The organism is Vibrio sp. 811 (assembly GCF_033339195.1).
The window spans coordinates 230,686-288,356 of the sequence record NZ_JAWOUB010000005.1 but is presented as its reverse complement, the minus strand read 5'-3'; the positions used below and the strand labels follow the sequence as shown (position 1 = coordinate 288,356).

General features: G+C 44.4%; 51 protein-coding genes (2 of these 51 only partly in view). 16 read left to right on the top strand and 35 right to left on the bottom strand.

What is annotated here, in order from left to right:
- From R7Q46_RS11280 to R7Q46_RS11270, 3 genes are all read right to left on the bottom strand, one after another.
- A protein-coding gene (locus R7Q46_RS11280) for a YcjX family protein (protein WP_213973221.1) crosses the window boundary here: on the bottom strand, positions 1-907 show its 5' portion. It extends 470 nt beyond the left edge of the window; 907 of the gene's 1,377 nt are visible here — the first part of the coding sequence; it begins with the start codon at positions 905-907; its stop codon lies off the left edge, out of view.
- Positions 908-1,162: 255 nt separating this feature from the next.
- Entirely contained in the window at positions 1,163-1,348 is a 186-nt protein-coding gene (locus tag R7Q46_RS11275) for a hypothetical protein (protein WP_005376906.1), read from the bottom strand.
- 174 nt (positions 1,349-1,522) lie between these two features.
- Positions 1,523-3,040: a fumarate hydratase gene (locus tag R7Q46_RS11270; protein ID WP_017820444.1), complete on the bottom strand. Its 1,518-nt coding sequence runs from the start codon at positions 3,038-3,040 to the stop codon at positions 1,523-1,525.
- Positions 3,041-3,310: 270 nt separating this feature from the next.
- On the opposite strand from R7Q46_RS11270, the gene pabB reads away from it, so the two are divergent.
- Positions 3,311-4,675, top strand: coding sequence for an aminodeoxychorismate synthase component 1 (gene pabB / locus R7Q46_RS11265; protein ID WP_318077504.1), 1,365 nt, complete (start codon positions 3,311-3,313; stop codon positions 4,673-4,675).
- Positions 4,676-5,040: 365 nt separating this feature from the next.
- Here the strand turns inward: pabB and R7Q46_RS11260 are convergent, their stop codons facing one another.
- A complete protein-coding gene (locus R7Q46_RS11260; protein ID WP_213876432.1) occupies positions 5,041-6,741 on the bottom strand; it encodes an ATP-binding protein in 1,701 nt (566 codons plus the stop codon).
- A 7-nt stretch (positions 6,742-6,748) separates the two neighbouring features.
- Entirely contained in the window at positions 6,749-7,288 is a 540-nt protein-coding gene (locus tag R7Q46_RS11255; RefSeq protein WP_005388282.1) for a heme NO-binding domain-containing protein, read from the bottom strand.
- Positions 7,289-7,519: 231 nt separating this feature from the next.
- On the opposite strand from R7Q46_RS11255, the gene R7Q46_RS11250 reads away from it, so the two are divergent.
- The 5 genes from R7Q46_RS11250 to R7Q46_RS11230 all read left to right on the top strand — a co-directional run bounded on the left by R7Q46_RS11250 (position 7,520) and on the right by R7Q46_RS11230 (position 13,667).
- Positions 7,520-8,119: a CoA pyrophosphatase gene (locus tag R7Q46_RS11250; RefSeq protein ID WP_005376901.1), complete on the top strand. Its 600-nt coding sequence runs from the start codon at positions 7,520-7,522 to the stop codon at positions 8,117-8,119.
- Between the two features lie 345 nt (positions 8,120-8,464).
- Entirely contained in the window at positions 8,465-9,718 is a 1,254-nt protein-coding gene (locus tag R7Q46_RS11245) for an aromatic amino acid transport family protein (protein WP_005376900.1), read from the top strand.
- Between the two features lie 97 nt (positions 9,719-9,815).
- Entirely contained in the window at positions 9,816-11,177 is a 1,362-nt protein-coding gene (locus R7Q46_RS11240; RefSeq protein ID WP_005376899.1) for an L-serine ammonia-lyase, read from the top strand.
- 212 nt (positions 11,178-11,389) lie between these two features.
- Positions 11,390-13,105: an EAL domain-containing protein gene (locus R7Q46_RS11235; protein ID WP_017820447.1), complete on the top strand. Its 1,716-nt coding sequence runs from the start codon at positions 11,390-11,392 to the stop codon at positions 13,103-13,105.
- Positions 13,106-13,199: 94 nt separating this feature from the next.
- Complete coding sequence (locus R7Q46_RS11230) at positions 13,200-13,667, top strand: GNAT family N-acetyltransferase (RefSeq protein WP_064368577.1); 468 nt, start codon at positions 13,200-13,202, stop codon at positions 13,665-13,667.
- Between the two features lie 88 nt (positions 13,668-13,755).
- Here R7Q46_RS11230 and queD read toward each other — a convergent pair whose 3' ends face one another.
- Positions 13,756-14,118: a 6-carboxytetrahydropterin synthase QueD gene (gene queD / locus R7Q46_RS11225; RefSeq protein WP_005376896.1), complete on the bottom strand. Its 363-nt coding sequence runs from the start codon at positions 14,116-14,118 to the stop codon at positions 13,756-13,758.
- A gap of 293 nt (positions 14,119-14,411) precedes the next feature.
- Here queD and R7Q46_RS11220 point away from each other — a divergent pair, with 293 nt between their 5' ends.
- Positions 14,412-16,037, top strand: coding sequence for a methyl-accepting chemotaxis protein (locus R7Q46_RS11220; RefSeq protein WP_318077503.1), 1,626 nt, complete (start codon positions 14,412-14,414; stop codon positions 16,035-16,037).
- A 189-nt stretch (positions 16,038-16,226) separates the two neighbouring features.
- Positions 16,227-17,627, top strand: coding sequence for an asparagine--tRNA ligase (gene asnS, locus R7Q46_RS11215; protein WP_017636101.1), 1,401 nt, complete (start codon positions 16,227-16,229; stop codon positions 17,625-17,627).
- 91 nt (positions 17,628-17,718) lie between these two features.
- Here the strand turns inward: asnS and R7Q46_RS11210 are convergent, their stop codons facing one another.
- Together R7Q46_RS11210 and R7Q46_RS11205 are read right to left on the bottom strand one after the other, a co-directional pair.
- A complete protein-coding gene (locus tag R7Q46_RS11210) occupies positions 17,719-17,943 on the bottom strand; it encodes a hypothetical protein (RefSeq protein WP_017636102.1) in 225 nt (74 codons plus the stop codon).
- A 98-nt stretch (positions 17,944-18,041) separates the two neighbouring features.
- Positions 18,042-19,433, bottom strand: a complete 1,392-nt coding sequence (locus R7Q46_RS11205; RefSeq protein ID WP_154204464.1) for a PLP-dependent aminotransferase family protein — start codon at positions 19,431-19,433, stop codon at positions 18,042-18,044.
- 259 nt (positions 19,434-19,692) lie between these two features.
- Between R7Q46_RS11205 and R7Q46_RS11200 the strand changes: the two genes are divergently transcribed.
- From R7Q46_RS11200 to R7Q46_RS11190, 3 genes are all read left to right on the top strand, one after another.
- A complete protein-coding gene (locus R7Q46_RS11200; RefSeq protein WP_017636104.1) occupies positions 19,693-19,923 on the top strand; it encodes a hypothetical protein in 231 nt (76 codons plus the stop codon).
- 245 nt (positions 19,924-20,168) lie between these two features.
- Positions 20,169-20,468: a hypothetical protein gene (locus tag R7Q46_RS11195; RefSeq protein WP_005376885.1), complete on the top strand. Its 300-nt coding sequence runs from the start codon at positions 20,169-20,171 to the stop codon at positions 20,466-20,468.
- 332 nt (positions 20,469-20,800) lie between these two features.
- Entirely contained in the window at positions 20,801-21,991 is a 1,191-nt protein-coding gene (locus R7Q46_RS11190) for an amino acid aminotransferase (protein WP_017636105.1), read from the top strand.
- Positions 21,992-22,084: 93 nt separating this feature from the next.
- On the opposite strand, the gene R7Q46_RS11185 is transcribed toward R7Q46_RS11190, so the two are convergent.
- Positions 22,085-22,726 (bottom strand): outer membrane beta-barrel protein, encoded by a 642-nt coding sequence (locus R7Q46_RS11185; RefSeq protein WP_213871688.1) that lies wholly within the window; start codon positions 22,724-22,726, stop codon positions 22,085-22,087.
- A gap of 314 nt (positions 22,727-23,040) precedes the next feature.
- Between R7Q46_RS11185 and R7Q46_RS11180 the strand changes: the two genes are divergently transcribed.
- Positions 23,041-24,930, top strand: a complete 1,890-nt coding sequence (locus R7Q46_RS11180) for a DUF294 nucleotidyltransferase-like domain-containing protein (RefSeq protein WP_033905640.1) — start codon at positions 23,041-23,043, stop codon at positions 24,928-24,930.
- 8 nt (positions 24,931-24,938) lie between these two features.
- Positions 24,939-25,658 carry a 3'-5' exonuclease gene (locus tag R7Q46_RS11175; protein ID WP_005376881.1) on the top strand — a complete coding sequence of 240 codons (720 nt, stop codon included), beginning with the start codon at positions 24,939-24,941 and terminating at the stop codon, positions 25,656-25,658.
- A 70-nt stretch (positions 25,659-25,728) separates the two neighbouring features.
- On the opposite strand, the gene R7Q46_RS11170 is transcribed toward R7Q46_RS11175, so the two are convergent.
- Positions 25,729-27,612, bottom strand: a complete 1,884-nt coding sequence (locus tag R7Q46_RS11170; protein ID WP_005376880.1) for a methyl-accepting chemotaxis protein — start codon at positions 27,610-27,612, stop codon at positions 25,729-25,731.
- A 231-nt stretch (positions 27,613-27,843) separates the two neighbouring features.
- Complete coding sequence (locus R7Q46_RS11165; protein WP_005376879.1) at positions 27,844-29,415, bottom strand: BCCT family transporter; 1,572 nt, start codon at positions 29,413-29,415, stop codon at positions 27,844-27,846.
- A gap of 387 nt (positions 29,416-29,802) precedes the next feature.
- Here R7Q46_RS11165 and R7Q46_RS11160 point away from each other — a divergent pair, with 387 nt between their 5' ends.
- The gene (locus tag R7Q46_RS11160) at positions 29,803-30,279 is read left to right on the top strand and encodes a MarR family winged helix-turn-helix transcriptional regulator (RefSeq protein WP_005376877.1); all 477 of its coding nucleotides are present in this window, start codon (positions 29,803-29,805) and stop codon (positions 30,277-30,279) included.
- A gap of 40 nt (positions 30,280-30,319) precedes the next feature.
- Here R7Q46_RS11160 and R7Q46_RS11155 read toward each other — a convergent pair whose 3' ends face one another.
- From R7Q46_RS11155 to R7Q46_RS11130, 6 genes are all read right to left on the bottom strand, one after another.
- Positions 30,320-30,958, bottom strand: a complete 639-nt coding sequence (locus R7Q46_RS11155; RefSeq protein ID WP_005376875.1) for a response regulator — start codon at positions 30,956-30,958, stop codon at positions 30,320-30,322.
- A complete protein-coding gene (locus R7Q46_RS11150; protein WP_005386831.1) occupies positions 30,951-32,306 on the bottom strand; it encodes a cache domain-containing protein in 1,356 nt (451 codons plus the stop codon). The genes R7Q46_RS11155 and R7Q46_RS11150 overlap by 8 nt, the downstream gene beginning before the upstream one ends.
- 151 nt (positions 32,307-32,457) lie before the next feature.
- A complete protein-coding gene (locus R7Q46_RS11145; protein ID WP_005376871.1) occupies positions 32,458-33,744 on the bottom strand; it encodes a TRAP transporter large permease in 1,287 nt (428 codons plus the stop codon).
- 12 nt (positions 33,745-33,756) lie between these two features.
- Positions 33,757-34,296, bottom strand: a complete 540-nt coding sequence (locus R7Q46_RS11140) for a TRAP transporter small permease subunit (RefSeq protein ID WP_053306570.1) — start codon at positions 34,294-34,296, stop codon at positions 33,757-33,759.
- A 115-nt stretch (positions 34,297-34,411) separates the two neighbouring features.
- Positions 34,412-35,503 carry a TRAP transporter substrate-binding protein gene (locus R7Q46_RS11135; protein WP_017636112.1) on the bottom strand — a complete coding sequence of 364 codons (1,092 nt, stop codon included), beginning with the start codon at positions 35,501-35,503 and terminating at the stop codon, positions 34,412-34,414.
- Between the two features lie 414 nt (positions 35,504-35,917).
- Complete coding sequence (locus tag R7Q46_RS11130) at positions 35,918-36,322, bottom strand: hypothetical protein (protein WP_005376863.1); 405 nt, start codon at positions 36,320-36,322, stop codon at positions 35,918-35,920.
- 273 nt (positions 36,323-36,595) lie between these two features.
- Between R7Q46_RS11130 and R7Q46_RS11125 the strand changes: the two genes are divergently transcribed.
- Complete coding sequence (locus R7Q46_RS11125) at positions 36,596-37,261, top strand: DUF2982 domain-containing protein (protein WP_005376857.1); 666 nt, start codon at positions 36,596-36,598, stop codon at positions 37,259-37,261.
- An 18-nt stretch (positions 37,262-37,279) separates the two neighbouring features.
- Here R7Q46_RS11125 and R7Q46_RS11120 read toward each other — a convergent pair whose 3' ends face one another.
- The 15 genes from R7Q46_RS11120 to nrfB all read right to left on the bottom strand — a co-directional run bounded on the left by R7Q46_RS11120 (position 37,280) and on the right by nrfB (position 51,773).
- A complete protein-coding gene (locus R7Q46_RS11120) occupies positions 37,280-37,936 on the bottom strand; it encodes an MBL fold metallo-hydrolase (protein ID WP_054577695.1) in 657 nt (218 codons plus the stop codon).
- A gap of 129 nt (positions 37,937-38,065) precedes the next feature.
- Positions 38,066-38,614 (bottom strand): DUF882 domain-containing protein, encoded by a 549-nt coding sequence (locus R7Q46_RS11115; protein WP_213871690.1) that lies wholly within the window; start codon positions 38,612-38,614, stop codon positions 38,066-38,068.
- A gap of 166 nt (positions 38,615-38,780) precedes the next feature.
- The gene (locus tag R7Q46_RS11110; RefSeq protein WP_005376852.1) at positions 38,781-40,322 is read right to left on the bottom strand and encodes a L,D-transpeptidase family protein; all 1,542 of its coding nucleotides are present in this window, start codon (positions 40,320-40,322) and stop codon (positions 38,781-38,783) included.
- 153 nt (positions 40,323-40,475) lie between these two features.
- Complete coding sequence (locus tag R7Q46_RS11105; RefSeq protein WP_138940456.1) at positions 40,476-41,558, bottom strand: DUF1513 domain-containing protein; 1,083 nt, start codon at positions 41,556-41,558, stop codon at positions 40,476-40,478.
- A complete protein-coding gene (locus R7Q46_RS11100) occupies positions 41,539-42,576 on the bottom strand; it encodes an imelysin family protein (protein ID WP_053304296.1) in 1,038 nt (345 codons plus the stop codon). The genes R7Q46_RS11105 and R7Q46_RS11100 overlap by 20 nt, the downstream gene beginning before the upstream one ends.
- A gap of 10 nt (positions 42,577-42,586) precedes the next feature.
- Positions 42,587-43,969: a di-heme oxidoredictase family protein gene (locus R7Q46_RS11095; protein WP_318077502.1), complete on the bottom strand. Its 1,383-nt coding sequence runs from the start codon at positions 43,967-43,969 to the stop codon at positions 42,587-42,589.
- A 92-nt stretch (positions 43,970-44,061) separates the two neighbouring features.
- Complete coding sequence (locus R7Q46_RS11090; RefSeq protein WP_238843784.1) at positions 44,062-45,324, bottom strand: imelysin family protein; 1,263 nt, start codon at positions 45,322-45,324, stop codon at positions 44,062-44,064.
- Between the two features lie 174 nt (positions 45,325-45,498).
- The gene (locus R7Q46_RS11085; protein WP_025767283.1) at positions 45,499-46,095 is read right to left on the bottom strand and encodes a GTP cyclohydrolase II; all 597 of its coding nucleotides are present in this window, start codon (positions 46,093-46,095) and stop codon (positions 45,499-45,501) included.
- A 271-nt stretch (positions 46,096-46,366) separates the two neighbouring features.
- Positions 46,367-46,543, bottom strand: a complete 177-nt coding sequence (locus tag R7Q46_RS11080; protein ID WP_020480909.1) for a hypothetical protein — start codon at positions 46,541-46,543, stop codon at positions 46,367-46,369.
- Positions 46,544-46,689: 146 nt separating this feature from the next.
- Positions 46,690-47,100 carry a heme lyase NrfEFG subunit NrfF gene (gene nrfF, locus R7Q46_RS11075; protein WP_025767282.1) on the bottom strand — a complete coding sequence of 137 codons (411 nt, stop codon included), beginning with the start codon at positions 47,098-47,100 and terminating at the stop codon, positions 46,690-46,692.
- The gene (locus R7Q46_RS11070; RefSeq protein WP_213871693.1) at positions 47,087-47,620 is read right to left on the bottom strand and encodes a DsbE family thiol:disulfide interchange protein; all 534 of its coding nucleotides are present in this window, start codon (positions 47,618-47,620) and stop codon (positions 47,087-47,089) included. The genes nrfF and R7Q46_RS11070 overlap by 14 nt, the downstream gene beginning before the upstream one ends.
- A complete protein-coding gene (locus R7Q46_RS11065; RefSeq protein ID WP_213871694.1) occupies positions 47,598-49,505 on the bottom strand; it encodes a heme lyase CcmF/NrfE family subunit in 1,908 nt (635 codons plus the stop codon). The genes R7Q46_RS11070 and R7Q46_RS11065 overlap by 23 nt, the downstream gene beginning before the upstream one ends.
- Positions 49,506-49,514: 9 nt before the next feature.
- Positions 49,515-50,486 carry a cytochrome c nitrite reductase subunit NrfD gene (gene nrfD / locus R7Q46_RS11060; protein ID WP_115386150.1) on the bottom strand — a complete coding sequence of 324 codons (972 nt, stop codon included), beginning with the start codon at positions 50,484-50,486 and terminating at the stop codon, positions 49,515-49,517.
- Positions 50,483-51,169 (bottom strand): cytochrome c nitrite reductase Fe-S protein, encoded by a 687-nt coding sequence (gene nrfC, locus R7Q46_RS11055; protein WP_262647508.1) that lies wholly within the window; start codon positions 51,167-51,169, stop codon positions 50,483-50,485. The genes nrfD and nrfC overlap by 4 nt, the downstream gene beginning before the upstream one ends.
- 1 nt (position 51,170) lies before the next feature.
- Positions 51,171-51,773 carry a cytochrome c nitrite reductase pentaheme subunit gene (nrfB, locus tag R7Q46_RS11050; protein WP_171371060.1) on the bottom strand — a complete coding sequence of 201 codons (603 nt, stop codon included), beginning with the start codon at positions 51,771-51,773 and terminating at the stop codon, positions 51,171-51,173.
- A gap of 451 nt (positions 51,774-52,224) precedes the next feature.
- Between nrfB and nrfA the strand changes: the two genes are divergently transcribed.
- Positions 52,225-53,652 (top strand): ammonia-forming nitrite reductase cytochrome c552 subunit, encoded by a 1,428-nt coding sequence (nrfA, locus tag R7Q46_RS11045; RefSeq protein WP_025998734.1) that lies wholly within the window; start codon positions 52,225-52,227, stop codon positions 53,650-53,652.
- A gap of 118 nt (positions 53,653-53,770) precedes the next feature.
- On the opposite strand, the gene R7Q46_RS11040 is transcribed toward nrfA, so the two are convergent.
- The 3 genes from R7Q46_RS11040 to gyrA form a co-directional block, all read right to left on the bottom strand.
- Positions 53,771-54,325, bottom strand: coding sequence for a hypothetical protein (locus R7Q46_RS11040; RefSeq protein ID WP_262647510.1), 555 nt, complete (start codon positions 54,323-54,325; stop codon positions 53,771-53,773).
- 42 nt (positions 54,326-54,367) lie between these two features.
- Entirely contained in the window at positions 54,368-54,991 is a 624-nt protein-coding gene (locus R7Q46_RS11035; RefSeq protein WP_054701274.1) for a tetratricopeptide repeat protein, read from the bottom strand.
- 123 nt (positions 54,992-55,114) lie between these two features.
- Positions 55,115-57,671 carry the 3' portion of a DNA topoisomerase (ATP-hydrolyzing) subunit A gene (gyrA, locus tag R7Q46_RS11030; RefSeq protein ID WP_318077501.1) on the bottom strand. The gene runs 164 nt beyond the window's last position, so 2,557 of the gene's 2,721 nt are visible here — the last part of the coding sequence; its start codon lies off the right edge, out of view — the gene reads right to left on this strand; it ends in the stop codon at positions 55,115-55,117.

Below are 57,671 nucleotides of genomic sequence, written 5' to 3'. Positions count from 1 at the left end.
TCTGTTCTAGCGCTTGGCGCATGTCGTAAAACGCTTCATCACCAGCATTGAGAGGCTGCAAACAATCCACCAGTACAATCTGGCGATCGAAGGTCGCAAAATGATGCTTATAAAACGCTTTCACTACTTTCTGTTGGTATTCCTGAAAACGGGCTTCTAGCATCGCTAAGTTACTGCCCTTGGGCGCTTTGCTTTCTGAATCAACACGACACGGGAAAAACTGTAGCACCGGCGCGCCTGCTAGCTCACCAGGTAATACAAAGCGGCCAGGCTGAACCCAATGAAGGCCAGCGTCTTTACAAGAATGAAGGTACTCTGTGTATGTGTGTGCAACTTTCTCAAGTAGTTTCTCATTCACTTCTGCAAAGAGATCAACTTTCTCCAGTTCAGAAAGCCAAGCTTTGGCTAAATCGCCACGCTGGCCTTTAAGTGCATCAAACTGAGTTTGCGACCACGTTGCAAAGTCCATGTCCAATAAAGGCAGGTCGAGCAACCACTCTCCTGGATAGTCGATAATATCAACATTTAAAATTGCGGTTTTACTCAACAGCTTTTTCGTGGTTTTATTTGGTTTGTACTTGAGCGCTAAGCGAATCTCACTCACATCACGTGTCGGTACTGGCCACTGAGGTGGAGTCGCATGAATTTGGCTCATCGCCTCATCGTAAGCAAAGCGTGGCACCATCATATTCGATTGAGGCTCACGCTTCGCTCCAATAAGGCGCTTATCTCTAGCCGCAGTCAAAAGAGGCAAATTGTCATGGGTTGCAGTATGAAGAAGCTGATTCACTAATGACGTGATGAATGCCGTCTTACCGGCACGAGAAAGTCCGGTGACAGCAATTCGAACATTAGAGTCCATACCTCTGTTGATAAAGTCATTAACTTCTTTCTTTATTCTCTTCATTACGCTTCTTTATCTTACTCCACTTTAAAACAACGTTGTCAGCGACTTCGAATTTCGAGCTATGAATACTGTTCTATCTCGAATTCTATGAGTTTAACTTTATATACCTTAATAAAAGATGAACAAAACATCCGGCTTAATGCTGTGTTAAAAAAGAAAAGCCCCTGAGTGGTTCAGAGGCTTACTTAATCTACAGCATTAGTAACTCTATATACGCTGATTACTATGTTAAACAGGAACCCGCTTTCTTTAAGCCTAGTCGTCTTCGATTAACTTATAGATAACAAATAGAGCGATTTCTAAAATCAGCCACAACACACATGTGATGGTCACGTACTTTTCATCAAAGATGCTGATACCGTGAAGAATCAAGTCATAGCCAACAAAGCCACCTATCACTACAGCAAGAATAATTTGTAGAATCTGAATAAAACGAGGCATGCCGTCTCCTAATTATTGTTCGCATAACGTTTGATTGCTATGCCTAAAGGTTTATATCCTTAATTATATAGACAAAAAGTGCAGGTTTCGCTGCACTTTTGTCAATTGTTTGCTAGGTAAATCAGCACCTTGTCACATTCTCTCTACTGAGACGCAGCAAGATTGCCCTTTGCCTTATGCTTCCATCTCTTGAATTTTCACTTTCCAAGTGTCTGGACCGATTTGGTGCGCGTTAACACCATTTGAGTCGACAGCCACTGTTACTGGCATATCTTCAACTTCAAATTCGTAAATCGCTTCCATACCTAAATCTTCAAATGCGACAACGCGAGCTTTCTTGATCGCTTTCGCCACCAAGTACGCAGCGCCACCGACAGCCATTAGGTAAACCGCTTTGTGATTCTTGATAGATTCAACCGTTGCAGGGCCACGCTCAGCTTTACCGATCATGCCCATGATGCCGGTCTTTTCTAGCATCATGTCGGTGAATTTATCCATACGCGTAGATGTTGTTGGGCCAGCAGGACCAACGACTTCATCACCAACTGCATCGACAGGGCCTACGTAGTAAATGAACTTACCGTTTAGATCTACGCCTTCAGGTAGACCTTCACCGTTATCTAGCATGCCTTGAATACGTTTATGAGCAGCATCACGACCAGTCAGAATTTTACCTGATAGAAGAACCGTTTCGCCTGTCTTCCACTCTTGTACTTCTTCTTTAGTAATTGTGTCTAAGTTTACGCGACGCGTATTTTCGCCCGCTTCCCAAGTGATATCTGGCCAATCTTCTAGTTTAGGTGGTGCTAGCTCTGCTGGGCCGCTACCATCAAGCGTGAAGTGTACGTGACGAGTCGCCGCACAGTTCGGGATCAAACAAACAGGCTTAGAAGCCGCGTGCGTTGGCGCAGTTTTGATTTTAACGTCGACAACAGTCGTCAAACCGCCAAGACCTTGCGCACCGATACCAAGTTTGTTCACGCGATTGAAGATATCCAAACGAAGCTCTTCTTCTGCGTTTTGTGGGCCACGGTCAATAAGCTCTTGAATATCGATGTGTTCCATTAGAGATTCTTTTGCCAATACCGCTGCTTTTTCAGCCGTACCGCCGATACCAATGCCAAGCATGCCAGGAGGACACCAGCCCGCCCCCATTGTTGGTAGCGTTTTTTCTACCCACTCAGCAATATCGTCAGATGGGTTTAGCATCACCATCTTAGTTTTGTTTTCGCTACCGCCGCCCTTCGCAGCGATCTGAATTTCAACTTTATCGCCCGGAACCATGTTGATATGTACGACGGCAGGCGTGTTGTCTTTGGTATTAATACGTTTACCAGCAGGGTCCATAAGTACTGACGCACGCAACGGGTTATCAGGGTTCGTGTACGCTTGTCGAACACCTTCATCTACCATCTGCTGAACCGTCATGTCGGTCGAATCCCATTGCACGCCCATACCGATGTTGACGAAACACGTCACAATACCAGTATCCTGACAAATTGGACGGTGACCTTCTGCGGACATTCGGGAGTTAATTAGGATCTGAGCAATCGCGTCTTTCGCGGCTTGACTCTCTTCGCGGTGATAGGCTTTTTCAAGAGCTTGAACAAAGTCTAGCGGGTGGTAGTAAGAAATATACTGTAGCGCATCAGCGACACTGCTGATCACATCCTGCTTGCGTATTACCGTCATTACATGCCTCGTTATAGTTATGCTTCCATTATTGGCTTAGCTTCAATCGTGTTTGTTGAGCTTATTGCTCTTTTGAGCTTCGTTTTTTATAAACAATTGTCGAACGGCTGATATCGACACACGAAATGCTGAAGTTGCCTACTTGTAAACCATCTCAAAACCCTATGAATAGAGGGAGTTTGGCTATACAGAGGAATATGATACTCTTGCTGCCCATGACATGCCATGCAGTGAACGATCTCTTTGTCACAAATTACACAAATGAACAACATGGACAATCAATTCATTGATTTTAAAGCGCTGGAATACGCACCAGAGTTTGCTCTTCACCTTTTTTCTCGCATTCAACACCTACCTTGGGCGATGTTGCTGCGTTCTGCATCAGAAACGCATATCGATAGCCGCTTCGATGTATTGGTTGCCAACCCAATTGCAACGTTAGAAACCACTGCCGACAACACACAAGTTGAAACACCATCGAATGCCTATTCAACTCAAGATGACCCATTTGCGCTGCTTCATCAGTTGCAAGAACAGTGGCTTCCTCACGTAGAGTTAAATAAAGAATTGGATTTGCCTTTTGTCGGCGGTGCGCTCGGTTACTTCAGTTACGATTTAGGTCGCCGCGTAGAAACGATGCCAGAAGTGGCAGAAAAGGACCTCAACACGCCGGATATGGCGGTAGGTCTGTATGAATGGGCCGTTGTTGTTGACCACCAGCTAAAAAAAGCATGCTTAGTTGGTCAGAATATCGAGCAAGCTTGGCAGTGGTTAAACGAGCAAAAAGCAGAACAAACCGTTGACTTCGCTTTGTCTGGTGCTTGGCAGTCAAACATGACGAAAGAGAGCTACGCTACTCGCTTTGACAAGGTGCAAGAATACTTGTTGAGCGGTGACTGTTATCAGATCAATTTGGCGCAGCGCTTTAACGCACCGTATCAAGGCAGCGAGTGGCAAGCGTATCTGAAATTGGAGTCCGCCAACCAAGCGCCATTCTCAGCGTTTATCCGTATGCCTGAGTCTTCGATTTTGAGTATCTCTCCAGAGCGCTTTTTAGAGCTCAAAGATCGCGTCATTGAAACAAAACCAATCAAAGGTACTCGCCCACGCAGCGAAGATCCAACGAAAGATAACGCTAATGCCCATGACTTGCAGACAGCGGAAAAAGATCAGGCAGAAAACCTGATGATTGTCGATTTGCTGCGTAATGATATTGGTCGAGTTGCATCACCGGGTAGCGTTCACGTTCCAAAGCTGTTCGATATTGAAAGCTTCCCTGCCGTGCATCATTTGGTGAGCACCATTCGTGCAAATTTGGATGAACAATACGCTCCTGCGGATTTGCTGCGAGCGTGTTTTCCAGGCGGTTCAATTACGGGCGCACCTAAAGTTCGCGCAATGCAGATCATTGAAGAACTGGAGCCGCATCGACGCAGCGCGTATTGCGGCAGTATTGGCTACATTTCACGCCATGGTCGTATGGACACCAGCATTACTATCCGAACTCTTGTAGCGGAACAAAACAAACTTTACGCTTGGGCAGGCGGCGGCGTCGTGGCAGATAGCGATTGCGCCTCTGAGTATCAAGAAACGTTGGACAAGCTTTCAAAGATTTTACCAGCGCTGCAATCGTAGATTTCAACCGCGGACAACGTCGCTTTAATGCTATTGACGAAAACAATCTAAAATGCCTCCAGAACGGATAATGCCGCTCGTTTAACAGCGAGTGGCATATTTCTGTATCTCATCACCCTGCACAGCGACGAAAGAGCGTGATACAGGTTCTTCTATTCAAGCACTTTGTGGTCAAATTTGTTTCATTACCCGCTCATCGTGCTGCTACTAGATTCTTAGTCTCGCCAAGGCTCGCTAGAATGACCCAAAAAACATCGTTAAATGATCGGCATTATCCAGTGTGGTGCGTTTTTTTGTGTGTTTTATTTGCATGTACTTTAGCTTTTAGCCGTTGGCCAACAAACATACTTTTTAAGAGGCAGCGTCTACTGCTCAAGCCACTTACACATAATCTGTTCGATATCGGTTGCGGTGTACGGCTTAGTGAGGATGTCGTCCATGCCTGAATCAATGCACTTTTGACGCTCTTCGATGGTAGTGCCAGCGGTTAATGCAATAATTGGATGAGTAAAGCCACGCTCTCTCAGATACATCGTCGCCTCATAACCATCCATTTCAGGCATTCGGCAGTCCATGAATATCAGTTCGTAGTCTTTACTTTTCACCGCTTCTAATGCTTCTTTTCCGTTGGCTTTTAAATCAGGTGTAATGTCGAGTTTTTTCAGCATTTGAGTAACAATGACTTGATTCATTCTGATGTCATCAACCACTAATATTGAGCGTCCTGCTAAATCGCTTCGCTCTATGGTGACCAATTCCCCCTCTGCTGTGCCTTGTGCTTGCCCTTCATCAAGAGGAATAGCAACTTTAAAAGTTGTGCCTTTGCGCTCTTCACTCTCAAAGCTAATTTGACCTTGCATCAAATCCACGAGATTTTTACAAATCGCGAGACCTAAACCTGAGCCTTCAAAGCTGCGTTTCGCTGAGCGATCAACTTGGACAAATGGATCAAAGAGTGACGGCTGTGCTTTTATTGGGATGCCAATACCAGTGTCTTCAACCTCAAAATAAGCCGTGCCGTTAAGCCATTCCACCCGTAACACGACGCCACCCAAGTGAGTAAACTTAATCGCGTTTCCCACCAAGTTAACCAAAATTTGTGTAATGCGCTCTAAGTCACCGACTAAAAATTCCGGGATCCCCAGCTTTTTGTCGATAGAGAAATGGATGCGTTTTTCCGCAGCCTTAGCTGCAAATACACCCATGATGGCTTTTTCAAGTTCCTCCCAGGCAAAGACTTTATGTATGATTTCCATCATACCGGCATTCATCTTACTGAAATCAAGAAGATCATTAATGATAACTCTCAATAAGTCCCCTGATTGAGTCAGATTGCTCAAGTATTGACGCTGCTCTTCTTCTAATTGGGTTCGACTCAATAACTCCGCACTACCCAATACGCCATTGAGAGGAGTTCGCAGCTCATGGTTAATCATGGCGACAAACTCCTTCGTCGCTTTTTCTGATTCCTCAGCCCGCTTTCTCAGCTCGACCTCTCGCTCTAAACTTAAGTGTCGACCAATAACACCATGAACTAAGTCAGACACGAGCTCCATCTGTTTGGAAATAAAAGACTGATCGATTTGATCTTGCAACACAGAGAAAATCAACTCCCCAACCGTTTCCCCATCAATGATAACTGGCAAATGCAAATTCTCTCCCTGCCAATTAGGAGTGGTGAAAATCTCGTTGTTATGACGAAGCTGTAAGTGACCAAAGTGATGACGACGCAATGAGCTCAGCTTTGTAGCGTCAAGAAACAAGTAAGCCGCAGAAATGATCGAGTTAGAAGTGAGCTGCTCAATAAAGCTCGCTATCATTGCTTCATCGAACGTGCTCGATAAAAAAGTACGACCGAACTTAATCAACGTGGCATCAATTTGCTCTTCAAACTCAAACTTACGAAGATCCTTTTTAGATTTCAGCTCTAGCTTTTTCAATGCAACACTGAGTTGCTGGTTGGATTCATATAACTCTAAGCTTTTCTGTTCCAACAGCTGCTCAGCTGCTTTTCTTGATGCAACTTCTCGTTTGAGTTTCCTTTCTAATGAGGAACTTCCCGTCATATCGTTCTTATTGAGCCTCTAACCAAAAACGTACTTTGCTGCCATCTTCTGACTGGTTTTGATGTTTGATATGAACTACCTCACCAAAATGTGCAGCACAACCTTTTATCAATCCTAAGCATACGTGAGACATACATCTTGCGCTGTGGTAGTCAAATACCAATTGGGATTGGTTTTCACTAATGAAATCAAATTGCGGAGGGTTAGCATCAGGATAGAGCTTCTTAACTTCGACATGAATAAAGTCTTCAACATGGCGAACAAATTGAAACGTCGTTTCACACTGTTGCAAACTGGCGTGACTAGGAATAGAGCGAAGTAAATTCAAAAAGACGCACTCTCCAAACACCTCTTGCAGTTGCTCGGGGGGAACACCAGATACTTTACTGAGATTCACGATCAACTTAACCAAGTCTTTGTGATCGTAACTACCAACAGCGGTGTAAACACCTTCATCGTTAGAAAGGTCGAGAACTTGGTCTAACACATCAAGACCGAATTTCTCTTCCACTAACTCCATGAACTCGGTGAAAATAATCCCTTTCATTGGCCAATACTTGCCCTATAGTGACGTCCTAAAATAAAGAATGGTGTATAACCTTATAAGTTTCAAATTAATATGTTCAAGCAGAGTGAGACACACAACACAAAGAGGGAAAGTGCTGGCGAGTGTTTTAATGCGAATGCTTTATTTGGTAACCAGTAACGATAACGCCATACGCTTTGCCGTCTTTGAGTATAATAGATAATGGTTAGGCACGATAAATAAGGACTCAGTTTGGTTATCGACAAAACTCATTTACTACAGAACTTTCAATTTCGGCTTCCAACGGGCTACCACAAAGAGTCCCTTGCACGACTGAAATGGATGAAAGAAAAGTCCCTGAGAGATGCGGCAGTCTTAATCGGTTTTGTGGAACGCGATGACGGGTTACAAGTCATTCTGACTAAGCGTGCAGCCCACTTACGCCATCATCCGGGACAAATCAGCTTTCCCGGTGGCAAATATGAGCAGGAAGATATTCAGCTCGTGAATACCGCTTTAAGAGAAACCAAAGAAGAAGTTGGGATAGAAGATGAGCATATTCATGTGTTTGGTCAACTGCCTACACTACCAACGATTAGTCAATTTAATGTGACACCTTTTTTGGCTTTTGTTTCTCCGGAATATAAAACGCATATTGACCCAAATGAAGTAGAGTCAGTTTTTGAGGTTCCTGCCAACCATATTCTGAACCCCAAAAAATTGTATAGCACCAAATTTGACCTAAAAAGAAGCAGTCATCGTGTATTTGCTATCCCATATAGACAGCATTTCATCTGGGGCATGACGGCACAAATTATCGAATCAATGCAAAAACATATTATTTCACATTAAACAGTTGTTGATATCGGTGCTTTTATAGGCGCGATCATTATGCGCATCAATATTAATAAAACGTTGCTTCATAAACATTCATTCACATTAGATTAATTTTCCATTTTCACCGCAAACGCTTGCGGTGAAATAAATTTATACAAACAGCCCTATTGATAAGTTTTTCTAATTTAACTCATTAGCAGAAATCACGAGTAGCACATCATTTTCGTGATAAAAAGCAGGTTTTTGACATATCATTCAATAAGCGTAAGCAATAAATGATTTAGATCTAATTTTCCTAGTGTAAAATCTTGCAAAATTACTCCCGACTTATTTCCTGTTCCCAAAATGAGTAACTAAAAAATGAATACAACTACTTCTGCGGTTTCTACCGCACAATCGTCTAGTAAGTTTTCTTACAAAGACTTTACCTGGTGTCTGTCCCTTTTTGGTACGGCAGTAGGTGCAGGTGTACTGTTCCTTCCTATTAAAGCAGGTGCAGGTGGCTTCTGGCCATTAGTAATCCTAGCCCTAATTGCAGCACCAATGACTTGGTTCGCACACAAATCTTTAGCTCGTTTCGTTCTTTCTGCGAAAAACCCTGAAGCGGACATCACCGACACAGTAGAAGAGCACTTTGGTAAGACTGGCGCAAACCTTATTACGTTCGCTTACTTCTTCGCTATCTACCCAATCGTACTTATCTACGGTGTTGGTATCACAAACACAGTTGACTCTTTCCTAGTTAACCAAATGGGCATGGAATCTATTCCTCGCTGGCTACTTTCTGGTGCACTTATTGCTGCAATGACAGCAGGCGTAGTATTCGGTAAAGAGCTTATGCTGAAAGCAACTTCAGCAATGGTTTACCCTCTCGTGTTCATCCTACTAGCACTGTCTGTATACCTAATTCCTGGTTGGAACACTTCAATGATGGAAGTGTCGCCTGACTGGGGTGCAATGCCAGCTATCGTTTGGCTAGCAATCCCTGTTATTGTGTTCTCTTTCAACCACAGCCCAATCATTTCTCAGTTCTCTAAAGAGCAACGTCGTGTATACGGTGATGACGCAGTTAAGAAAACTGACACTATCACTGGTGGCGCAGCAATGATGCTGATGGGCTTTGTTATGTTCTTCGTTTTCTCTGTTGTACTTTCTCTGTCTCCAGAGCAACTAGCAACAGCGCAAGAGCAAAACATCTCTGTTCTTTCTTACCTAGCAAACGTGCATGAATCTCCACTGATCTCTTACATGGGTCCATTGGTTGCTTTCGCAGCGATCACCTCTAGCTACTTTGGCCACTTCTTAGGTGCGCACGAAGGTCTAGTTGGTCTAGTGAAATCTCGTTCAAAATCACCAGTAAGCAAGATCGAGAAGATGTCTCTAATCTTCATTGTAATCACAACTTGGATCGTTGCTATCGTTAACCCAAGCATCCTAGGTATGATTGAAACAATGGGTGCACCGATGATTGCGGCAATCCTATTCTTGATGCCAATCTTCGCAATGCAAAAAGTTCCTGCGATGGCTAAGTACAAAACTTCAGCACCTGTGCAAATTTTCACAGCAATCTGTGGTCTTGCTGCAATTAGTTCTGTAATCTACGGCGCTCTTTAATCATCTCTGCCCGTTGCAGTATGATTAATCCAAAAATATAACGATAAAATTAAGCCTCCCAACTCCCCTTGGGAGGCTTTCTTCTGAGGTAATCGATATGATTAGTGTTTTTGATATCTATAAAATCGGTGTTGGACCTTCAAGCTCACACACTGTAGGCCCAATGAAAGCGGGTAAAGAGTTTATTGATGATCTTCGTGCAATGGGAAAACTGCGCGACATCACTAAAATCACCGTTGACGTTTATGGATCACTATCACTGACAGGGAAAGGTCACCACACAGATATTGCTATCATCATGGGTCTTGCAGGCAACACTCCTGAGAAAGTTGATATCGATTCTATCCCGGGCTTTATCGCTCGTGTAGAAGAAACTGAACGCCTTCCTGTTGGCATGCACTGTCACACAGTATCGTTCCCACGTGAAGGTGGAATGAACTTCCACAAAACAAACCTAGAGCTACACGAAAACGGCATGCAGATCCACGCTTGGATTGATGACGAAAAGGCGTACTCAAAAACTTACTACTCTATCGGCGGTGGTTTCATCGTTGATGAAGAAAATTTCGGTAAAGAAGCTGAAAACCCAGTAAAAGTACCTTACCCGTTTACAACGGCAGAGGAACTGGTTAACCAATGCCACGAAAGTGGATTGTCCATCAGCGCACTAACCATGAAGAATGAGCATGCGCTTCATTCAGATGAAGAAACTCGTACTTATTTCGCAAACATCTGGCGCACAATGCGCGAGTGTATGGATCGCGGTATGAATGAAGAAGGTATTTTGCCTGGTCCACTGCGTGTGCCTCGCCGTGCAGCAGCACTTCGCCAGCAGCTACTTACTTCAGAAAAGACAACAAACGACCCAATGTCTGTTGTTGATTGGGTAAACATGTTTGCTTTCGCAGTAAACGAAGAGAACGCAGCAGGTGGCCGCGTTGTTACAGCACCAACTAACGGTGCGTGTGGCATCATCCCTGCGGTACTGGCTTACTACGATAAGTTCATCCAAACTGTGACTGAAAAAGATTACATCCGTTACTTTGCAGCTTCTGGCGCAATCGGTGGTCTTTACAAGCGTAACGCGTCGATCTCTGGTGCAGAGGTTGGCTGTCAGGGTGAAGTTGGCGTGGCATGTTCTATGGCAGCAGCAGGCCTTGCTGAGCTTATGGGTGGTAGCCCAGAGCAAGTATGTATGGCAGCAGAAATCGCAATGGAGCACAACTTAGGTCTAACGTGTGACCCAGTTGCAGGTCAGGTTCAGGTTCCATGTATCGAGCGTAACGGTATTGCGGCAGTAAAAGCAATCAACTCTACTCGTATGGCACTACGTCGCTCTTCAGCTCCAACTGTTTCTCTAGATAAGGTTATCGAAACCATGCTAGAAACAGGTAAAGACATGAACGCGAAATACCGCGAAACATCTCAAGGTGGTCTAGCAATCAAAGTGATTTGCTAACACGCCTTTCTGAATACCAATCAAAACCCGAGTTTATGCTCGGGTTTTTTTATACCCAAAAAACCTAGGAGAATACGTTATCAGGACAAGTAAAAAAAAACCTAAAACGTTGAATATATCCAAATATTATGGATATCTCAGTAAAAAATCACATCTCTTCCCTAGCTTTATTGATAACGTAGCCAAAAATTAAACTTGGAGCACATCAACACATGATTAGGTTTGAAATTGGAAACCAAATCTGCGTTTGCTTGTCCGAAAACGAAATATCTCTAGAGCTCAATCAGTCACTCCACCACTCCATTCCTGTCAACCCAAATGAGTACGCCATTCTGTCAACTATCGCCACATACGGCAGTTTAAATACGCCGATTAGTCAGCGGTTAATAGAAAGCAAAATCACTCAACAATACAAAATGACACTGCCTGAAAATGGCTTTAAAAACGCGGTGGCCGCTCTAAGAAAGAAATTTCGCAAGCTCACGGAAGAACATTTAACCACTAACAAAAACATTATCGAAAACATTCACCGGACCGGATACTTCATCCCTTTTACTATGCAAAACAACCATCAGAATGGCATCGAACATCAACAGAAGATCAATCAATACACAACCAATAGTCTTCGCAAAGCGCTTCGTATTTGCCTGCGTAATAAAAAGATCTATTCAGAAGCAATGTGGGTTGTGTTGATCACTGCGATCATTTTCTTTGCTATCTGTTACTACGCGATAAACAGCATCGTTAAACATAATTATCTGGATAACGCCTTCGAAATTGCAGAGAACCTTTCCCGCAGGAGTTGCTTTGCTAATGAAAGCGAACTGAAGTCACTATTTGATAATGTGAAGTTGGTGGAATCGAGCATGATGCTAGATCGTTTCAATATTCGATGCTTAGTCACTCCAGAAACCGTTGTCCCTGTCAGCAAAAAAGCCTTTGAAGAGTGGAGTAACAATAACAATTACACGACCCAATCATTTGACTTAAATAACGCAACTGTTTTGGTTCGTGTTAAAAACATTAACTTATCCGACAATGTTGAAAATCATATTTCACGTTTTTTTCTTTCCGGTATGAAGCTATCAACGAATACCGGAACGTCGTTAGAGATTGGTAACACCAATGAACGCTTTTTCAATTATCACGTAAAGAATAGTGGCTATAAAGAGGTGTATTACATCTCTGGACCGTTTCAAAGTATCATTCTACTGAGCTTACTTTTTCTCATTATACTGCGTCACCGCTCCCTACAAGCCTTTATGGCTTACTTGTGCGCAATTCGACAATTCAAAATAAAACTGGAACCGATTTATAACACTTCGGCACAAAAGATTGTGCACTACGAAGCCCTCTCCCGGTTTAAGGTAAAAAATACGCAACGGTTTATTGAAACACTGATCCGCAATGGATTGCTGCTAACTCATACCTTACTGGTGATTGATTCGATCTACACCAAACAAAAAGCGTTGCCCATCCCTATCAGCATTAACGTTTGTCCTTCTTTGCTGCGAGGGCGTAACTTTTCAATCCTATATAGAGAGCTATCTAATCGGGATTGCCGTTTGCTGACAATCGAAATCACAGAAAATGCATCGATGTACTATACCTCTGAGATTTATGGCAATGTCGCAAAACTAAAAGCTCTGGATTGTAAAATCAGTATTGATGACTTTGGCACCGGCAATAATAACGTGGCGCTTATCAGCAAGCTGAATCCGGACTACCTCAAAATCGACCGAGAATTTGTTATTGGCCTAAAATCTGATGATAAAAAGATAGAAACCTTGCGTCAGTTAATTGCTATGGGCAATACGTATCGCTGCACGGTCATTGTTGAAGGCGTAGAAACGGCAGACAGTGCTCACTTACTCACAACATTGGGCGCCTATATTCACCAAGGTTATTATTACCCTCTTCATTGCTAGCTTTTCTTCACTCGGTTAGTTACTTAAAATAGATTTAATACTCTATAAAAACTCGTGGTGGCATAACGGTATGCCGCCAATTTGTGATTGAGCGATGATTGCGATTAAACCCACCAAACTGAAAGATTTTTCAAGTTTGATGCAATTGGATGTGCAAGAAGAGCAAAAAGGATTTTTTACACCGTTTGAAATGGCTTATCAAAAACGTAGTAAGTCAGAGGCGTTCTTTACGATTTATTCTGATGACCTATTAGTAGGCTATCTTGTTATCGATAAAGGTTTCTCCCAACATGCGCCGTTTGCTAAACGATACGAACTGGAGCTTAAATACTTGATGATTGATCAACATTTCCAACGTCAAGGGGTTGGGAGTGAGGCATTGCGTAAACTCTTCCTTTATGCGTATACCATTAACCCTAAAAGCACCTCTCTTTGCGCCACTGTTCCACAAAGTCAGCAATACGCTATCAGTTTTTTTGATGCGTGCGGATTCATTAATACAGAGGAAACAACATTAGGTGATAATGAAAAAGAATGGATTCTACGACACCCATTAAGCTAGCTGGTGAAGCATAATCAAAATTGGGCCATTCAGATACAACAAAGGCAAGCTTCTCGCTTGCCTTGTTTAATGCTCAATAGAAAGTGACTTATTCGCCTTTGTAAATACAACCCGCTGTGCACGTTTCTTTGATTTCTACTTTACTTAGCAGTGGTAAGCTTGGCTTGAGCTGCTGCCAAATCCATTTTGCTAACACTTCGCTAGTCGGGTTCTCTAACCCTTCAATGTCGTTTAGGTAGTAATGGTCTAAGCGATTGTAAATTGGTTTAAATGCAGCTTTGATCTCTGCAAAATCCACTACCCAACCTGTATGTGGATCAACTTCACCTTCTACATAAAGACGAACAAGGAAAGAGTGTCCGTGCAAACGACCACACTTGTGACCTTCTGGTACGTGTGGCAAATGGTGTGCTGCTTCGAACATAAACTCTTTGTATAATTCTGTTTTCATCTTGATTCTCAGGCTTTAAAAAGACAGGCAATACTAAGGAATTCGCTGCCAAGAGACAAGCGTTACCCCATACAAGCGTAGCAAAAACTTCCGCTGGTTCCTGGCCTCTTTGCTATCACTCACACCAAAGCGCCGTATTTCTGTCACGCGCCAAACATTTGATTACACAGCACTCACATCACAATTACATATCCCCAACATGTGTGGGGTCACAATCATTCATTTCGTTGTTCGCAGTGCGCATTTGTGCACATTAATATTGTGCAGTTCGTTCCAATTACACTTATAAATTTATGCGCTCAACTATCACTTTTAAGCTCTTACTGGCGTTAATTGCTGTCTTCAGCTGCGTTCTAGCTGCCTCTACGGCTTACCAATACTATCAACAAAAAACCTTAATCAATGATGTTCTTAGTGAACAACTCCATGATAAGGCTAGTAATTATTTCGATAGCCTAAATATGATGATGCTTACGGGCACCATGTCGCAAAAAGAAACCTTACGTCAAAAGGCCCTGGCCCAAGAAGGCATTGAAGCAGTTCGCGTGTTGCGAGCTGATACTGTGACCAAACTTTACGGACCTGGGCAACAAAACCAGCAGCCTGTCGATGATATTGATCAACGAGCGTTGAATGGTGAACTGGTGATTGAACCAATCTCAGCCGATTGGGGCAAAGGGTTAGTAGTCGCACTACCAATGAAATCGAGCGAAAATTACCGTGGCACCAACTGCGTTTCTTGCCACGTTGCACCAGCAGGAGAAGTGTTGGGCGCGATTCGCTTGGAATACAACATGAATCATGTCAATTCAATGATCAGTAAACAGGCAATGTTTGCGATGGGAATAATGGCCGTAATCGCATTTGTGGGCTTCATCATAACGATGAGTTTGATTCAGAAAATCATTGTACGACCAATTCAAAGAACGTCGAAATTCATGTCGAATGTGAGCCATAGCAAAGATCTATCTCAACGACTGATGCATCACCAACAGGATGAAGTGGGCCAACTTTCTACAGCCATCAATTCATTCATGGACACGGTCTCCGAAAGCTTAGAACGTGTGCAAGACACCTCTCACTCACTTGCCGACTCCGCGAGTAAACTAACTGCTGTCGCGCAGTCCACAGATAAAGCGGCCAATAACCAACAGCTAGAGACCAGCGAAGTACAAAGCAATATCACCGATATGCTGCAGCAACAAACTGCGGTTGAGGACTCGACTAACAACGCTACTGTTTTGGTCAATCACACCGTTGATGTCGCCACTCATAGTGCAAGCCAAGCACACAACGTCAGTGAAGACATCAAACAACTAGTAAGTAACATTGATACTGTACGGGAAAAAATCAGCTCTCTAAACCAAAGAACCGAAGAAGTGTCGTCCATTCTTGTGGTTATTAAGGGTATTGCAGAACAAACCAATCTGCTCGCGTTGAATGCTGCTATTGAAGCCGCCCGTGCCGGAGAGCAAGGACGCGGTTTTGCGGTCGTCGCGGAAGAAGTGCGTAACCTGGCTTCTAGGACGGCTGAAGCCACTGGTAATATTGAACATATCATTTCTCAATTCCAGCAAGGAAGTGAAGAGTCATTAACTTCTGTTGATACCGTCTGCCAGTTTGCTCATCAACGCTCTGTCGATGTCGAGGCACTATCAGCCACAATGCATAACGTTGTTGACGAAATGCGCCAAGTGCTCAGACATGCAGAAGATATCCAAAACCAGACGCAAACCACATCTGATGTAAGTCAGCATATTCAATCTAAAATAGATGTGATCACACTGCATGCTAACGACACATCGCAATCAGCATCGCACACGCGTGATATTAGTGTTGATTTAGAGCATCTATCCGAACGTTTAGAGCAATTACTAAACCAATTCACACTTTCAGAGCACCAAAGAGTGAATAAATAGAGAGATTCTCCCCATCAAAACGAATATAAAGGTTGATGCGAGCGAATTGACAGGTAATATGTCTCGTTGAATCTGTAAAATGCTACCCAACTCAGCGCTTAGCTTGTTTTTTGAACAAAAATGTTATTAGACAAGTACTTTAAGCAAGCGTTGAGTTGAATTTTTACCTCAATGGAGAATATTGAAAACATGACTTACGCGCCTGTATCAGACGTATTGAAAGGTCAGCTAGCAGTAGACAGCGAAGTGACTGTTCGTGGCTGGATCCGTTCACGTCGTGATTCCAAAGCTGGAATCTCTTTCCTTGCCATATATGACGGCTCTTGTTTCGACCCGATTCAGGCCGTGGTCCCAAATAATCTTAATAATTACGAAGACGAAGTGTTAAAGCTAACGACTGGCTGCTCTGTTGAAGTAACTGGTAAGATTGTTGAATCTCCTGCAAAGGGTCAAGACTTCGAACTTGCTGCCACTGACGTTAAAGTGGTTGGTTGGGTTGAAGATGCTGAAACTTACCCAATGGCAAAAACTCGTCACTCAATCGAGTACCTACGTGAAGTTGCGCACCTACGTCCGCGCACAAACGTAATCGGTGCAGTAGCACGTGTACGTAACTGCCTATCTCAAGCAATCCACCGCTTCTACCACGAGCAAGGTTACTTCTGGGTATCTGCGCCGTTGATCACGGCTTCAGATGCTGAAGGCGCTGGTGAAATGTTCCGCGTATCTACGCTAGACATGGAAAACCTTCCTCGCACTGACGCTGGTAAAGTGGACTACAACGAAGACTTCTTCGGTAAAGAGACGTTCCTAACCGTATCTGGTCAGCTAAACGCAGAAGCTTACGCTTGTGCGCTAAGCAAAGTTTACACTTTCGGTCCTACTTTCCGTGCTGAAAACTCAAACACAAGCCGCCACCTAGCAGAATTCTGGATGGTTGAGCCTGAAGTTGCGTTCGCAGAACTGGATGATGTAGCGAAACTGGCTGAAGACATGCTCAAGTACGTGTTTAAAGCGGTGCTTGCAGAGTGTCGTGATGACCTTGAGTTCTTCGCTCAACGCATCGACAAAGAAGCAATCACTCGTCTAGAGCAGTTCGTTTCTTCTGACTTCGCGCAGGTTGACTACACTGACGCAATCCAGATCCTTCTTGATTCAGGTCGTGAGTTCGAATTCCCAGTTGAATGGGGTATCGATATGTCTTCTGAGCACGAGCGTTTCCTTGCTGAAGAACACTTCAAAGCACCTGTAATCGTTAAGAACTACCCGAAAGACATCAAAGCATTCTACATGCGTGCTAACGATGACGGTAAAACAGTTGCAGCGATGGACGTTCTAGCACCGGGCATCGGCGAAATCATCGGTGGTTCTCAGCGTGAAGAGCGCCTAGACATTCTAGATGCACGTATGCGTGAAGTGGGTATCGATCCTGAACATATGAGCTGGTACCGCGACCTACGTAAATACGGTACAGTGCCACACGCAGGCTTCGGTCTAGGCTTCGAGCGCCTAGTATCTTACGTAACTGGTATGGGCAACGTTCGTGACGTGATCCCATTCCCACGTACTCCTCGCTCTGCGAACTTCTAATCACTTTTTAGTGATATCGAATTAAAAAGACCTCCCATGTGGAGGTCTTTTATTTTGTACGAATGATTTTCTAGCAACCGGTGTATGCACTCTAGTTGTTATTTTCGTCGTCATCCTCATCTGCTCGCGCTGCGTATTTTACTCCAACCACACACAAGCCAAACATCACAAATGGGATAACGGCAGCAGTGTATTCCGTCCAAACCATATGAGAAAAAGATTTCGCCAATATCAAGTGTGCAAAAACCAACAAAAATGCGCTAAAAATAGCAACACCCATCAACCTAAGTTCATGCTTTACCAACTGCTTTTTCATTACGGCTCCTAACCTAAATGGTTGTCTGCCCATGATTGAAACACAGCTTCGGTATCGTCCACTGATACAGTTTGAGCAAAAAACAGGTAAACAGTTGGCTAATGAAGTAATTCTCCGACCGTCTTCACGGCTTGTTCTAATTCATCATTTACAGGTAACGATGTATTAAGCCTCAGGTAGTTCTCATAATTTGGAGCGACAGAAAACAACTGACCAAATGCTACAGTGATGTTCGCTTCCAATAACTTCTGATAAATCGCTTTTCCGCACTTTGTTTTCGGCAGTTCTATCCAAAGAAAATAGCCGCCTTCCGGTTGCGTGTAACGAATCGATTGGGGAAAGTACTTATCAACCAGTTCAATAAACGCCAATTGCCGCTGCTCAAGATTCTTTCGCAGTTTTCTAAGATGGCTATCATAACTATCGTTTTGCAAGTAATGCGCGATACCCTGCTGGATTGGTGCACTGCCTGACAACGTCGAGATAAGTTGCAGCTTTTGAAGTTGCTCATTGAAGCGTTTGTTTACCACCCAGCCCAGCCTATAGCCAGGGCAAAGGCTTTTTGAAAATGATCCACAATGCAACACGCGCTCTTGTGTATCAAAAGCTTTAAGTGAGCTTGGCTTTTTTTCAGAAAAATAAAGCTCTGAATACACATCATCTTCGATCAAGTACACATCGTATTTGTCAGCCAGTTCGACGATACGTTGCTTCTGCCCGTCACTTAATAAGGTTCCTGTTGGATTGTGAAAGTTAGTCATTAACCAACATGCGCGAACATCATTGTCGGCAAAAGTCGCTTCAATTTGATCCACTGAATGTCCAGTTAACGGATCCACCGTTATTTCTATCGCCTTTAGACCTAAACGTTCAATCGCTTGAAGTGCGCCATAAAACGTCGGTGATTCAACTACAACAGTATCTCCAGGCTGGGTCACGGCCTGAAGGCTCAAATTCAACGCTTCTAATGCGCCAGAAGTAACGACAATATCATCATGGGTAAACACCATACCTTGTTGGATGTACCGTTGAGCAATCAAACGGCGTAGAGACTCACAGCCCGGCGGCAAGTTATCCAATAACGTCTCTGCCCCCATCTTCCTGCCTGAGCTGGCTAGGTTGCGGTTTAGCGCTTCTAATGGGAACAATGCAGGGTCTGGAAACGCGGAGCCAAACTTCACCGCATTCGGTGAGGCCTGATTTTTGAGGTAGTCGTAAAGTTCATCGTTGATGCTAGAGCGATAAACGGAAGTGGCTGGAGAACTCGGTTCGAAGCGGTCCAACTCCGCAGTCACAAAATATCCAGACTGAGGTTTCGCTGCGACCCAACCTTGTGCTTCGAGCAGCTGATAAGCTTGTAATACCGTACCTGCGCTGACAGAATGGTTTCGGCTTGTTACACGCACTGATGGCAGCTTTTCCCCTGCTCTCCATGTATTTTGCTGAATCTGCGTTTTGAACAGCTCAGCCAGTTGACGGTATCGGTTCATGTTTCCCTCATTTCACTTACAGCCGCACCATAGCATACTTCGCGCCAGCATTCTGATATGGGAGTATTCAATTTAGCAACGTAATTTATCAAGCTTATCAATAGATATTTCAGCCACGAAGTGAGCGTTTATATCCCATACTTTGACTGTTACACACATATTGCCTCACATCTTTGCAATACCTAAAAGCCAAGGTTTTACGTTGGACTGAGTGCGTTAAACTCACTTCGAACTACTGTCTTTAAATCAGGAGGAAGCGATGAAAGTTTTTACAATGGACGATCTCTCGTATCGCGGAAAACATAAAGGTGTACATAGTTGGGACCATCCTGGCAGTACCACCCCTTATTATTGGCATCCTGATTGGCTGCATATCGCTGAAGATGCTTTGGGTGAGCACAAAAAGGCTGACCTTGAAGTCCCTGATGGAGAAACAGCTACAGAAGAGCATGCAAAAGCGGCGATTCTCAAACACTTGAATGACGAGTAGTTTAGGCTCTATCACCGTTCAAGAATAGCATTAGGTAGGCGAATCCATCGTTGTATGCTTTAAACACAAATAAAGCTAAAACCTGCCAAATAGTAAATTCTTCTGAATGAGAAGTACGCATCTTCTATAGCGTTCAAAGGGCAAAATAAGTCGATTGTTATCACATTAATTTTCATTACATCTGTTACATTTAAATAGTAATGGTGATGCACACCTCAACTCATGGATTATGAGAGAAAACAATAATGGCGAAATACAACGAAGAAGATATTAAATACAAAGGTGAATCCAACGGCGTACATTCTTGGAGCTCTCCTTCCGGCCAACCTTATTACTGGCATCCAGATTGGTTACACGTTGCAGAAGATGCGACGGGTACGCATCCGAAGCAAAAACTTGAAGTTGAAAAGACAGAAGTACCAACCGAAAAACACGCATTAAAAGCGATCTTAAAGCATATGAACGACTGGGCGACTGAAAAACTTTCTTCTAACCCTGACATCGAAACCAATGCGGTTGAGTCGGAAATCAATCTGAAGAAATAACCCCAACCGATATCCATACTTCTAACAGTAAACGCTCCACCTTTGGTGGGGCGTTTTTGTCTCAACAAATCCTCACTAGACAACTATAAACGCGTTAACGCAAAGCACTGAATTGAAACGATTGGGATGTGTGCAAAACTTCTCCAACCATGGCATAAATGCCCTTCAAACTCTGTGCCTACCAAACGTTTTCATGGCAAAAACTTTAGTTATGTTAGAATTCTGTTTCAAATCGCAACTTTTTTAGGTTTTCTTTTCAGTAACGGTTGTAACCAATATTGCTGAAAGGTATAAATGTTAGCACACCCCTTCGATTAACATGGATGAAGATTATGTTTGAAAAAGTAGTTGCCGCTCCGGCTGACCCTATTCTTGGCCTTACTGAAGAGTTTAAAAAAGATGCTCGCGCAGACAAAATTAACCTTGGCGTAGGTATTTACAAAAACGAGCAAGGCGAAACTCCCGTTCTTGCGACAGTAAAGAAAGCTGAAGCAGCACTTGTTGAAACTGAAAAAACCAAATCTTACCTAACCATCGAAGGCACAGCAGAGTACGGCATTGCAGTGCAAAAATTGCTTTTCGGCTCTGATGCAGAAATTGTAAACGAAAAACGTGCTAAAACAGCTCAAGCTCCGGGTGGTACTGGTGCACTACGTGTTGCCGGCGAGTTCATTAAACGTCAACTAGGCGATGTAAAGATCTGGATCAGCAACCCAACATGGGCGAACCACAACGGCGTATTTACTGCTGCTGGTATCGAAACGGCACAATACAGCTACTACAATGCTGAAACAAAAGACAAAGACTTCGATGCGATGCTAAACGATCTGCAATCTGCATCTGAAGGCGACATCGTGCTTCTACACGGCTGCTGTCACAACCCTACAGGGATCGATCCTACAGCTGAAGAATGGGAAACATTGGCGAAACTTGTCGCAGAGAAGAAATTGCTTCCTCTGTTCGACTTCGCCTACCAAGGCTTTGCTAAAGGTGTGGAAGAAGATGCAGCAGGTCTTCGTACTTTTGCTAAGTACAACAAAGAAATCCTAGTCGCGAGCTCTTTCTCGAAAAACTTTGGCCTATACAATGAACGCGTAGGTGCCTTCACGTTAGTAGCTGAGTCAGAAGAAGTCGCAACAACCGCATTTTCTCAAGTTAAAGCCATTATTCGCTCTATCTACTCTAACCCACCTGCACACGGCAGCGCTGTCGTGACTCACATTCTTGGCAACGCCGAAATGCGTGCGGAATGGGAAGCTGAAGTAGCAGAAATGCGTGACCGTATTCAAGAAATGCGTGAACTGTTTGTAGCGACACTAAAAGCAGAGGGTGTGGACGCAGACTTTAGTTTCATCGAACGTCAAAATGGTATGTTCTCTTTCTCTGGTCTTTCTAAAGAGCAAGTTAACCGCCTAAAAGAAGAGTTCGGTATTTACATTGTCGGTTCTGGCCGAATCAGTGTTGCTGGTATGACGAAGTCAAATATGGGCCCTCTGTGTAAAGGCATTGCAGCGGTTTTATAATCGACTGTCGCATACTTCATTAAAAGGAAAGGTCAGCATAAGCTGACCTTTTTTGTTTGTTTTAACTTAACGCCAAAAACGAACCCGTCCGATCTAGTAGACAAACTTCAAACTCAGCCCAACTTCATTGACGAAATCTGAGCTTTCACCGCTGTAATCAGTATCTCTAAACTGATAAAAAAGACCAGTGCCGATGACTTTATGCCATTGGTAGTTAAAACCGATCTTAAAATTGTTCTCATCAACGATATCACTTCGGTTCAACTCCACTTCAGCTGTCGCAATAAGCTTTTCACTGAGCAAGTAATTCACCCCAACAGTTACAGCTTGAATCAATTCGCTATCGGAAGACAACGTATTATCCGTTTTGTCGTCCGTCGCTTTCGCTTTGATTGCGCCTATTCCATATATCCCGTAGATATCGAATTGCTCCGTAACTCCGTAACGGTAACCACCACCAAACAAAAGGCGGTCAATGCGAAGAGTAAAATCATCCGGATGGAAAAACTGCGCTGAGTAATCAACATTAAACAACCAGTTCTCAGTAAACAAATAGTTACCACCGAGTCCAACTGTGGTCGCATTAGAGTTATCTAACCATTCTTCGTTTGTCGTTCCGGCACCAACATCCAAATGAATGTGTTCGTACCCAAATTTTTCTGCTTGGTCCATGACCGCTGCGCTTGATATCGCCGGCAAAGCAGCTAAAGAAACAAGCAATAAATTTCTCACCATTCGACTTCCTTTCATGAGAATTATCTAAACACTGTATTCCATCGCCTGAGCTACTTGGCTCAAGAAGAATAGCTTAATCTAAAGACGTGATAACGATCTGAAACAGCCAAAGATCTAATCAGTCATCACGAAGAAAACATATCGACGACGTCTTTTTCAATTGAGGTGACCATATAGTAGTAAAAATGAAGCTCCCTTATCGTGCGATATGTCAGAATCTTATGACTGAGCACGAAAATCGCGGTTCAGATAAGACTCTGTTTTAAAACTAAGTTAAGATTACTTTATTATTTGCGAACTAAAAGGCGCCTTCGATGGATGCAGAACTTCTCGAGATTTACAACTTTCTCGCCAAGTATCCCCCGTTCAATGAACTCCCTGAAGAAACACTAAACAAGGTGACAGAGAGTGTCGAAATCTCGTACTACCGAGAAGATACCCCCATCATCCATTTTGGAGACTATATCCAAGATTTATACGTGGTGCGAAGCGGTGTTGTTGAAGTTTATCGACGCAAAGGTGAGCTGTATAATCGCCTTGACGAAGGTGACCTATTTGGCCAGATGGGCATGCTCACCAATAACAAAGTCCGCTTTCCGGTAAAAGCCATTGAGGATACCCTGCTCTACTGTATTCCTGGTGACATTTTCCAAGAAATTTACGATAACTTTGATTCCTTTGCGGATTTTGTTGAAGTTGAAAATAGCGCTCGTTTACGCCAAGCCATTTCAGAAAACAAAGACGCCAATGACCTGACGACGTCGAAAGTGAAAACCTTGCTGACTGGCGATGCTCATACGATTGATCGTGGTCAGACAATCCAGCAAGCCGCGCAGCAAATGGCGAATGACAACGTATCGGCTTTACTTATCGTCGACCCAGATTTCGTTCGTGACGAAGACGATCCACAGTCCCCAGTACTTGGTATCATTACTGACCGTGACTTGTGTACCCGTGTGTTAGCTGAAGGTTTGTCCCCACAGGACGATGTGTCCAGTGTGATGACCACGGAGGTCATGTCTCTTGACCACAACGCTTACATCTATGAAGCAATGTTAACGATGCTGCGTTACAACGTACATCACCTACCAGTGGTAAAAAACCAATTACCAATCGGTATTATCGAAACAACCGACATTGTTCGTTATGAATCTCAGAATTCGTTGTTGTTGGTGAGTAGTATTTTCCAACAACAGACTATCGAAGATTTAGCCGTTGTTGCCGAAGAAGTGAAAAGCAGCTTCGTGCGTCTGGTCAATGAAGATGCCAACTCTCACATGGTGGGTAGCGCGATGTCGGTCATTGGCCGAAGCTTCAAACAGCGTCTGCTAGAAATGGCAGAAGAAGAGCTTGGCCCACCGCCAATTCCTTATTGTTTCCTTGCACTTGGCTCAATGGGACGAGATGAGCAACTGTTGGTGACTGACCAAGATAACGCCATCATTCTAGATGAGACCTATCAAGAAGAGAAACATGGTAAATACTTCGAAGCCCTAGCAAAATACGTCAGCGATGGGTTAGACGCCTGTGGCTACAAATATTGCACAGGCGATATTATGGCAACCAACCCACTGTGGCGCATGACTCGTTCAGAGTGGGAAGAGTGTTTTGCTGACTGGATTGATAACCCGAACCCGAAAGCACTACTCAACGCCTCCATCTTTTTCGATTTGGATGGCGTCTATGGCCGCTTAAAATGGGCAGAACAGTTAACCAGCTTTATTGTTCGTCGCGCTCGAAAGAACAACCGCTTCTTAGCGTGTTTGGCTCGTAACGCACTAAACAGAACACCACCTCTGGGCTTCTTTAAAGACTTCGTGATGGAAAAAGATGGCAGACACAACAACTCCATCAACCTCAAACGTCGCGGTACTGCTCCTCTGGTCGACTTAATTCGTGTTCACTCTCTGGCGGTTGGTTCACGTGCACAGAACTCGTTTGAGCGTCTTGACGACATTATTGATGCTGGCATTTTGCCAAAAGGTCGAGCACAAGACTTAAAAGACGCGTTAGAATTTATTTCCATGGTACGTATTCGTCACCAAGCGACGGATGTGGAACTAGGCATTGAGCCTGATAACAATATCGAACCGGAAAACCTCTCTGAGTTTGAACGTCGCAACCTAAAGGATGCATTCCAGATCCTAAGCAATGGTCAAAATTTCCTTAAGTTCCGCTACCAAGCGAACAAGAGCTTTAAGTGAGGTTTAGCATGATTAAAAAGCTCTTTCAGAAGCCAACCATTCAGTGGCCAACGAAGTTTGAACAAAAGCTGGAGATGGCGAAAGATGAGAATTTAATTGCGTTCTATAGCAACAAGCCGCCTGCTCCAGAAACACCTTTATCTGAGGTGGAGTTCGTGGCGTTAGATTTCGAAACGACGGGTTTGAATCCTGAAAAACATGACATCATTACTATTGGTTTGGTGCCGTTTAACCTGAAGCGAATTTTCCTACGTAACTCGCGTCATTGGAAGGTACGTCCACAGCGTGCACTCGATGAAGACTCAGTCATTATACACGGTATTACTCACAGCGAATTGATCGATGCGCCTGACTTAGGCGATATCTTAAGCGAGCTGCTACCATGCTTAAGCGGGAAAATCATTGTTGTTCATTACCGTCGTATCGAGAGAGAGTTTCTGGATAAAGCGCTCAAAAGCCGTTTAGGGGAAGGTATTGAGTTTCCTGTTTTAGATACGCTGCACCTTGAAGAAACGATTCAACAGAAACGTTCAGGCTCTCTCTGGGAGCGTTTAAAAGGGAAAAAACCAGAATCGGTTCGGCTAGCGCAATCTCGACGCCGTTATGGGCTGCCAGACTATACGCCTCACCATGCATTAACCGATGCAATTGCTACCGCAGAGCTACTGCAAGCGCAAATCGCCCATCATTACAGTGAAGAGCAACCCATCAGTGAGTTCTGGCTGTAATATACTTCACGCTTAATAGCGATCAAAAAAGGAGCCAGATGGCTCCTTTTTTACTTAGGTTGAGACAAGATTACAGCTTAAAGCGTTGAATCTCTTGTTCAAGTTCGTGTGATAGCTCAGACAGGTGAGCAGCTTGTTCTGCTGCTTGATGAGCTTCGACTGACAGCTCGTTAGACACATCACGAATACCTTCAGTGTTACGAGTGATCTCAGTGGTTACCGATGCTTGCTCTTCTGCTGCTGAAGCAATCTGCGTTGCCATATCACTGATACGCTCAACAGCAGTGTGGATTTGCGTCAAGCTCGCTGCAGCCGCATTGGCATCATCAACACTGGTATCAGCTAGACGACGACTGTCACCCATAATACCGACCGCTTTGGCTGTTGTGCCTTGTAGCATCTCGATAGTTTCTTGAATCTCTTGCGTTGAAGCATGAGTACGTTGGCTCAATACGCGGACTTCATCTGCAACCACAGCAAAACCACGGCCTTGCTCACCTGCACGTGCCGCTTCGATCGCCGCGTTAAGTGCAAGTAGGTTCGTTTGCTCTGCAATGCCTTGAATCGTTGATAGAATCGTATTGATGCTATTTCCGTGTGCTTCTAGCTCTTGAATCACATCAGTAGCAACTTGAACTTCTTGCGCTAAGTTCTGAATAGAACCTTGCGTTTGAGTTACTTGGCTAGAACCATGTGAACAAGCTTGAACCGCTTCTTCTGAGTTACTTGCCGTGCTATCAGCATTACCTGCAATTTCTTGTGTCGCTGCTGCCATTTCATTCACAGCCGTCGCCACCATGTTGATTTCATCTTGCTGGTAAGAGATACGCTGACTACGCTCCTCAGCTTGCTGTGCTGTCGTGCGTGCTTGCTCTGAAAGCGCAGAAGATACGTGGCTAAGCTTAGTAACCATTGTGTGCATGTTGCCAACAAAACGGTTGAAGTTTTCCGCCAGTTTACCTACTTCATCATCACTGCGTGGTTCTAGGCGTTGCGTTAAGTCACCTTCGCCAGATGCAATTTCTTCCAGTGCATTTGATACGCGGTTCAAGTCACGGAACAAGAAACCAACTAGCCAAGAAACTGCAAGAATAACCACAATCGTGATCGCCACAGCAGTGAACAATAGATCTCGTAGCAATACCGCATGACCTGCTTCTTCTGTTGCGCGATCCATTTCAATCGCAAACATCCAATGCGTACCAGGAACTTTATTGAAGTAGTAAAGCTTCTCTTTTCCTTTGATTACCGTATCTTCGATACGACCTTCATCGGCGGCACGCTCAATTGCCTCTTCTGAAAAATCTTTTAGAACACTGGTGATAGGCTTAAGCGTCAAGCTTTTATCTGGATGCGCTAAGAAGGTGCCTTCATTCATGTCGATTAGCATCGCATGCGCGTTTTCACCTGCATCTAAGTTAATTACATCGCTTATAAGCTGATCGATCAGTACGTCCGCACCAACAACACCAACAAACTGACCATTTTTCATTACTGGCTCAGCAATGGTCACAAGTAGTGCATTCGTGATTGCGTCTTGATATGCGGCTGTAATGATTTGCTTACCCGCGGCATCAGCATCCTTGTACCAAGGACGTGTGCGAGGGTCATAATCAGCACGGTTACGCTCCGGATGAGAGCGGTACATATCACCGTTTGGTGTACCAAGGAAGATGTCATCGAAGCCACCAGCCTTGCGAGCTTGTTGTAGGAAAGGAACAACGTCTTGCTCGGTCGAGTAGTCGTTGAACGCAGTGGCAATATCTTTACGGATATTGACCCAATCAGAAATTCCCTCTGACGCAGTAGTACTAAGACTTTGCGCACGTGAATAGACACCTGAACGAGTCTGATCAAATAATTGACCAGCCGACAACCAAGTAAGTGCTGTTGCCATCACAACAACAGCAGAAAGGCTTGCGCCTATAAGCTTTTGTTTTAATGATAATTTCATATTTATAGTTTTTTGAGTTGGGAGAACAGTTAAGGTGCATGAATATTACACACTTTTTTACGACTATTCACTAATTTTTAAAAAACAAAATAGCACATTAACTCTTTGTAAAATATGAACTTTCATGTGTCATTTTTTTGTCTCGAGCGTCATAAAAACCGCACAAAAAAAGCCAGCAAATCGCTGGCCTTTTGATTAATTGTTAGTCAGACGGTTTTATAAAATGCCGAATTACTGACGCTCAGTTCGCATACCCATCAATAAGCTCACACACATTGCAAGCAGAATGAAGGTAAATGGCAATGCTGTAGAAATGGCACCGGCCTGAAGAGCTTGAACCGCCTCGGAGCCACCAATCCATAGCAGAGCAACCGCAATTGCACCTTCCATGAATGCCCAGAAGACACGTTGAAGTACAGGAGCATCGACTTTACCACCTGCCGTGATACTGTCGATAACAAGTGAACCAGAGTCAGAAGACGTAATGAAGAACACAAGTACCAGAACAACAGCGATGATAGAAAGCATGCTACCAAATGGAAGAACATCAAACATTTGGAACATAGCAAGTGATACGTCAGTCAAGCCATTTGTGCCCAGCTCACCTACTTTATCAACAACTTGCTCGATTGCCAGACCACCAAATACAGACATCCAAACAACGGTAACCGCAGTTGGAACCAGTAGAACTGCTGTGATGAACTCGCGAACGGTACGACCACGAGAAACACGCGCGATGAACATGCCTACGAATGGCGACCATGAAATCCACCAAGCCCAGTAGAACACTGTCCAGCCTTGGAACCAAGCTTCGTCCGTACGACCAAACGGGTTACTTAGTGGGATGATATTCTCTACATATGCCATAAGTGTGGTTGGAATCGAACCTAGGCTCGCCGCCCAACCGATAAGACCAACAAGGAGAAGTAGCAAGAACGCCACAACCATGTTGATGTTACTAATGACTTTAACACCACCATCGATGCCGCGTACGACTGAAACAACAGCAAGTAAAGTCACCACGGTAATAACGACGATTTGCAGACCTAGGCCTGGCTCAACACCAAATACGTGATGAATACCACTTGCTGCTTGCTGCGCACCTAGACCTAGGGATGTAGCAAGACCAAATAAAGTCGCAAGCACAGCCAGAATGTCCACAATGTGGCCAGCCCAACCCCATGCACGATCACCCAGAAGTGGGTAGAAGATCGAACGCATAGATAGCGGTAAACCTTTGTTGTAGGCAAAGAATGCTAAAGAAAGTGCTACAACACCGTAAATTGCCCATGGGTGAAGGCCCCAGTGGAACATCGTTGCACCCAGTGCCAATCTCGCGGCTTCTGGTGTATTTGCCTCAACACCAAGTGGCGTTTCATACCAACCGGTGAAGTAAGCGACAGGTTCTGCAACACTCCAGAACATTAAACCGATACCCATACCAGCTGCAAATAGCATTGCAAGCCATGACATAAACGAGTAATCGGCAACAGCGTCTTTACCACCTAGTCGGATCTTACCCATTGGTGAGACGATAAGCGCCAAACAGAAAATAACGAAAATGTTACCTGCAATAATGAACAACCAATCGAATGAACCAATAATTTTCCACTTCAGCCCATCAAGTGCCGTCTTTGCGGTATGTGCATCTAGAACTAATGCAGCGACAAGAAACAGCGCAATTAAACCTGCACTAATACCAAAAACTGGGTTATGAACATCAAAACCCCATTTTTGAACGTTGTCCTGACCTACCGTATAGTCGGTACTATCGATACTGTACTTATCTATACCCTTTGTCATCGTTCCTCTCTATTTTTGTAGTGTTTTTACGTACCAAACAAAAAAATCTTTCGAACACGATACGTTTTGCATTCCGTGAAGGCGCAAGATCCTATCATTTGACACGTTTTTGTCTATCTTTTTGCTATTAAAAAATCCAATAACTTACTTTTCACTGTGTGGTTACGGCCTTTGATAGAACAAATCACTACTACAATAGTTAGACCACAAACATTTATTGCTATAATAATTTTAGCTCTTCTTATTTTGTCGAAAAGGCGCGACAAAATGGTATTGAGGACACGGCGTAAAATTGTAGAGGTAATTTTTGATTTCCCCCCTTTAAATAAGGGCGCATTTAAGTTAGTGTCGCCTCGATAAATGTTCCCTACAGACTGGATGAATAAATTGGAAAAGTACGAAGAAGTATTGGTCTCGATTCGTCAGATCATCCGCGCTATTGATTTACATTCTAAAAAGCTGAGCAAAGAGTCTGGATTGACTGCTCCACAGTTGATTTTGATGCGCGCTATCAATGACTTAGATAACGTGACGATTAAACAGTTGTCTAGCCACACTAACATGAGCCAAGCGACCGCAACGACCATTCTAGATAGACTAGAACGAGGCCAGTTTGTTGAGCGTCAGCGCAGTGTTCAAGACAAGCGTAAAGTGCATGCTGTACTTACGAGCAAGGGCCAAGAAGCCTTAAAACAAGCACCAACGCCGCTGCAAGAGCACTTCATTAATCGATTCCAAAAATTGGAAGAATGGGAGCAATCCCTTCTACTATCTTCCGTTCAACGCATCTCGACGATGATGAATGCAGAGGACATCGATGTTGCTCCAATGCTAGAGCTTGGTAGCATTACCAAAGCCGATTAGTTTCGCTCCCACGTGCTCGCTTTTTGCGGGCACTACTCTCCTACTCAGTCAACCCAGTTTCAAACGCATATTTTGCTAACTCTGCCGTCGAATGTAAGTCCAACTTGTGCTTAATGTTATGGCGATGCGTCTCTACCGTTCGATAACTAATATTGAGTAAAGTGGCGATTTTCTTGCTGCTGTTTCCTTGAGCAACTAATTTAAGTACCGCTTCTTCCCTGCGGCTGAGAGGATTCGTTTTTTGCGTGGCAGGCACCACTTCTTGGGTAAAGAGTGTTTGTGTGACGGATTCACAGAAATACGTCGAGCCTTGGTTAACCGTTTTTATTGCTTGCACCATTTTCTCGGCCGAGATTTCCTTGAGCATATATCCTACGGCACCAGCTTGCATGACCTTCATGATGTACTCGCGATTATCGTGCATGGTCAACATAAGTATTTTGCTCTCTGGGCGAGCTTCTTTAATCACACCAGTCGCTTCAATACCGTTCATTATTGGCATGCTGATATCCATCAATATGACGTCCGGTTGCAAGTGCTTTGCGACCTCTATCGCTTCCAAGCCATTGCTTGCTGTACCCACCACTTCGATGTCAGGCTCTAACTCCAAACGAGCCATGAAGCCATCCAATACCACTTGATGATCATCGACAATCACTACACTAATCGGTTTATCCATAAACTATTTCATCCAAATTAAGCAGCACAGTAATCTCTGTTCCCAAGCCAAGCTCACTCATTAGCTCAAATTCACCACCGATGAACTCTACACGCTCTTGCATGTTCCTTAACCCAATCCCTTGTTGGTGCACTGCTTGGTTAACCACAAATCCAACGCCATCATCACGTATGAGTAATTGCAGCATATTGCCCATTTTTTGCAAAGTAACCGTTACTTTTTTCGCTCGCGCATGTTTTTCAATGTTATTCAAAGACTCCTGAGCGACGCGATATAGCGTCGTTGCGACTTCCGAAGTCAGTTTGTGCTGCTGAGTATCGAAATTGCTCTCGATATCAATCCCGGAATGGGAATGAAAATCCTGTAGCAAGGTCGTCAGTGCTGCTTCTAAACCGATATCATCGAGGGCGCTTGGACGGAGCTGATGAGAAATATGCCGCACCTCATTTATCGCGGTGACGAGCGATCGTTGTGATTTATCTAAGTGGGATTTGAGTTTTTCGTCTTCAAGTCTATGACTCATTAAGTCTAAATGACATTTACTGGAGACTAACAACTGATTGATTCCATCGTGCAGTTCTCGCGCTAAATGCTTTTTCTCATCTTCTTGGAACATCACGGTTTTATGTGCCAATTCTTTCAGGTTCTTATCAGCGAGGCGATGCTCGTGCAGATTGATCGCCAAAGTGAGAACAATGATTACAGCAACGGTCACCGCTAAGATCACGACGACTGAGAAAAATGTCGTTTCGATATTTTTGTTCACTGCCGCGCGCATATTGGCGACTTCTCGGCTGACATCCTCAATATACAGCCCAGTCCCTATCATCCATTCCCACTTATCGAGCCATGCAGCGTAACTAAGCTTAGGGACAACTTCACCTGTAGATGGCTTTTGCCACAGGTACTGATGAAATCCACCACCTGATTGCGCTTGATACAATAAAGCTTCGATTAAGCGATCGCCATTTTCGTCTTCAAGATAGAGTAAGTTTTCCCCGACAAGCTCCGGAAGAACTGGGTGTACAAGGTTGGTACCATATTTATCATAAGCAAAAAAATAGCCGTCCGACCCATAACTCAAACGATTTAAAATCGCTTTCACACGCGTTTTGGCAACACTCTCTTCTAAAGTCGGATCGTTGTAGATGTAAGAAATGGAGTCAAAAGCGACGTCGACTGTGTCTTTAAGCGCCGCTTCTTTTGATTGGATCAGGTTTTGATGAAAGATCTCCACCTCCCTTTTGCCAAGGGTCTTGGTTTGATAGATAGAGATCCAGCTGATACTCGCTGACACCAATACCACGGGTATCAGTGTCAGCAGAATTAACTTTGCTTTGAGAGGCATCCCTTCCCTCCATGAAACGCTGCCTTTACAGCTTACTATCTTAGCAGTACAAACGAATCGATTGTGTCTGCATAGACATAATTAACAGCTTAACAACTTGTCTCAAAAGGTAAAAACTCTCAGTTCACAAAATCTCTTTATTATCGAGTGATTAACTCATACCGTAAAAACCTGGGAAAAACAGCAAAGACGCCAACACAACAATCTGAATCGCGATGAATGGCATCACACCTTTGTAGATATCTCGCGTAGTAACCCCTGCTGGAGCGACACCTTTTAGATAGAACAAACTAAAGCCAAATGGCGGTGTGAGGAACGACGTCTGTAAGTTCATCGCAATAAGAATCGCAAACCACGTCATATTAATGCCCATCAATTCAGCGACTGGCGCAATAATTGGCACGATGATAAAACAGATTTCAACGAAGTCGATAAAGAAACCTAAAATCAGAATCACCACCATGGTAATAATAAGGAATCCCCACTTTTCACCCGGCAGTTCTAACATCCACTCTTCAACTAAATAATCACCACCAGTGTAGGTAAATGCCATTGAAAAGGCGGTCGCACCAAGTAAGATCGCAAAGACCATTGCGGTTACTTTAACTGTCTCTTTTGATGCATCATAAATCATCGACCAACTAAACTGTTTATACAATAGTGATAAAATTATCGCACCTGCACCGCCCAGTGCCGCTGACTCTGTTGGTGTTGCAATCCCTGCAAAGATGGAGCCCAATACCACGATGATCAATGCTAAAGGTGGCAATACAGCTTTCAGTGCGGTGAGCACTTCTTGTTTACGACTGATCGATTCATCGCGCTCTATCGCCTGTGCGGCTTGAGGGTTCAACTTCGCGTAGATGAGAATATAGATCACATAGGCGCCAACAAGTGTAATACCGGGCCAGATCGCAGCTTGAAATAGGTCCCCTACCGGTACGCCAAGTACATCACCCAACAAGATCAACACTATAGAAGGTGGGATAATTTGGCCCAACGTGCCAGACGCACAAATAGTCCCACACGCTAAACCTTTGTCGTAATTGTACTTGAGCATCACAGGAAGAGATATTAAGCCCATCGCAACAACTGATGCGCCTACCACACCCGTTGAAGCTGCAAGCAATGCGCCAACTAACACGGTAGAAATAGCGATACCACCGCGAACGCCACCGAACAAACGCCCCATTGATTCTAGTAGCTGTTCAGCAAGCTTCGTTTTCTGTAGCACTAGCCCCATAAAAACGAACAGCGGTACGGCCATTAGCACCGTATTTTCCATAATGGACTGAATTCGATATGGCATAAAAGCAAACATCTCGATGCCTTCAGCCCAAACACCAAAAATCAGCGCGATACCACCAAAAGTAAAGGCAACGGGAAATCCCAATAGAAGCGCAAAGAGCGCAACAAAAAACATCACTATACCGATCATAATGACTTCCTTTTACGACTTACCGTTATTACCGGCATAGATGAGATGAGGGTTGACAATTTTGTTGATTGAATGAAGTAACAATCCAATACCACTCACCGCCATAAAGAAAAATGACAGCGGAATCATCGCTTTGATAATCCAACGATATGGTAAGCCACCTGGGTCACCAGACGTCTCGCCTAACGCGTAACTTTCCTTAGCGAAATCAACACCAAACCAAGCTACCAGTAGGCAAAAAGGGAATAAGAAAAATAGTGTGCCTATGATGTCGATGATGGATTGTGCTTTGTAAGATAAGCGTTCATAAAAAATGTCGACGCGAACATGGCCACCGGACTTAATTGCGTAAGGCACACCAAGCAAGAACACGGCAGAGAATAGATGCCATTCCATTTCTTGGAATGCGATAGACACATCATTAAACACGTAACGCATGACAACGTCGTACACAACGTTTGCTAACAACAAAATAAACAGGATGCTGGATAACCATCCGAGGAAATCGCTAAAGCGGTTAAATAATCGCTCAATATAAATAAGACTTCTCATTCCGAACTCCGTGGAACGTTTAGATGCGCTCCGCTATGGTGCGGAGCATTCATTATGAAGTTTTCTTGGGCTTCGATAGCAGGCTAAACCTCTCGGCATCGCCTGCTTCATAACGTTATTGTTGAGCTTGACTGTTTAAGTACGCTCGGTGCGAAATATCTGACCATGGTCGAACTTGATTCATATAGTTCGCTTGCGACTCTTGAATCTCTTTCGCCAAAGCATCTTTTTCTGCATGTTCTTTCAACAAACGATCGTTTGCTTCTCGCAACGCAGCTACTACTTCAGGTGGGAAATCTTTTACTTCAACATTTGGGTATTCAGACTTAATAGATGCCCAGTTTTTGCCGCTTTCGTGTTTCGATTGCGTGTACATATCGTAAGCGGCCGTTTTCATGGCTACTTGCAAAATCGCTTTTAGATCATCAGGTAGACGATTCCAGGTACGCTTGTTAACGAGGAACTGAAGCTCAGTCGCTGGCTCATGCCAACCTGTGTAGTAGTAAGGCGCGATTTTGTGGAAGCCCATACGTAGATCCAGCGATGGACCAACCCATTCCAAGGCATCAATTGTGCGACGCTCTAGAGAAGTATATAGCTCACCAGGGGCGATATTCGTTGGCTTGGCACCTAACTCAGCCAAAATCTCACCAGCAAACCCTGGGATACGCATTTTCAAACCCTGTAAGTCCTCGACGGACTTGATCTCTTTTTGGAACCACCCGCCCATCTGAGTATCGGTATTACCGCCAGGGAAAGACATCAAGTTATGTGGAGAGTACACTTTTTCCATCAGCTCCATACCACCGCCGTAGTAAAACCATGCATACTGCTCAGTTGGCAACATACCGAAGGGCATAGAAGTGAAGTAAAGTGTGTTTGGAACCTTACCCTTCCAGTAATAAGACGCTGAGTGGCCCATGTCATACTGACCCGACTTAACCATATCAAACACCCCAAAAGGCGCTTTATGCTTGTTTGCGGAATCAATGCGGATTTGCAAACGTCCGTTGGACATCTCTTCCGCCATTTTGGCCATGTTTTTTGTGGTATCACCAAAAATTGGGAAATTAGGCCCCCAAGTTTCAGCAAGCTTTAAACGATAGACTTTTTCAGCAGCGTTTACAGAAGTCGCTGCGAGTGCCATCGCGGCAGCGACAGCGGTTGTTTTGAGCACTCGTTTTAAAGATTTTTGGATTAGACTCATCGTTCACGTCCTTTATCACCAAGGTTATTGTTGTCATCCATTTCATTAGGATTGGCTGTATTCGGTATAAAAGATGTAACAATGTTGTCTAATGCGAAATGGGCATGAACACGGAAGCGAGTAATTCATCAATAAGGCATTAGCCTAAGGTATTACGTACAAGTACGTAGGACAATCGTCATGACAAAAGACTGTTAATAGCAAAATCAATAAATTATATTTTTATCTATGAATAAAAATAAAAGACAATACGTACGTATTTTTCTGCCAAAAAATTTACATAGTATTTAAGAAAATGTGACAAACCACTTATTGGTAGTGTTAAAGTCAGTACTTAATGCATTATTTCCAATACCAAGATAAAAAAATACCTCGGCATCGGCCGAGGTATTCAATCCAGAACGGTAGCGGTAATTAAACTGCTTTGTAGATAACTTTGTTACCTGCTAACTGCTCTTTTTGAACTAGGTTTTCTTCAAGAAGCTTCTTTAGTGCGCCAGTAGCCCATGATGCCGCTTTAGTATCTTCTTGACCTGCAGCTAGACCGATGCCTTTAGGGTTAATACCTTCAGCATTCGCCATAACGATGTCTAATACTTGTTGTTGCTTAGGAGTAAGGGCAACATCAACTGTTTTCACTGCAGCTACTTTTTTATCAGCTACTACTTTCTCCGCAACAGCTTTTTCAGCAACAGAAGGTGCTACTGCTTTTTCCGCAACAGGCTTCACTGCTTTAGGTGCTGCAGCTAAGTTTGCTACTGTCGCTTTAATGCGTTTTTGCAGTTTCATCTGCACTTTACGCTTATGAGCAAGTCTCATTGAATATTTCTCCAGTTCACTGCATCTCAGCAGGGATGAAAATTTGAAGCGCGTTTTATACCAAAATTCACAAGCAATTTGTAGGTTTTAGCGGCGAAACGCGATGAAAAATGCGCTCAAAGCATAGAACGTCTACTATTTAATCAGATATTTTATGAACGGATTTATTGAATACTGGGTATAAAAACAGAGGTTTGTTTTATTTTAAATGCAAATCAATGCACATAAAGCTACCCACTTATTTTTGGACAAGTATTCGATGAGGTTATAAGCATGGAAACGCTGCACCTAACAAATTCACATTTCAAACCCGACTCCCCTATCAACAGAATACTTTTGTTGCTCGTTGCACTCATCACTTTGTTTTTGGTTGCCATTTCTCCGGGATGGAAGCAAGCCATGTTGTCGGTCATTTTGATGTCTGCAATCGTTGGTTTCGCCATCTTGATGATTAAGAAAAGCCAAGTCACTTTTACGCTGACAGCTTCTCACTTTCAGCAACACCTTTTTAAAGGAGGTTGGGTCGTCAGATGGCGAAATATTGAGTCAATCGGTATTTGTAGCTACCAACAGGAAGGGTGGCACCAACCGCTACCTTGGATCGGTATTCGTCTAAAACACTACTCACCCTACTTAAATTCAATCTGCCCTCGTATAGCGACAGAAATTCTCCTCAGCCAGCGAGCACTGCTTTACTTAGGCGCGAAACAAAATCAGTGTGAAGATAAGTTTGAGGATATGGTGCTTGACCCTAAACCGTATATAAATAGAGATGGGATTGAGTACAAAGGTTTGTTAGCGATGCTCGCCAACCGGATGAAGTATCAGAGAGGTTTCTACGGCTACGATCTATTTATATCAGCAAGTGATCTAGATCGTGAGGCTGAGGACTTTGTGGGACTGACTCGGCGATACTTAGCTGCCGCCGAGCCAGAATAATGCTTAGTACACGCACTTTTAGTAAAGCGGCATCTCGTCAGCAACGAACGGGTTAGTTTTACGCTCGTGACCGAAAGTCGATTGAGGGCCGTGACCAGGGACAAACGTGACATCATTGCCTAAAGGCCACAATTTCTCTTTGATAGAGCTAATCAACGTATTGAAATCGCCTTGTGGGAAGTCAGTTCGACCAATGCTACCGTTAAACAAAACGTCACCCACAAACGCTAAACGCGCTTCTTCGCTGTAAAGCACAACGTGACCAGGTGTATGACCAGGTGTATGGAATACGTTCAGCACTTGATTACCGAAAGTGACAGTGTCACCCTCATTTAGCCATTGGTGCGGTTCAAACGCTTCTGTCAGCGGGAAACCAAACATTTGGCTCTGACCTTCCAAACCTTGCAACCAGAAGTTATCTGCCTTGTGAGGGCCAACAATCTCTGTACCGCCAAGCAGTGCAGACAGCGGCTGCGTGCCACCTACGTGGTCCAAGTGACCGTGTGTTAGCACTAGGTTTACCACGTCAACACCCAGCTCTTTGATGAGCATAGCGAGCTGCTTTTCATCGCCGCCTGGGTCAACCACAATACCTTTCATGGTTTCGTCACACCAGACAATAGAACAGTTTTGAGAGAAAGATGTTACTGGAACAACTTGGTATTTCAGAGCCATAGATAACCTATACCGAATAAATTTGCGTGAAAACTGCCGCAACTATGACACTAAGGCCTAGCGACTTCAAGCTTTGAACTGTGGGTAATCGACGACGTTCTGAGACTAGAAACCTTGTCTCAACTAGAACTACCAGGAACGAACAGCTCCCGTATCGATATGAACAAAGTTACTACCTGGATAATAACCCACGCCACCGGCTTTTAGGCTTAATGCAGCATCACGAACCGTTGAAAGCTTCACGCCGTCTAAACGAAAATCAATGGCCTTCCCTTCCATGTGCATGCTCTTTTTCGCTACACGAGAAGCCCCGTTGCGCAGCGAGGCGTTAGTGGCAGGAGAACGGTAACCTGAAATGACGATCACCTCTGCTTCTGTACCAATTAACTTTTGAATTTGGCTTATTTGATCGAACAAGCGTCGATCCATCGGATGAACCTCATTTCGTCGATGGTCTCGACAAAACTCATTCAGCCTTTGCAGTTCATCATTAATGTATCGTTTTCCATCGAAATAGCATGTTTCGAGGATCTCTCCAGTATTAAGGTTGTTCATCGCCAGCGCACGTGGCTCGTCAGGGAGTGAAGCCCAAGAAAATGATGGCAGGGCAGACGCCAACACCACACCACCAGCGGTCATTTTAAGGAAATCTCGGCGGGAAAAGTTACGACTTACCATTTCAAAATACAGTGCTCAACAACTAGACAAGTCGTGGACATTAACCAAACACATTTGTCACGTCAAATGCATAAAACACTCCATCTTGATTTTCAGATGCAGTAATTATTGATTAATTATTGAACGAAAAGAGAATTCTTCGTTTTGTAAATTTTCCTTAAAGATTTCAACTGCGGTGATCGTACTTATAGATATCATCACGGTAGTAAAGCGTTCCCTCTTCCAACCATGCTGTTTGATAAATGATGTGTACTTGAATGCGCTCTCCCAAAGGAACTGACGTGTTAGACCGACGAGAACTTTCTCGCTTTTTCGCTAAACGTTCTTCCAACCCCTGAGTTTTGAACAGAAGTTCTGCTAACTGGTCTGCATGTTCGACACGGACACATCCTGAGCTGAATGCGCGTCTGTCCTGTTCAAACAAGTTCTTACTTGGCGTGTCATGCAAATAAATAGCTTGTGGGTTAGGCATATTGAACTTGTACAATCCCAGTGCATTTTGTAAGCCCGACGCCTGTCGCATACGATAAGGAAATGTTCTCGGATTCACCGTTGCCCAATTGATGGTTGTAGGGTCAATAATTTCGTTCGAAGTCCAAGACCGAATGATTTGAATGTTATGGTTAATCAAATACATCGGATTACGTTTTACTTTAGGAATAATGTCTTTAACCATGATAGTCCAAGGCACGTTCCAAGTTGGGTTGAGAATAACTGAATCCAGTGCTACCGACATGATGGGCGTTTTTCTTGATGCTCTCCCTACCACGACTTTAGACTCAAACAAGGGTTGACCGTCATGCCAATACGTGACTTCGTATCCAGGCACGTTAACAAAGACAACATTATCCCTTTCTTTCGACCAAATTCTTGAACGCTCAGAATTCAACGCCAGCAGATGCAATCTCTCTTGAGGAGAAAAGTTGATCCATCGAATGGTATTCGGGCCGATAACGCCATCTTCTTTCAAACCATGAATACGCTGGAACTCTTTTATCGCAAGCTCTAATTGTTCGTCATATTCTTCAGTGACTAAATCCAAGTAAGAAACATCTACGCCTACGATCTCCATTCGCTCAATCAATAGGGGTCTGTTTTCTAATATATCGCCAACACGTGCTAGCCCAGTTTGTTGATAGGCAGGATATTGGTACTGAGAATGTTCCGATAGCGAAGAATATGCGGAGTAGAAAGCATCATCTGTTTGTAATGGAGACCGGAGACTTGCCAAAAACTGACCAAGTTTGCCAACCGTAATCTCATTACTCAAAACCGATAAAGTATCGATGCTAGGAGCGGGTAACGTAACATGGGCTTTGTCTGTAAATAGCCAATTAATCCCTTCTTCGGGGAGTTGCTCAAGATAACTAAGGTACATCAAGAGTGAATCTGTCATCACTAAATCGAAGTCGAGATTATCTCCCTGCCACCTTACTTGGTTTATCCGGTGAAGTTGATTTTCGAATTCATCGGTGACATCCGCAAGTGCAACCAGGTTTACTTGAAAAAGAAACTGCTCAATATCACTTTCATTTTCCCAGTTCAAACGGTAATTGGTGCTTTGATACAGTTGATCAATCACCTCTGGATAATGGATCATTTTTTCTACAGACAGCTTTTGTACCGCTCCCTCTTGCTCGACTTGCGCTGAAGCTTCGAGAGAAACGACGGTGGAAAAGCTGCAAAACGGCACCAGAAGTGCCGTCATGATTAAAACCCTAGCAAACACTGAAATGATCCTTGCGCTACTTGCCATAATAAAAAGTATGGCAAATATCTCACAGCTTGCAGGTTTAAAATTAAGAATCTGATGCCGAAAACGACAACAAAATTCTCAATAAGTGCTTACTCAATGATCTTTCTAGGTAATTCTCGACCAATGGTTATCCCATTGCACACCGCTCGCGAAGGTATTTTTTGACTCTTCAGGCCTTTGTTCAACCACTTTTCCCGCCCCAGAACTGACTCGGAACTCATCGCCATAGACCACAACACCAGAGGCATCTGGTAACGCACTTAGCTCGACCAATTTGCCCGTAGATTTAGACCATATACCATAACAACTGCCCGGAGGCGAAGTGGCTAAGATCCATTCATCGGTTGCTGCAATACTCGCAACGTAGTGATTGAAACGCGCCCACTCTTCAGGCTCAGCTTGAAGATCTTGCATTTCACCACCACGCGTGTGCATGGCGATCAAGGCTGGATACTCGTCCGGCTCACCACGATATTGCTGACCACAAAGCACGGTTTCCGCACCATCATGAGCTAAATGGCGAATACTCAACTTATGATCCGGTAAAGACACTTGATCCAATAGCTCCCCTTCCTGTGAAAGGTAACTCAGGCTAGGTCTCATGCTATCAAGATTGAGAGGTTCACGGCCGTTGGTGTGTACGCCACCGACGCCAATCGCTAATGCGCCATCAGGCATCATGATCACTTCATGAGGACCAAGACCAAAACCCGTTAACTCATCGATCTTTTGATATTGCTTCTGTACATCATAAACACCAATGATCCCACGGCTTGTCCCCCTCTCACCTTCTGTGGCAAATAGTAATGTGCCGTCATGGGAGTAAACGCCATGCCCATAGAAATGACGATTTGACTTTGCTAGTTGCAGTTTGATCATCTGCTCTGAGCGATAATCAAACACCATGAAGAAAGTACCTGGTCGACGACCAAAAACTACGGCGTGGCCTTGTTGGTTTGTTGCCACACCGTGACCACGCCCAGGAATCGGCAATGAAGATAGCGGCATACCATGCTCATCCGCCACCACCGCTGCGAATTTATCTCGACCAATGATAGAACAGCCGATCAACGCAGGTTCACGTGAGCTTGTTGAAGCACAACCAAATGGCATCATAGGTATAGCCGCCCCGAATAGAGCGGCTTTCAGCAAGGTTCGGCGGGTTTGATCAGTCACCATCGGTTGCATTAAATCCTATAACTACGCCAAGCTCGATCGCCACTTCTTCGTGAATCAGGTACTTCAATTGCTCTAGCTTATTGTATTGAGAGAGCACCATGCGATAGCCTTCTTTTGTTTGTAGTGCAGCAAACAAGCTCTTATCTTCTGGCCAAGTTTCTAACGCCATTTCAAACTGATGAACGACACGGTCTGCGAGATCTGCATGGCCTTGCTCTCTAAGTAGCGCATCTAAACCATTCCCGTTAGCAAAGTACAACGCCTCCATCCCTTGAAGGTTGGCTTTTAAGTTTGAAAGCGAGGTCTCGGAACGCCACGATTCTGAGAAATACGGGCGAGGCTTACCAATCTTCGCTAGCGGTCGGCTCAACTTCTTCATGCTGTATTCAAGCTGATTCGAGAGCAGTGAAATGTACTCAGATTCCCATTCCGTCATCTCTAGCGATTTCCAAGGGTTCTCTGCCCAAGAATCCGCGATGATCTGCGCTTTGTCATCAAGGTTTTCAGCAATCGAAACGCCTGTCGCACAAGTATTGCCGTTGCTAGATAAGGTCGACGCTTTATCGTAAAGCAGCCATTCCAGAGCCCCTAAACCTTGCACGGTGACACTTTGGGTGGAAATATCTTCTGCACTCCAAACTTGATCAGATTTCGTCAGTACAGACATTTTACGACCAGTGGTGTTCTTTTTATCTGGCCAAAACTGAACATTCCAGCTTTGCTCCAATGCCGTAGCAGGGCCACGTTCTTGACCTTGTAATGCCATCCACGCAAGCATCGTTTGATGCCACTGCTGTTTTACTTGTGCATCATCTTTCGACTCTGATGCGCAGTAATCCGCGAAGCGCTGTTCAAGTTCTGTGGTTTGCGCTAAAAACGTCTGAGCTGATTGAAACTCGACCTCGTACACGCTTTGAGAAATATGACTTGTACTCTCAGGCTTGGCAGAGCTCGAACCGATGGTCGATTGGCAACCAACCAAACTTAACGTTGCGGCAATCGCACTCACTAATAGTGTTTTTTTCATGGCTGCTTCCTTATAGAGAATTCAGAAACGCAATCAATGCGTCACGTTCTTTTTTGTTCAGTGCTAAGACGTTTTGTTTCGCCGTTTCAGCTTCGCCGCCGTGCCACAACACCGCTTCCATCAGGTTACGAGCGCGGCCATCATGTAGAAAGTAAGTGTGTCCGTTTACTTCTTCGGTATAACCAATGCCCCATAGCGGTGCTGTTCGCCACTCGCGGCCGTTTGCTTGATATTCCGGACGGTTATCGGCTAAGCCTTCACCCATGTCATGCAAAAGCATGTCGGTGTATGGGTGGATAAGCTGCTCAGAAAGCGCTGGTAACTCTGGTCGTTTCGCCGTTTTAACACTGGTCTTGTGGCAGCTTTCACAGCCAGACGCAGCAAAGATTTGCTGACCAAGTTTCACGTTAGGGTCATTGACATTACGGCGAATAGGTACAGCTAAGTGCTGGCTGTAAAACTCTACGAAGTCGAGAATATTTTCACTCACTTCTGGTTTGCCGCCATTTGGCATGTCGTCACAAATGCTTTGTTTCGAGGTACAGTTTTCATTTGGGAATAAATGGCTCGTAAGACCCACATCACCATTAAATGCTGCTGCATTTTGCTGCATTAGCGTCGGTTGTCCTGCTTTCCAGCCAAAACGACCAATCGAGAAGTCGTCCTTCTCAATATCCCACACCTTATTGACTTTGCCTGAGATACCGTCTTTGTCGGCATCTTGTTCATCAGCCCAAGCAAGTAGCGTTTCGTCGGGAATACTCTCTAACAAACCAAGGCCGATCATTGGCGGTGCCACGCGTGCGGAGAACTCGGTATCAGGGTGCATATCGCCGTAACCCAGATCGGTAATGTTCAAATGAGGTTTTCTTAGCGTCACCGTCGTACCGTCTTTAAATTTCACTGGGACATCGGTGTAAGTGATTTCGATTTTGCCTTCTGGCGTTTGATCTTGCAGGGCGAAATCTTGAAGCTGACCACCATAAGTCGGCTCAGGTATGCCACCGTCTTTGATGTAGGCTTTCTTTTGTTCTGGCGTCATCGCAGGAATGCTTAAGCGCACTAACATAGACACGGCATGTAAATCATCTTTCTCTGGCGGATGACCACGACCGTCTTTGATGTGACAGCTCTGACAACCATTGGTGTTAAAAAGCGGACCTAGGCCATCACGAGCGTCTGTTGACGCTGGCGCTTGTACCCAAGGGTTGCGGAAAAAGCTGTTACCGACGCTAAAATCGAGGCGTTTGCTCATTGGCAAGTTAGCAGCAGGAAGAGAATAGGCATTCGCGCCGTCTTTTTTAACACTGGTTTTGCCTCCAGACTTAACATCGTAAGCCATGGCAGAAGAAGAAAGGATCGCGGCTAGCGCAGAAATTAGGTATGGCTTCATATCATTGCTCTACATAGACAACAAGGGTGATAACAACGAGCTCAAACGTCAAAAGGGCTCACAAAGAGCCCTTATTTATTATGGTTTTCTTATTAAAACTCGTGGTCAGCAGTATCAGGGCTTAGGCTGTCGATGCCGACAATGCTTGCCGCGCGCTCAATCGCACCGGTTTGTGCTACCAACGACATGATGGTGTCGTTTACTAGCGCGTTGCCCTGTGCGTTACCCGCTGCAATAAGTTGGTCAAAGTGCTGGTTGTTCTTCTCTGCAGAAGTCACTAGCGCACCAACTTGGCTAAGTGTTGTATCAAACTGTTTTTGAATTTCGCTCGCCGCTTTCTTATCTTTTTGAGCAACAAGATCAGCAATACTTGGACCAGATAACTCTTTGCCGTTTACACCTTTGTATGTACCTGTGTAAACGTTGTAGATGCCTTGCTCATTGTAGTAGTGAGAATTATGCGTGTTGTCTGAGAAACAATCGTGCTCGTCTTCAGTTGAGTTCGCTTCTAGTGCCACCTTCATGCGCTCACCCGCTAGCTCACCTAGAGAAAGAGAACCCATGCCGAATAGCATCTTACGAAGACCATTATCAGCAGATTCGTTTAGTAGCTCTTCACGGTAGTTACCTTTCACTTCAGCAGACCACTGCTTTTCCATCCACTCAAGGTCTTGAACCAGTAGATCAGCGGCTGCTTTTAGGTACTCACCACGACGGTCACAATGACCATTCGTACACTCAGAACCGACAACGAAATCAGTGTAAGCACGTTGACCTGCACCCGCGTTAGTGCCGTTTAGGTCTTGACCCCAAAGCAAGAATTCAATCGCGTGGTAACCTGATGCAACGTTTGCCTCAGAACCGCCTACTTCGTTTAGATCCGCTAGCAATTCTGGAGTGATTTTTGAAACGTCCAGTTTAGAAGCACCGATCTGTAGGCTAGTGTTCGCGATGATGTTGGCAGCCGCGCCCTCGTTACCCAATTCGTATTGGTAATCAGCTGCTACGTAGTCAATCAGACCTTCATCAAGTGGCCATGCGTTCAGCTGACCTTCCCAATCGTCAACAATCGCGTTACCAAAACGGAAAACTTCAGACTGTTGGTAAGGCACGCGAGAATCTAGCCAAGCTTGTTTTACTTCTTCAAGCTTTTTCGCTGATGGTGATTTTAGAAATTCGTCGATTTTTACGTCAAGCGCCTTCGCTGTTGTTACTGAATCAGCAAACACAGCATGGGCAACGTCCGCGTAATGTTCGACTACTTGTTGTTTAGTTACAGTGGCAGCAACGGTAGAACCACTGGCAATGAGGAGTGATGCAGCAATAGATTGGACTAAAACTTTTTTTGCATTCATCTGAAGCATCCTTGTTGAGCTTTTCAATTATCGTATTGGTAGTGCTAATTATTCTTATTTGCACTTTAGTCTCGAGATAATACAAATTTACAATTTATTTGCAACTCCAGATACAAAAAAACCTCATAAAAATGAGGTTTTTCACAGACTTTATTGTCAGTTTTATCTTTAGGATTAAACCTTTAGGTCATGTTTTCCGTGAGAGACTTTTGCCTTCAGATAATTTTCGTTGCCATCTTTGATATGTGCAGAGGTATTGACAACCTCGCCAATTTCAATTCCGTACTCAGATAACTCACGGATTTTCTTAGGGTTGTTCGTCACAAGGCGGATCTTATTCACGCCTAAAGCTTCTAGCATTTGTGCTGCTTCTGTGAAATCACGCAGGTCATCATCAAAGCCCAAATGGTTGTTAGCTTCGTACGTGTTCATGCCCTGGCTTTGTAAGCGGTATGCATCGATCTTATTGTACAAACCAATACCACGACCTTCCTGACGGAGATACAAGATGATACCACCGGACTCGCCCATGCGATTGATCGTCTCTTCTAGTTGCTCACCACAGTCACAGCGTGAAGAGTGGAACACATCGCCTGTCAAACACTCAGAGTGCATACGAACTAAAGGCATGTCCTGAGTTTGGTCCGCTTGTTTAAAGATAATAGCAACATGCTCTTTGTCTGTCTTCAGACCATGGAAAGACAGAATTTCGGCATCAATGTTACTTTTTGCCCCGACTTTAAAATCTACTCTGGCACGTACTTCCGCCATATCTATACTCACTCGATTTATTGCTTGATGCGCTTGGTGCGTTTTCGTTATTGCATTCATGGGATTTACTCGTTGCTCTTCAACTATGGGGACTGATACCGCATTTTGCAATATAGAGATCACAATTGAGGGCAGTTATCCACTCAAGACAGCAAAAGAGAAACACTCTCCAACTGAACAATTGTTATATTATAACAATTTAAAAAAACTACAATAAAAAACCCCAGACAAATTTTGTCTGGGGTTTCAAGAAGGTCGTTTGGTCTATCTTTTAATGGGTCTGACTGCGCTTCCAAACGGCGAGTTCAATCCAAACTGCTTCGAGTTCTTGGATTTCCTCGTCGGTCAACACGGCGAGCGTTGAAGTAACTTGAGGCAGGTTCGGTGATTGCAATGCACGAATCTGCGAATAGAAGTCTTTTTTAAGTTGTAATATAACTGAATCCACTGCGTGCACCTATTTCGTTCTTTTATTACTTATCCAGCTCAAAATTTTTATTTTATTTATACTGGAAACTTCATAAATTCGGAAAAATGATAACATTCTGCTTGTTAAGTGCACAATTTATTTTTAATAGTGGAATAACGGTCACATTAATTACGCTTCACCATTCGGATCGAATATAAGACAAAAAAGATCAAAAATAGCACAGGAAAGATCCACAACAGCGCCGTGGAATAATTTAATGGTGGTTGATACAGAACAATATTCCCATAACGAGCAACTAGATAGTCCTTTATTTCTTGATCTGAGCTGCCTTCATTGGCCATCGTATACACTTTCAACCTCAGGTCTTTAGCCGCTTGTGCATTAGACTCGACAAGGTTTTGGTTTTGACACTGCGGGCAGCGTAATGTCTTGGCTAACGAGGTTGCACGCTGTTGCACTTCAACAGAATGAAATTCAAACAGATCAACATTCTGTTCTATATCCGCACTTCTCGTGAAAGGAGAAAATAGTATAAATAGGATTAAAGTGAGGAGAAGATTATTAAATCGAAACATTCAAGTATCCTGAAAATATATCGTTCCATTTATCTGCCGTTAGCTCTCCACGATATTTGATCAATATACGACCATTTGGATCAATCAAGTAAGTTTCCGGCGTTCCGATAACACCTAGCTCCACAGCGAGCTTTCCATTAGGGTCACTAATTACTTCAATATATGGATTTCGTTTAGAGCTCAAATATTCACGAGCGGCTTGTTTTTGATCTCTATAATTCAGCCCAATAATAGGCACACCAAGTTCTGCTAACTGCAATAACTTTTCATGCTCTCGCTTGCATACCCCACACCAAGATGCCCAAACATTCAATAATTTATATCCGTCGCTTTTGAACAGCTGCTCAGAAACCATGTCATCAGAGATCAGAGAAGTAGAGCGAAAATTAGGTGTCTCTAAATTTCGTTGTGGGGACAATTCAACATGTGCTCGCTCAGACAAGCCCATCGCAGTTACTACAGTAAACACGGCAACAGCCAAAACGAGACCTGCGAGTTTAAGCGTATTTCTCGATCGCATTGATAGCCTCTCTCTTTTTCTTTAGGCCGGTTAACAGCGCACCAAACACAGCTAATAACCCACCAGACCATATCCACCAAATACCTGCTCGGTACTGAACTTTAATCGCATAAGCATGAGTGTCGACTTTGTCACCCAATGTCACGTAATAATCGCCATGCCATAGTGAACGAATCGCAGGCTCGGTCATATTCATCACTCGCACAGGGTAATGGCGCTTTTGCGGGTTGAAATTGAACATGCGGCCATCTTCCAAGTGCAAGGTGATCTGTCCTTGTTCAGCGGTGTAGTTTGGCCCCACCAGCCATTCGATACCATGATAATCGATAGTGATCCCCGCCCTTTGTTGAGAACTGCCGGGTTCGACACGTAAATTGTGTTCATATGAGTAGTGACTGTTGAATACAGCTCCACTCACCGCCAGCGCAAAACCGATATGTGCCATCACGATTGGCATGAGTTTGCGCTTATTGGAACAACGAAACAGCATAACGAGATGTGCCACAATCACCCAAGTAGCCAATATTATGGTTAGCAATACTTCGAAATGCAGTACGTTCACTGAGAACATAAACCCGCTCCCAGAGACTATAGATAACGCAATACTAATCGCGATATCAGTGCTTCCACTCGGAACTGCGCCTTTTGTCCATTTCAGCACTGGCATGAATGCTAAGGCAATCAGAGCCAGTATGCTGAATGGAAAGGTCAGACTATTAAAGTAAGGTGCGCCAACCGAAATGTTCCCTAAGCCGAGCAGTTGATAAACCATCGGATAAAAAGTGCCAAGAAAAACGATGGCAGTCGCAATAACCAGCAGCCCTTTGGCGATATAAGCAGTGTAAGCTCGGCTCGCTAGAGATTGAAGTTTGAAACGAGGGAGTTGTTCTCCTCGCAAAATCAGTACGCCAAAAGTGATAATGACAAGCAAGCTCAATACACCAATCAGCACCAAACCTTTAGTTGGGTCCACCGCAAAAGCGTGCACTGAAGTCAGCACGCCAGAGCGCACCACGAATGTCCCTAAAATGCTTAGGCTGAACGTAGCAAACGCCAGTGCATAGGTGCTCCAAATTGCGCCTCTGTTACGTGTTGCGACAACACCGCTGTGCAACAAAGCAGTACCAGTAAGCCAAGGGAGTAGAGAAGCGTTCTCCACAGGGTCCCAAAACCACCAGCCGCCCCACCCTAGCTCATTGTACGCCCACCATGATCCCACCAAGATACCCAACGTGAGCGTTCCCCATGCAAAAAACGCTGCGCTTCGAGCAACCACATACCAATCGCTCATCGGTTGTTTACCCAATAGCGCTGCTAATGCAAAAGCTAATATTGCTGCGTAACCGACATAACCGAGATAAAGCAATGGTGGATGAATGATAAGCCCAACATCTTGCAACATTGGGTTTAGATCTCGTCCTTCCGACGCCAATACTTGGGCATACTCGAACGGGTTAGAGGTCATTAACGTGAACCAAGCAAATGTCGCAATAAGAACGTTCATGATTCCTAAACAGTCACAAGTATATTGGGCGTTGAGCGGTGACTTAAATGCAATAAACGACGCCCATAAACTCAAGGTGACGACCCAAAACAACATGGAGCCTTGGTGCCCACCCCAAGCGGCAGCAATCTTGAATGCTACGGGAAGTTGACTGTTGGAATGCGTAACAACATATTCCAACGCGAAGTTGTCTTGCACGAAGCAGACGATCAGAAGTGCTAAACAAATGAAGGAAGCTAAGCTAATGATGTGGGACATCGCGACTTGATGCGGCAATGTCGCCTTCTTACTCATAGCACGACGTAGCCAATGCAGCAACGATGCACAAGTCGATGTTACAGCCACCAATATCAGTAAGAAGAACCCTAGCTCAGCTTCCATTTATCCCCCTTACACTACGGTCATTTGACCGGCATAGAGAATGAAAGTACGCAGCATAAGTACGCCAACCAAGCTCAACGTCGTGACCACAAAAACGTAACTGCCTTTGTGGCGCACTTCAGAAGGCGTCAACCAATTGAGAGTCAAAGGCGTAATCATGCCGATGAACACTACCCCAACCCAGAACCATTGAGCCCAGAATCCACTCGAAATTGCATTCCAAGCCGCGACTTCGTTCTGACCACCGCTGAAGATCAATCCAGTAAAGAAGGTCACTAAGACAAACAACTCAAACAACACTACTGGGCGTTCAAATCCGTGCACCCAAGATACACTTGGGCTGCTGGTCGACTCTTTAAACACCAAGATGCCGAACATCAAGCATGCCGCTGCGCCCGAGGACAAACTAGAGAACAGGAACAAGATTGGCAGTACTGGATTGTTTAGCATTGGATAAGTCTTCAACGCAGACAATAGAAAGCCAGTGTACGCTGCAAGTACGATGGCTAAGAAGCCCAAGAACAATTCAATGGCGTTGTTGGCTTTCCCCGCCTTAATCAAAATGCCATCGGCAAAATCCAGCAGTTTGCTTGGTAACTTCCCTTCACAGAAGCTGATGATTTGATGGCGGAAGATAACGCCGATCCAAACAAACAACACGATCATGTACACTTGGAACAAGATCACGCCCATCGACATCACAGACGTTGGGTTGTAGTAGATCATGATCTTCCAAAACTCTAAAGGCTTGGTTAAATGGAAAATCAAAATTACCAACCCAGCAATGATGCCAAATGGCGCAAGCCAAGCCATAGCTTTCATGATGCCGTTGTTTGCGGGATCACCTTCAATCACTTTGCGTTTTAAATAGATAGAAATCATCACCGCACCTGCTGACATCCCAGCAAGGAATAAGTAAATCGCGATGATCCAATCCCAGACTAACGAGTCAAAGTGGAATGCACTTTCGAAGCCGTTCATGATGACACCTCCCCTTTGCTATGCGGAATTTTGTACAGTTTAGGTTGCGTACCTAAATGCGATTTATCGCGATAGACAACATGGCTTTCGATAGCTTTGCTCACCTCGCTAGTTGGGTCATTTAAATCACCAAAGATGAGTGCTTTTGTTGGGCAAGATTCCACGCAAGCTGGCTGCTTACCTTGCGCTAGGTTGGTATCACGGCAGAAGTTACATTTATCCGCAGAGTGATCGACGGGATTAAAGAAGCGCACTTGGTAAGGGCAAGCGGCAAGGCAATAACCACATCCGACACATTTTTCTTTGTGTACATCCACGATGCCGGTCGCTTCATCTTTGTATGCAGCGCCTGTTGGACAAACGTACACACATGGTGGGTTATCACAGTGCTGACAGGATTCGCGAGTAAACTGGTATTCCACATCTGGGAATTCGCCAATCGGTTCACTGCGATGAATTTTAAGTCGCGTTACGCCTTCAGGGACTTTATTTACTTCGCGACAAGCATCAGTACAGGCGGTACAGCCAATACAGGCATTTTCATCATGAACCATACCCATGCGTTTCGCTTGTTCACTGCTGCTGGCATAAAGAGAGGAGCTAACAACGGAAGTGCCTGCAACGCCTGTAGTTAAAATCAACGCGCCGCTGCCGGCTAAAAAGTTTCTTCTCGAACATTTCATGCTATCTCTCCTCTTCTTTGGTAAGTTCAGGTTCGACGGCAAATTCAGAGTGACAATCCACACACTGCTTGATTAGTTGTTTTCTGTCGTACGACAACGCTTTGGTTTTCGCTGCGTGTACATCGTGACAATTTGAACAAGTGAGGTTTTTGGCGTGCACATCGTGCGTCCAGTGGCTTTCTCTCAGCTGTGTCGGTGCGTGGCAATCCACACATTGGCTGTTAGCTTTAAGAATCATGCTTGGATCAAGGAACACTTTGTCGTGTACCTCTTTCGATTGCGCGGCAGAAAACTTAATCACATCAGGCGCGCCTTCACGATGGTCAGGACCAATGTTGCTATGGCAATTGGTGCAATTAAGTTGCTTCCCTTGGCTGAGTAGAGCTTGCGGGTCATGCGAAAGGTTCAGAGTCTCTTTGGCATCCTTATGACATTGCAGACACTTGTAGTCTCGGTCACGGATCAACTCGACTTGATGACGCTCAGCTTGAGCACCTTCAATCGGCTCTGAAGAAGTCGCATGGGCGGCGATGGAGAAACCATAGATGGCAAAGACGAAGAGAAGTTTCAGCATTGTCTCTATGGTCAATTTTATATTGCCCATATTGTTCTTTCCTTAGCTCGATAATAATTGATAACTATTCTCAATTATTTATTTGAGCGACAATTAATTTCCTCTGAAGATATTTTTTCAAATCTTCAAATGACATCAATTCTTATTTCGGAAAGCCACAACGCTAAACCTATATTTATAATACCTCTATTATTCATAAGGGGTAGAAACACCTGCTCAAAAAGCGAACTAAATCACCCTATTTTTAAAAAGGTTAAAAGCCCAAAACATTGACGAACAAGGACTTAACCACTACCACTTTAGGGGTATATAAATTCAAACATGACTGAGATCACTGGTGTAAATTGATCTAAAACAAGACAAGATTCGCTCACTATTTCATCTATCCAATTAAGCAATATTATTAATCGTAGATCTCCAGTTCTTATTTGGAATAGCTTCTCACAACGCTGCTAATAAAAACGAATATGGAGATAACACCGTGAGCATAAAACACTGGATGAGCGCACCTATCGCGGTTGCGACCTTATTCGCCAGCCAATTATTTTTGGTTGACGCTCCGTTAGCGGCAGAAGAGAAGGATTTTATCGATCCTCGTAACGATGTCTTTGAACAGAACCACCCTGATCAATACCATTCTTGGAAAGCAACATCCGAAAGTGAGCACATTGAAGATGCTCTAAGTGAAGACCCAAACATGGTTATCCTGTGGGCAGGTTATGGCTTCGCGAAAGACTACAACAAAGCGCGCGGTCACTTTTACGCACTTGATGATGTTCGCCAAACCTTACGTACCGGCGCACCAACCGACGAGAAGTCCGGGCCTATGCCGATGGCGTGCTGGAGCTGTAAAAGCCCAGACGTTGCTCGCGTGATTGATGAACGTGGTGAAGACGGTTATTTCGAAGGTAAATGGGCACGCTTAGGCTCAGAAATCGTCAACCCTATCGGTTGTTCCGATTGCCACAACACAGGCTCTGAAGCCTTCAAGAAAGGCGAACCTGCGCTAGCACTGACTCGCCCATACGTCGAGCGTGCTTTTGATACTATTGGTAAAAACTTTGATGAACAGTCTCGCCTAGATAAGCAAGCATCGGTCTGCGCTCAATGTCACGTTGAATACTACTTCACCGGCCCAACTAAAGCGGTTAAATTCCCATGGGATATGGGCACCACCGTTAATGACATGGAGAAATACTACGACGCGTTGAATTTCAAAGACTGGACACATGCAGTATCTAAAGCGCCGATGCTAAAAGCGCAACATCCAGGTTTCGAAACTTGGAGAGCGGGTATTCATGGTAAAAACAAAGTGGTGTGTGTGGACTGCCACATGCCTAAAGTGACCAAAGAAGACGGTACGGTGTACACAGACCACAAAGTGGGTAACCCATTTGATCGTTTTGAAGACACCTGTGCGCAATGCCATACCCAAACTAAAGAGCAGCTACAAGGCATCGTCTCGACTCGCAAAGCGCAAGTACTGAACATGAAGCTAACCGCCGAGAAGCAAATCGTAGCGGCACACTTTGAAGCAGGCGCAGCGTGGAAAGCAGGTGCAACAGAAGCAGAGATGGAACCTATCCTACAAGATATTCGCCACGCACAATGGCGTTGGGACTACGCGATTGCTTCTCACGGTGTTCACATGCATGCTCCTGAGGTAGCACTTGAAGTACTAGGTACTGCAGTTGACCGCGCTGCTGACGCCCGTACCAAATTGGTTCGTTTACTGGCAACCAAAGGCATTACTGACCCTGTTCAAATTCCAGATATCTCGACCAAAGCGAAAGCACAACAAGCACTAGGCATGGATATGGATAAGATGAACGCAGACAAGAAACACTTCCTAGAAACAGTAGCGCCAGAGTGGGATAAAGCAGCAGCTGAACGCGAAGCCACGTATTAGTCTAACTGGCAACGGTTAAATTATAGATACAACAAGGGGCGTACTGAACGCCCCTTTTCTTTCTTTATTATCTTTATCTCTTCATCCTGATTCTATCGAGAGACAAAAATCGAATGTACTAGCGACGAGGAAGCCTAGGTCTAGGTTGAATATTTGGACGTGCTTTAGGTATCTGCACATTTGGACGAGCAACTGGACGCTGGATCTTCGTTTCCGGTAATGCTTTTCTTTGTTGAACCTTTTCTTTCACCGCCTTGCCTTGTAAAGTCGCTGGTTCAATATGCTCCGGACGATTCTCCCATTGGGTTCGAATCTCTTGCTTTTGCTCGTCAGGCAGTGATTGCCAATGATCGTCAAGTTGGCGTTTCATGTTATCGATATTGGCGGACATATCGTCGTCTTTCCAATCTTCGACTTTGTCTTTGATGGATTGCTGTTGGTCTTCATCTAAACCATTCCACCACTCTTCCAGTTTCTCTTTGTATTCATCGTCGTTATCGCAACAGCCCGGATAGTAATAAATCCAGTAGTCGTCATGATCGTACCACCACGGATCGTAATAACCCGATGAATAATAAACCATAGAGGAAGAGCCAGAACGATCGGAAGAGCTACAACCCGCCAGCACAGAGCCGCACAGCAAAACCAATATGCTTAGTGCTTTATTTTTCATTCGTTGCCCACCTTTCCCTCTATTGCTTGTTAAATTGTACGCTTACAATAGCTCTTTTGCTTTGTTGATAGAGTTAATGATTTGCACCCTATCTAAATTTGGATCATTAGAATCTAATAATAGTACCCAGGCATCAATCGCTTCCTGAAAGCGGAATGACAGAAAATGATCATTTGCGATCAAAGACAAAGCGGCTTCATTGTGCGGCTCTATCTGCAAAGCTTGCTCCAAAAGCAAGCTAACTTCTTGCGTCATTGATTGCTGGTGAATGTAGTACAAGGTCGTCGCTTTTGCGGCAAGTTGCGTGGCACTGACTGGCTCAGTCAGCTGGATCGCGTAATCAAAACAAATCAGCGCGCCATCAAATTCCCCCTCTAGCAGGTAGCCCTGCCCGAGTTGGAACCACAATTCAGCGTTGTTCGGATCTTCACGCAACTGGTCTTGAATCTCTTTCATGATGTCACGAGCAGTCATCATTCGTGACATTTCCGCTTGTATTGGTTTAGGCGGTGTTTGATGCAGCAATAAGAAACTGGCACTCGTCACGACAAGTACTAACAGGCAAAAACCAAACCATTGAGCAGGTTTAACTTTTGATGCACTCAGTGATAAGAGTACGATAAACAACCCCATTAGAGTGATGGCAGCGAAAAACCAAACAGACATAACACGTCCTGTAAACAAAGATAACGTCAGTGTACGCATTTCTTACTTTAAATGCGTTGATACAGATACAAAAAAGCCGAGCAACTAAGGCTCGGCTTTTCATATCAGGATAACGATGTAAGATTACTCTTCGTTACCTTCCTCTGCATCATTAGCAGCAGGAGCTTCTGAAGCGTCTTGCTGCGTATTTTCGTCTGTTGACTCTAACGCTTCTGCATCTTCATCAGCAGGCAGCTCTTCATCATCAACTTCTTCAATACGTTGCAAACCAACAACTGATTCATCTTCCGCAGTACGGATAAGCGTTACACCTTGTGTGTTACGACCAACCTGGCTAACTTCACCCACACGAGTACGTACTAACGTGCCAGCGTCGGTGATCATCATCATTTCATCACCTTCAACAACCTGGATAGCACCAACTACCGGGCCATTTCGCTCAGAAACTTTGATAGAAACTACACCTTGAGTGCCACGACCTTTTGTCGGGTACTCGCTAAGTGCTGTGCGTTTACCATAACCGTTTTCTGTAACCGTTAGGATGTCGCCTTCGTGCGAAGGAACAATAAGTGATACAACTTGGTCATTTTCAGCCAGTTTCATACCACGAACACCAGAGGCGGTACGCCCCATAGGACGAACACCTTTAAACTTGATCTCTGGCTGACCATTCTCATCAAGAACTGGTTTACCATTTTCATCAAGTACTGGAATTTCTTCTGCTTCTTTAAAGCGAACCACTTTACCCGCTTTAGAGAACAGCATGATTTCGTTTTCGCCGTTAGTGATATCTACACCGATTAACGAATCGTCTTCACGTAGGTTCACAGCGATTAGGCCGTTTGAACGTACGTTTGCAAACTGGTTCAACGGCGTTTTCTTAACCGTACCGTCACCTGTTGCCATGAAGATGAATTTGTCTTCAGAGAATTCATCAACACGTAGAATCGCGGTAATGCGCTCACCTTCTTCGAGTGGAAGGATGTTTACGATTGGCTTACCACGCGCAGTACGGCTCGCTAGAGGCAATTGGTAAACTTTCAGGCGGTATGTTTTACCACGAGTAGAGAAACACAAGATGTTATCGTGGGTATTCGCCACTAGAAGACGCTCGATATGGTCTTCATCTTTCATCTTAGTCGCACTCTTACCTTTACCACCACGGCGCTGTGACTCGTAGTCGCTCAGTACTTGGTACTTAACGTAACCACCGTGAGATAGAGTAACCACAACGTCTTCACGTGCGATCAGCTCTTCCATGTCAATATCATGGCTCGCAGCTGTGATTTCTGTACGACGAGCGTCACCAAAGCCGTCACGAACCGCTTCAAGTTCTTCACGGATAACTTCCATCAAACGCTCAGTGCTCGCAAGGATATGCATGAGTTCAGCGATTTCTTCTAGAAGTGTTTTGTATTCGCCAAGAATCTTCTCGTGTTCTAGACCTGTTAGTTTATGTAAACGTAGATCTAGGATAGCTTGTGCTTGTTGCTCAGTCAGGAAGTACTGACCATCACGAATACCATATTCAGGCTCTAGCCATTCAGGGCGCGCAGCATCTGTACCAGCACGCTCTAGCATTGCTGAAACGTTGCCTAAATCCCAACCACGAGCGATAAGACCCGCTTTTGCTTCAGCCGGTGTAGGTGCCTTACGGATAAGCTCAATAATTTCATCAATGTTAGCAAGCGCTAGAGCTAAACCTTCAAGGATATGAGCACGTTCACGCGCTTTACGCAGTTCGAAGATAGTACGACGTGTCACAACTTCACGACGGTGATCAACGAAGCACTTCAACATATCTTTTAGGTTGAATAGCTGTGGCTGGCCATTGTTTAGGGCCACCATGTTGATACCGAAAGTGGTTTGCAGCTGAGTCTGAGCGTAAAGGTTGTTTAGAACTACTTCGCCCACAGCATCGCGCTTACACTCAATAACAATGCGCATACCGTCTTTATCTGACTCGTCGCGCAGTGCACTGATGCCTTCTACTTTCTTATCTTTAACTAGCTCAGCGATCTTTTCGATCAAGCGAGCTTTGTTCACCTGGTAAGGAATTTCAGTGACGATAATGGTCTCTTTACCATTCTTCTCCACTTCGATGTCCGCTTTCGAACGCATGTAGATTTTGCCACGACCTGTTTTGTACGCGTCTACAATGCCTTTACGACCGCTGATAAGCGCCGCCGTTGGGAAATCAGGACCAGGAATGTAATCCATTAGTTCATCAATAGTGATTTCTTCATTATTGATGTATGCAAGACAGCCATCAATCACTTCGCCAAGGTTATGAGGCGGGATGTTGGTTGCCATACCTACTGCGATACCAGAAGCACCGTTAACCAATAGGTTTGGAATTTTAGTTGGAAGAACCGCTGGGATCTGCTCAGTACCGTCGTAGTTTGGTACGTAGTCTACGGTTTCTTTGTCTAGGTCAGCCAATAGTTCATGGGCAATTTTTGCCATTCGAACTTCGGTGTAACGCATTGCCGCAGCAGAGTCGCCATCGATCGAGCCAAAGTTACCTTGACCATCGACCAGCATGTAACGAAGCGAGAACGGCTGAGCCATACGTACGATTGTGTCGTACACAGCAATATCACCATGTGGGTGATATTTACCGATTACGTCGCCGACAACACGGGCTGATTTTTTATATGGTTTGTTCCAATCGTTGCCT

Coding starts and splice junctions, on each gene's coding strand:
- R7Q46_RS11170 (WP_005376880.1), bottom strand. CDS start 27,612: ATGAAATTATCATTAAAACAAAAGCTTATAGGCGCAAGCCTTTCTGCT.
- R7Q46_RS11070 (WP_213871693.1), bottom strand. CDS start 47,620: ATGCGATCGAGAAATACGCTTAAACTCGCAGGTCTCGTTTTGGCTGTT.
- pabB (WP_318077504.1), top strand. CDS start 3,311: ATGGACAATCAATTCATTGATTTTAAAGCGCTGGAATACGCACCAGAG.
- nrfF (WP_025767282.1), bottom strand. CDS start 47,100: ATGTTTCGATTTAATAATCTTCTCCTCACTTTAATCCTATTTATACTA.
- R7Q46_RS11145 (WP_005376871.1), bottom strand. CDS start 33,744: ATGATCGGTATAGTGATGTTTTTTGTTGCGCTCTTTGCGCTTCTATTG.
- R7Q46_RS11235 (WP_017820447.1), top strand. CDS start 11,390: ATGATTAGGTTTGAAATTGGAAACCAAATCTGCGTTTGCTTGTCCGAA.
- R7Q46_RS11245 (WP_005376900.1), top strand. CDS start 8,465: ATGAATACAACTACTTCTGCGGTTTCTACCGCACAATCGTCTAGTAAG.
- R7Q46_RS11155 (WP_005376875.1), bottom strand. CDS start 30,958: ATGGATAAACCGATTAGTGTAGTGATTGTCGATGATCATCAAGTGGTA.
- R7Q46_RS11195 (WP_005376885.1), top strand. CDS start 20,169: ATGGCGAAATACAACGAAGAAGATATTAAATACAAAGGTGAATCCAAC.
- R7Q46_RS11090 (WP_238843784.1), bottom strand. CDS start 45,324: ATGAATGCAAAAAAAGTTTTAGTCCAATCTATTGCTGCATCACTCCTC.
- R7Q46_RS11185 (WP_213871688.1), bottom strand. CDS start 22,726: ATGGTGAGAAATTTATTGCTTGTTTCTTTAGCTGCTTTGCCGGCGATA.
- R7Q46_RS11165 (WP_005376879.1), bottom strand. CDS start 29,415: ATGACAAAGGGTATAGATAAGTACAGTATCGATAGTACCGACTATACG.
- R7Q46_RS11190 (WP_017636105.1), top strand. CDS start 20,801: ATGTTTGAAAAAGTAGTTGCCGCTCCGGCTGACCCTATTCTTGGCCTT.
- R7Q46_RS11275 (WP_005376906.1), bottom strand. CDS start 1,348: ATGCCTCGTTTTATTCAGATTCTACAAATTATTCTTGCTGTAGTGATA.
- R7Q46_RS11040 (WP_262647510.1), bottom strand. CDS start 54,325: ATGAAAAATAAAGCACTAAGCATATTGGTTTTGCTGTGCGGCTCTGTG.
- R7Q46_RS11230 (WP_064368577.1), top strand. CDS start 13,200: ATGATTGCGATTAAACCCACCAAACTGAAAGATTTTTCAAGTTTGATG.
- R7Q46_RS11205 (WP_154204464.1), bottom strand. CDS start 19,433: ATGAACCGATACCGTCAACTGGCTGAGCTGTTCAAAACGCAGATTCAG.
- queD (WP_005376896.1), bottom strand. CDS start 14,118: ATGAAAACAGAATTATACAAAGAGTTTATGTTCGAAGCAGCACACCAT.
- asnS (WP_017636101.1), top strand. CDS start 16,227: ATGACTTACGCGCCTGTATCAGACGTATTGAAAGGTCAGCTAGCAGTA.
- nrfC (WP_262647508.1), bottom strand. CDS start 51,169: ATGAAATGTTCGAGAAGAAACTTTTTAGCCGGCAGCGGCGCGTTGATT.
- R7Q46_RS11140 (WP_053306570.1), bottom strand. CDS start 34,296: ATGAGAAGTCTTATTTATATTGAGCGATTATTTAACCGCTTTAGCGAT.
- R7Q46_RS11175 (WP_005376881.1), top strand. CDS start 24,939: ATGATTAAAAAGCTCTTTCAGAAGCCAACCATTCAGTGGCCAACGAAG.
- R7Q46_RS11130 (WP_005376863.1), bottom strand. CDS start 36,322: ATGAGACTTGCTCATAAGCGTAAAGTGCAGATGAAACTGCAAAAACGC.
- R7Q46_RS11035 (WP_054701274.1), bottom strand. CDS start 54,991: ATGTCTGTTTGGTTTTTCGCTGCCATCACTCTAATGGGGTTGTTTATC.
- R7Q46_RS11065 (WP_213871694.1), bottom strand. CDS start 49,505: ATGGAAGCTGAGCTAGGGTTCTTCTTACTGATATTGGTGGCTGTAACA.
- R7Q46_RS11135 (WP_017636112.1), bottom strand. CDS start 35,503: ATGAGTCTAATCCAAAAATCTTTAAAACGAGTGCTCAAAACAACCGCT.
- R7Q46_RS11150 (WP_005386831.1), bottom strand. CDS start 32,306: ATGCCTCTCAAAGCAAAGTTAATTCTGCTGACACTGATACCCGTGGTA.
- R7Q46_RS11270 (WP_017820444.1), bottom strand. CDS start 3,040: ATGACGGTAATACGCAAGCAGGATGTGATCAGCAGTGTCGCTGATGCG.
- R7Q46_RS11180 (WP_033905640.1), top strand. CDS start 23,041: ATGGATGCAGAACTTCTCGAGATTTACAACTTTCTCGCCAAGTATCCC.
- R7Q46_RS11120 (WP_054577695.1), bottom strand. CDS start 37,936: ATGGCTCTGAAATACCAAGTTGTTCCAGTAACATCTTTCTCTCAAAAC.
- R7Q46_RS11220 (WP_318077503.1), top strand. CDS start 14,412: ATGCGCTCAACTATCACTTTTAAGCTCTTACTGGCGTTAATTGCTGTC.
- R7Q46_RS11095 (WP_318077502.1), bottom strand. CDS start 43,969: ATGAAGCCATACCTAATTTCTGCGCTAGCCGCGATCCTTTCTTCTTCT.
- R7Q46_RS11125 (WP_005376857.1), top strand. CDS start 36,596: ATGGAAACGCTGCACCTAACAAATTCACATTTCAAACCCGACTCCCCT.
- R7Q46_RS11210 (WP_017636102.1), bottom strand. CDS start 17,943: ATGAAAAAGCAGTTGGTAAAGCATGAACTTAGGTTGATGGGTGTTGCT.
- R7Q46_RS11260 (WP_213876432.1), bottom strand. CDS start 6,741: ATGACGGGAAGTTCCTCATTAGAAAGGAAACTCAAACGAGAAGTTGCA.
- R7Q46_RS11255 (WP_005388282.1), bottom strand. CDS start 7,288: ATGAAAGGGATTATTTTCACCGAGTTCATGGAGTTAGTGGAAGAGAAA.
- nrfB (WP_171371060.1), bottom strand. CDS start 51,773: ATGGGCAATATAAAATTGACCATAGAGACAATGCTGAAACTTCTCTTC.
- R7Q46_RS11105 (WP_138940456.1), bottom strand. CDS start 41,558: ATGCAACCGATGGTGACTGATCAAACCCGCCGAACCTTGCTGAAAGCC.
- R7Q46_RS11200 (WP_017636104.1), top strand. CDS start 19,693: ATGAAAGTTTTTACAATGGACGATCTCTCGTATCGCGGAAAACATAAA.
- R7Q46_RS11110 (WP_005376852.1), bottom strand. CDS start 40,322: ATGACGGCACTTCTGGTGCCGTTTTGCAGCTTTTCCACCGTCGTTTCT.
- nrfD (WP_115386150.1), bottom strand. CDS start 50,486: ATGAACGGCTTCGAAAGTGCATTCCACTTTGACTCGTTAGTCTGGGAT.
- R7Q46_RS11115 (WP_213871690.1), bottom strand. CDS start 38,614: ATGGTAAGTCGTAACTTTTCCCGCCGAGATTTCCTTAAAATGACCGCT.
- R7Q46_RS11100 (WP_053304296.1), bottom strand. CDS start 42,576: ATGAAAAAAACACTATTAGTGAGTGCGATTGCCGCAACGTTAAGTTTG.
- R7Q46_RS11085 (WP_025767283.1), bottom strand. CDS start 46,095: ATGGCGGAAGTACGTGCCAGAGTAGATTTTAAAGTCGGGGCAAAAAGT.
- R7Q46_RS11240 (WP_005376899.1), top strand. CDS start 9,816: ATGATTAGTGTTTTTGATATCTATAAAATCGGTGTTGGACCTTCAAGC.